At 38.4% G+C, this 57,671-nt stretch carries 50 protein-coding genes, 2 pseudogenes and 2 riboswitches (2 of these 54 cut by a window edge); of the genes and pseudogenes, 18 read left to right on the top strand and 34 right to left on the bottom strand.

Translation table 11 applies throughout. The annotated features are described in order from the left end of the window. The 3 genes in view from fdrA to PI85_RS06860 are tightly spaced (at most 31 nt apart) and all read right to left on the bottom strand, a layout consistent with a single transcriptional unit that may run on beyond the window. Positions 1 to 150: the 5' end (the start) of an acyl-CoA synthetase FdrA gene (gene fdrA / locus PI85_RS06870; protein WP_036124706.1), read on the bottom strand. The gene continues 1,404 nt to the left of window position 1, outside the view; 150 of the gene's 1,554 nt are visible here — the first part of the coding sequence; its start codon is at positions 148 to 150; its stop codon lies beyond the left edge, outside the window. Between the two features lie 2 nt (positions 151 to 152). Next, on the bottom strand, positions 153 to 1,031 hold the full coding sequence (locus PI85_RS06865) for a DUF2877 domain-containing protein (protein WP_036124704.1): 879 nt from the start codon (positions 1,029 to 1,031) through the stop codon (positions 153 to 155). Between the two features lie 31 nt (positions 1,032 to 1,062). Continuing rightward, positions 1,063 to 1,671, bottom strand: a complete 609-nt coding sequence (locus PI85_RS06860; RefSeq protein ID WP_036124702.1) for an ankyrin repeat domain-containing protein — start codon at positions 1,669 to 1,671, stop codon at positions 1,063 to 1,065. A gap of 218 nt (positions 1,672 to 1,889) precedes the next feature. Here PI85_RS06860 and PI85_RS06855 point away from each other — a divergent pair, with 218 nt between their 5' ends. From PI85_RS06855 to PI85_RS06840, 5 genes are all read left to right on the top strand, one after another. Continuing rightward, positions 1,890 to 3,293, top strand: a complete 1,404-nt coding sequence (locus tag PI85_RS06855) for a PucR family transcriptional regulator ligand-binding domain-containing protein (RefSeq protein WP_369794237.1) — start codon at positions 1,890 to 1,892, stop codon at positions 3,291 to 3,293. 125 nt (positions 3,294 to 3,418) lie between these two features. Next, positions 3,419 to 3,607, top strand: coding sequence for a helix-turn-helix domain-containing protein (locus PI85_RS25185; protein ID WP_369794236.1), 189 nt, complete (start codon positions 3,419 to 3,421; stop codon positions 3,605 to 3,607). A 134-nt stretch (positions 3,608 to 3,741) separates the two neighbouring features. Further along, positions 3,742 to 5,496: an ABC transporter ATP-binding protein gene (locus tag PI85_RS06850; RefSeq protein WP_036124700.1), complete on the top strand. Its 1,755-nt coding sequence runs from the start codon at positions 3,742 to 3,744 to the stop codon at positions 5,494 to 5,496. A 17-nt stretch (positions 5,497 to 5,513) separates the two neighbouring features. Beyond that, entirely contained in the window at positions 5,514 to 6,191 is a 678-nt protein-coding gene (locus PI85_RS06845) for a response regulator transcription factor (RefSeq protein WP_036124697.1), read from the top strand. Next, complete coding sequence (locus PI85_RS06840) at positions 6,188 to 7,261, top strand: cell wall metabolism sensor histidine kinase WalK (protein WP_036124696.1); 1,074 nt, start codon at positions 6,188 to 6,190, stop codon at positions 7,259 to 7,261. Before PI85_RS06845 ends, PI85_RS06840 begins: the two co-directional genes overlap by 4 nt. A 23-nt stretch (positions 7,262 to 7,284) precedes the next feature. Here the strand turns inward: PI85_RS06840 and PI85_RS06835 are convergent, their stop codons facing one another. After that, positions 7,285 to 7,872: an NAD(P)H-dependent oxidoreductase gene (locus PI85_RS06835; protein WP_036124694.1), complete on the bottom strand. Its 588-nt coding sequence runs from the start codon at positions 7,870 to 7,872 to the stop codon at positions 7,285 to 7,287. Between the two features lie 119 nt (positions 7,873 to 7,991). Between PI85_RS06835 and PI85_RS06830 the strand changes: the two genes are divergently transcribed. Beyond that, entirely contained in the window at positions 7,992 to 8,429 is a 438-nt protein-coding gene (locus tag PI85_RS06830) for a MarR family winged helix-turn-helix transcriptional regulator (protein ID WP_036124693.1), read from the top strand. A gap of 222 nt (positions 8,430 to 8,651) precedes the next feature. Next, positions 8,652 to 9,398: a YqcI/YcgG family protein gene (locus tag PI85_RS06825; RefSeq protein ID WP_036124692.1), complete on the top strand. Its 747-nt coding sequence runs from the start codon at positions 8,652 to 8,654 to the stop codon at positions 9,396 to 9,398. Between the two features lie 6 nt (positions 9,399 to 9,404). Here the strand turns inward: PI85_RS06825 and PI85_RS06820 are convergent, their stop codons facing one another. The 4 genes from PI85_RS06820 to PI85_RS06805 form a co-directional block, all read right to left on the bottom strand. Further along, complete coding sequence (locus PI85_RS06820; protein ID WP_036124690.1) at positions 9,405 to 10,721, bottom strand: amino acid permease; 1,317 nt, start codon at positions 10,719 to 10,721, stop codon at positions 9,405 to 9,407. Between the two features lie 15 nt (positions 10,722 to 10,736). Then, positions 10,737 to 11,672: an arginine deiminase family protein gene (locus PI85_RS06815; RefSeq protein WP_036124687.1), complete on the bottom strand. Its 936-nt coding sequence runs from the start codon at positions 11,670 to 11,672 to the stop codon at positions 10,737 to 10,739. Between the two features lie 165 nt (positions 11,673 to 11,837). Beyond that, positions 11,838 to 12,866, bottom strand: a complete 1,029-nt coding sequence (splB, locus tag PI85_RS06810; protein ID WP_012293725.1) for a spore photoproduct lyase — start codon at positions 12,864 to 12,866, stop codon at positions 11,838 to 11,840. 12 nt (positions 12,867 to 12,878) lie between these two features. Next, positions 12,879 to 13,103, bottom strand: a complete 225-nt coding sequence (locus tag PI85_RS06805; RefSeq protein WP_012293724.1) for a transcriptional regulator SplA domain-containing protein — start codon at positions 13,101 to 13,103, stop codon at positions 12,879 to 12,881. A gap of 177 nt (positions 13,104 to 13,280) precedes the next feature. Here PI85_RS06805 and PI85_RS06800 point away from each other — a divergent pair, with 177 nt between their 5' ends. From PI85_RS06800 to PI85_RS06790, 3 genes are all read left to right on the top strand, one after another. Next, positions 13,281 to 14,669, top strand: coding sequence for a TldD/PmbA family protein (locus PI85_RS06800; RefSeq protein WP_008176557.1), 1,389 nt, complete (start codon positions 13,281 to 13,283; stop codon positions 14,667 to 14,669). Positions 14,670 to 14,672: 3 nt separating this feature from the next. Further along, entirely contained in the window at positions 14,673 to 16,016 is a 1,344-nt protein-coding gene (locus tag PI85_RS06795; protein ID WP_036124684.1) for a TldD/PmbA family protein, read from the top strand. Between the two features lie 286 nt (positions 16,017 to 16,302). After that, positions 16,303 to 19,401: a copper amine oxidase N-terminal domain-containing protein gene (locus PI85_RS06790; protein WP_036124683.1), complete on the top strand. Its 3,099-nt coding sequence runs from the start codon at positions 16,303 to 16,305 to the stop codon at positions 19,399 to 19,401. A gap of 84 nt (positions 19,402 to 19,485) precedes the next feature. On the opposite strand, the gene PI85_RS06785 is transcribed toward PI85_RS06790, so the two are convergent. From PI85_RS06785 to PI85_RS06765, 5 genes are all read right to left on the bottom strand, one after another. Continuing rightward, entirely contained in the window at positions 19,486 to 19,995 is a 510-nt protein-coding gene (locus tag PI85_RS06785) for a QueT transporter family protein (protein WP_283248353.1), read from the bottom strand. Positions 19,996 to 20,144: 149 nt separating this feature from the next. Then, positions 20,145 to 20,900 carry a 3-oxoacyl-ACP reductase gene (locus PI85_RS06780; protein WP_036124681.1) on the bottom strand — a complete coding sequence of 252 codons (756 nt, stop codon included), beginning with the start codon at positions 20,898 to 20,900 and terminating at the stop codon, positions 20,145 to 20,147. Positions 20,901 to 20,956: 56 nt separating this feature from the next. Further along, a complete protein-coding gene (locus tag PI85_RS06775; protein ID WP_036124679.1) occupies positions 20,957 to 21,178 on the bottom strand; it encodes a DUF2829 domain-containing protein in 222 nt (73 codons plus the stop codon). Between the two features lie 70 nt (positions 21,179 to 21,248). Next, positions 21,249 to 22,094: a GNAT family N-acetyltransferase gene (locus PI85_RS06770; protein WP_036124677.1), complete on the bottom strand. Its 846-nt coding sequence runs from the start codon at positions 22,092 to 22,094 to the stop codon at positions 21,249 to 21,251. Between the two features lie 13 nt (positions 22,095 to 22,107). Further along, a complete protein-coding gene (locus PI85_RS06765) occupies positions 22,108 to 22,656 on the bottom strand; it encodes a histidine phosphatase family protein (protein WP_036124675.1) in 549 nt (182 codons plus the stop codon). Between the two features lie 466 nt (positions 22,657 to 23,122). Here PI85_RS06765 and PI85_RS06760 point away from each other — a divergent pair, with 466 nt between their 5' ends. After that, positions 23,123 to 24,430, top strand: a complete 1,308-nt coding sequence (locus tag PI85_RS06760) for a GHKL domain-containing protein (RefSeq protein ID WP_036124672.1) — start codon at positions 23,123 to 23,125, stop codon at positions 24,428 to 24,430. 230 nt (positions 24,431 to 24,660) lie between these two features. On the opposite strand, the gene PI85_RS06755 is transcribed toward PI85_RS06760, so the two are convergent. From PI85_RS06755 to PI85_RS24615, 6 genes and pseudogenes are all read right to left on the bottom strand, one after another. Beyond that, positions 24,661 to 26,124, bottom strand: coding sequence for a spore germination protein (locus tag PI85_RS06755; RefSeq protein WP_036124671.1), 1,464 nt, complete (start codon positions 26,122 to 26,124; stop codon positions 24,661 to 24,663). 150 nt (positions 26,125 to 26,274) lie between these two features. Next, positions 26,275 to 26,742, bottom strand: coding sequence for a 6,7-dimethyl-8-ribityllumazine synthase (ribE, locus tag PI85_RS06750; RefSeq protein ID WP_008176574.1), 468 nt, complete (start codon positions 26,740 to 26,742; stop codon positions 26,275 to 26,277). Between the two features lie 45 nt (positions 26,743 to 26,787). Next, positions 26,788 to 27,378: pseudogene (ribB, locus tag PI85_RS06745) on the bottom strand (3,4-dihydroxy-2-butanone-4-phosphate synthase); the annotation flags it as partial. Between the two features lie 27 nt (positions 27,379 to 27,405). Then, positions 27,406 to 28,044: a riboflavin synthase gene (gene ribE, locus PI85_RS06740; RefSeq protein ID WP_036124670.1), complete on the bottom strand. Its 639-nt coding sequence runs from the start codon at positions 28,042 to 28,044 to the stop codon at positions 27,406 to 27,408. 206 nt (positions 28,045 to 28,250) lie between these two features. Then, positions 28,251 to 28,376: riboswitch (FMN riboswitch) on the bottom strand. Between the two features lie 118 nt (positions 28,377 to 28,494). Further along, a riboswitch (FMN riboswitch) is annotated at positions 28,495 to 28,620 on the bottom strand. Positions 28,621 to 28,732: 112 nt separating this feature from the next. Continuing rightward, positions 28,733 to 30,358 carry an ABC-F family ATP-binding cassette domain-containing protein gene (locus tag PI85_RS06735; protein ID WP_036124669.1) on the bottom strand — a complete coding sequence of 542 codons (1,626 nt, stop codon included), beginning with the start codon at positions 30,356 to 30,358 and terminating at the stop codon, positions 28,733 to 28,735. 241 nt (positions 30,359 to 30,599) lie between these two features. Further along, on the bottom strand, positions 30,600 to 30,761 hold the full coding sequence (locus PI85_RS24615) for a hypothetical protein (RefSeq protein ID WP_008176578.1): 162 nt from the start codon (positions 30,759 to 30,761) through the stop codon (positions 30,600 to 30,602). A 205-nt stretch (positions 30,762 to 30,966) separates the two neighbouring features. On the opposite strand from PI85_RS24615, the gene PI85_RS06730 reads away from it, so the two are divergent. The 3 genes from PI85_RS06730 to PI85_RS06720 all read left to right on the top strand — a co-directional run bounded on the left by PI85_RS06730 (position 30,967) and on the right by PI85_RS06720 (position 33,872). Continuing rightward, positions 30,967 to 32,091, top strand: a complete 1,125-nt coding sequence (locus PI85_RS06730; protein ID WP_039391453.1) for a YibE/F family protein — start codon at positions 30,967 to 30,969, stop codon at positions 32,089 to 32,091. Continuing rightward, the gene (locus PI85_RS06725; RefSeq protein ID WP_036124666.1) at positions 32,088 to 32,855 is read left to right on the top strand and encodes a YibE/F family protein; all 768 of its coding nucleotides are present in this window, start codon (positions 32,088 to 32,090) and stop codon (positions 32,853 to 32,855) included. The genes PI85_RS06730 and PI85_RS06725 overlap by 4 nt, the downstream gene beginning before the upstream one ends. A 399-nt stretch (positions 32,856 to 33,254) precedes the next feature. Next, entirely contained in the window at positions 33,255 to 33,872 is a 618-nt protein-coding gene (locus PI85_RS06720; RefSeq protein ID WP_036124664.1) for an HAD-IA family hydrolase, read from the top strand. Between the two features lie 43 nt (positions 33,873 to 33,915). Here PI85_RS06720 and PI85_RS06715 read toward each other — a convergent pair whose 3' ends face one another. The 3 genes and pseudogenes from PI85_RS06715 to PI85_RS06705 all read right to left on the bottom strand — a co-directional run. Then, positions 33,916 to 34,740, bottom strand: a complete 825-nt coding sequence (locus tag PI85_RS06715) for a methyl-accepting chemotaxis protein (RefSeq protein ID WP_036124662.1) — start codon at positions 34,738 to 34,740, stop codon at positions 33,916 to 33,918. Positions 34,741 to 34,840: 100 nt separating this feature from the next. After that, on the bottom strand, positions 34,841 to 35,797 hold the full coding sequence (locus tag PI85_RS06710; protein WP_200886558.1) for a VanW family protein: 957 nt from the start codon (positions 35,795 to 35,797) through the stop codon (positions 34,841 to 34,843). A 410-nt stretch (positions 35,798 to 36,207) separates the two neighbouring features. Next, a pseudogene (locus tag PI85_RS06705) lies at positions 36,208 to 37,146 on the bottom strand (beta-propeller fold lactonase family protein); the annotation flags it as partial. Positions 37,147 to 37,596: 450 nt separating this feature from the next. Between PI85_RS06705 and PI85_RS06700 the strand changes: the two are divergent. Continuing rightward, positions 37,597 to 40,089: a LuxR C-terminal-related transcriptional regulator gene (locus PI85_RS06700; protein WP_036124659.1), complete on the top strand. Its 2,493-nt coding sequence runs from the start codon at positions 37,597 to 37,599 to the stop codon at positions 40,087 to 40,089. Positions 40,090 to 40,249: 160 nt separating this feature from the next. Here PI85_RS06700 and safA read toward each other — a convergent pair whose 3' ends face one another. Both safA and PI85_RS06690 read right to left on the bottom strand, forming a co-directional pair. After that, positions 40,250 to 40,858, bottom strand: a complete 609-nt coding sequence (safA, locus tag PI85_RS06695; RefSeq protein WP_039391470.1) for a SafA/ExsA family spore coat assembly protein — start codon at positions 40,856 to 40,858, stop codon at positions 40,250 to 40,252. A gap of 231 nt (positions 40,859 to 41,089) precedes the next feature. Continuing rightward, a complete protein-coding gene (locus PI85_RS06690) occupies positions 41,090 to 41,716 on the bottom strand; it encodes a hypothetical protein (RefSeq protein WP_036124658.1) in 627 nt (208 codons plus the stop codon). Positions 41,717 to 41,884: 168 nt separating this feature from the next. On the opposite strand from PI85_RS06690, the gene pgeF reads away from it, so the two are divergent. Beyond that, entirely contained in the window at positions 41,885 to 42,646 is a 762-nt protein-coding gene (pgeF, locus tag PI85_RS06685; protein WP_036124656.1) for a peptidoglycan editing factor PgeF, read from the top strand. Between the two features lie 47 nt (positions 42,647 to 42,693). Here pgeF and PI85_RS06680 read toward each other — a convergent pair whose 3' ends face one another. The 4 genes from PI85_RS06680 to PI85_RS06665 all read right to left on the bottom strand — a co-directional run bounded on the left by PI85_RS06680 (position 42,694) and on the right by PI85_RS06665 (position 47,822). Next, a complete protein-coding gene (locus PI85_RS06680; protein ID WP_036124655.1) occupies positions 42,694 to 43,803 on the bottom strand; it encodes a Ger(x)C family spore germination protein in 1,110 nt (369 codons plus the stop codon). Next, positions 43,800 to 44,879: a GerAB/ArcD/ProY family transporter gene (locus PI85_RS06675; RefSeq protein WP_233300907.1), complete on the bottom strand. Its 1,080-nt coding sequence runs from the start codon at positions 44,877 to 44,879 to the stop codon at positions 43,800 to 43,802. Before PI85_RS06675 ends, PI85_RS06680 begins: the two co-directional genes overlap by 4 nt. Positions 44,880 to 44,889: 10 nt before the next feature. Continuing rightward, positions 44,890 to 46,299 (bottom strand): spore germination protein, encoded by a 1,410-nt coding sequence (locus PI85_RS06670; protein ID WP_036124654.1) that lies wholly within the window; start codon positions 46,297 to 46,299, stop codon positions 44,890 to 44,892. 149 nt (positions 46,300 to 46,448) lie between these two features. Then, entirely contained in the window at positions 46,449 to 47,822 is a 1,374-nt protein-coding gene (locus PI85_RS06665) for an amino acid permease (RefSeq protein WP_036124653.1), read from the bottom strand. Between the two features lie 269 nt (positions 47,823 to 48,091). On the opposite strand from PI85_RS06665, the gene PI85_RS06660 reads away from it, so the two are divergent. Next, positions 48,092 to 49,483 carry an APC family permease gene (locus PI85_RS06660; protein ID WP_036124652.1) on the top strand — a complete coding sequence of 464 codons (1,392 nt, stop codon included), beginning with the start codon at positions 48,092 to 48,094 and terminating at the stop codon, positions 49,481 to 49,483. 152 nt (positions 49,484 to 49,635) lie between these two features. On the opposite strand, the gene PI85_RS06655 is transcribed toward PI85_RS06660, so the two are convergent. The 6 genes from PI85_RS06655 to PI85_RS06630 all read right to left on the bottom strand — a co-directional run bounded on the left by PI85_RS06655 (position 49,636) and on the right by PI85_RS06630 (position 57,024). After that, complete coding sequence (locus tag PI85_RS06655) at positions 49,636 to 49,842, bottom strand: hypothetical protein (RefSeq protein ID WP_036124651.1); 207 nt, start codon at positions 49,840 to 49,842, stop codon at positions 49,636 to 49,638. A 45-nt stretch (positions 49,843 to 49,887) separates the two neighbouring features. Next, positions 49,888 to 51,405 (bottom strand): NCS1 family transporter, encoded by a 1,518-nt coding sequence (locus PI85_RS06650; RefSeq protein ID WP_036124650.1) that lies wholly within the window; start codon positions 51,403 to 51,405, stop codon positions 49,888 to 49,890. Between the two features lie 184 nt (positions 51,406 to 51,589). Next, positions 51,590 to 52,852, bottom strand: a complete 1,263-nt coding sequence (preA, locus tag PI85_RS06645; protein ID WP_036124649.1) for an NAD-dependent dihydropyrimidine dehydrogenase subunit PreA — start codon at positions 52,850 to 52,852, stop codon at positions 51,590 to 51,592. Between the two features lie 13 nt (positions 52,853 to 52,865). Then, positions 52,866 to 54,233, bottom strand: a complete 1,368-nt coding sequence (locus PI85_RS06640) for an NAD(P)-dependent oxidoreductase (RefSeq protein ID WP_042737473.1) — start codon at positions 54,231 to 54,233, stop codon at positions 52,866 to 52,868. Positions 54,234 to 54,331: 98 nt separating this feature from the next. Next, a complete protein-coding gene (gene hydA, locus PI85_RS06635) occupies positions 54,332 to 55,735 on the bottom strand; it encodes a dihydropyrimidinase (RefSeq protein WP_036124647.1) in 1,404 nt (467 codons plus the stop codon). Between the two features lie 44 nt (positions 55,736 to 55,779). Continuing rightward, positions 55,780 to 57,024, bottom strand: coding sequence for a Zn-dependent hydrolase (locus tag PI85_RS06630; protein ID WP_036124644.1), 1,245 nt, complete (start codon positions 57,022 to 57,024; stop codon positions 55,780 to 55,782). Between the two features lie 140 nt (positions 57,025 to 57,164). Here PI85_RS06630 and PI85_RS06625 point away from each other — a divergent pair, with 140 nt between their 5' ends. After that, positions 57,165 to 57,671 carry the 5' portion of a PucR family transcriptional regulator gene (locus PI85_RS06625; protein ID WP_036124643.1) on the top strand. It continues 663 nt past the right edge of the window, so only the first 507 of its 1,170 coding nucleotides appear in the window; its start codon is at positions 57,165 to 57,167; its stop codon lies off the right edge, out of view.

Below are 57,671 nucleotides of genomic sequence, written 5' to 3'. Positions count from 1 at the left end.
CACGTTGCGAATGACTCCCTTGTTCATTTCTGTACCCATACCAATAATGGCTTGCTCAACGCCTTCAATTTGATTCGCTTTTGTTGAAAGTGACATCAATGATACTGAATCAAAATATGTGTTTCGCTTAATTACAACTTTAATACTCATTTTTATCCTCCTAATTTTATATTGGCTTCAAAGCCACTTATTAGCCCTAAGGCGATATCTGTACCTGATGAAGAGCCGATGGCAAGTACCTTCTTCAGTGCTTCGATCGCTTCACCTTCCGTGCCAGATAGCATGGCCGAGACAAGTGCATGAATAGATTCCCTAACTTGTCCATATGCAGCCTTGTTCAATGTTGTATAACTAATCTCATTGGTTAAAGGCTTCATCCATTTGATGACGCTTTCACACAATGGCTGATAAATAGAACACGGACTCTGTTCTAAATGGATGATCGTCAATAATCCAACTATAAAATCATCACCTGATGGTGTTAACCCTGGTCCCAAGCCCACTAAATCAAGTACATACTGCTGAAAATTATTAAAACGGCGATTACATAATTCTTCATGGAGTAATGCTGTGCGCTCTTTTAGCAATCTCGAAGTTTCTGCCTCAAATGCACTAACTGGTGAATCACTGCGCTTCATTCCCCCACTTTTTCCATATATATCAATAAACTGTTTCACTTGAACAATATTCTGTTTTAACGTTGCCATGTCTGACGGGAAAATAGGTAGATGACATTGCCAATGAGTGGCTGTTTCTACCGCTATGGTTAATTTATCTTCTATTAATAATTGGTGATGCTTGATCCTAACAGGGTCATTTTGGATTATGTGCAAATTGTCCAAAGTATCAAGATCAATGACAAGCGAATTGGGAGCATTATCCATAGCTTTCGTTGCAAGTGTAAAAATTTCATCATTTGCAGTACTGCGAATATTTAATGCATGCCTAAATACACTATGAACCGTTCCCGTAAACTCCGTCTCAACTAGTTGCTGAAGGAAATAGTTATCACCAGATTTAGCGTGTATCATATGTACACCTCTTTAAGTCGTAGGATTGCTCCTATTTTGCCCCAGCTTCTAGTAAAATTTTTTCAATGGCCGTAAATCCTTTTTCTCTAGCTATTGCTAGCGGAGTCACTCCATATTGATCGACCAATTGTGTATCTGCACCATGCTCTACTAATAAACGAACAATTTCTTGTTGCTTCTCTCCACCATCATTCAAAAGAATTGCTTCAATTAATGGTGTCCAACCACAAATATTTGTATGATTAACATTAATATCTGTCGTTGTCACAAGCTCACGAACTACCTCAACAAATCCTTTCTCACTTGCTGGGTGAACACCTACTCCACCAAAACGTGTTAGACGTTCTAAATCTGTGTTTGCTTGGAGCATTATTTTCACAAGCTCTAATTTTCCATTAATACAGCCATATAAAAATGGATTTAAACAAGTTTGATCTTGAAGGTTAATATCGGCACCTTCTTGTATTAGAAATTTCACCGTTTCTAATTGATCGTTCATGGCAGCAAGTAAAATGGCTGTACGCTTTTGCTTATTGCGAGCATTAATATCTACACCTTGTTGTAAAAAACGTTGCAAAGTATCTATATCTCCCGCTTCAGCTGCCGCTAAAAATTCTGAGATGATAATTGTATCTTCCAATTTCTTTCATTCCTCCATTTTCCCGACCTATTGTTCATTTCATCTAAAGGGAAATGAATTGCGAGAATGTTAGTTTTTTCACATTCCCGTCTTACACGCTTTATTTTATTCTCTTATGCCCTATATATCATTGTTTAGCAATACCAAAAAGAATGGAGATGATTTGGGCAATATGTACAATGTTTTGTGATAAGATTATGGCAAAGGAGTGAAATCATTTGCTAACAATTAAAGATTTATTAGAAATTAAGGCTTTGGATGGAATTAAAATTGTTGCGGGAGAGCAAGGCATTCACAATAAAATATCACTTGTGAACATTATTGAGAATCCTGATGCATTTGATTGGCTAACACCGAATGAATTATTATTAACAACCGGTTATATCTTCCAAGATGATGAAGAACTACAAAATAAAATTATGCAAGAACTGTCCAAAGTCAATTGTGCGGGCCTCGTCATTAAAATGAGACGTTATCTCCAAAAAACACCTCAAAACATGATCGATATTGCCAATCAATATGGATTACCTTTATTGGAGTTACCTTATAACTACATCTTATCCAAGGTCATATCGATCATTAATGAAAAGGCCTCTGGCCGCTATGACTTATTAAATCGAAAATCATTGGATATGCACAACACATTGTTTAAGGTGGCACTAGAAGGAGGAGGCATCGAATCGATTTCCTCAAAATTAGCGGAAACCATTAATAATCCGATTATCTTTTTAGATCAGGATTGGAATTTACTCCATTTCACTGATCTCGATGCCAATCCAGTCCCACTTGCCTACGGCATCAACCTTAAACAAAATCGTCCGACTTTTTCAAAGGAATTTATCGATTCCATTCCTAAGGATCTCAATGAGATGCAAAAATCGATTACAAGAAATTATCATTTAGAGGATCTTACTGTAAAATGCAGAATTCTCCCTGTAGCAGTAGCCAATTATATTTACGGCTACATCGTCATTTGGCAAACCGTTCATGATCTCAATGAATTTGATTATATTGTTTTAGAGCAAGCCTCCACGATTGTGGCATTAGAGAGGATTAAACAGAAGGAAATTGAGGATGTCCGACTTAAAATCAAACAGGAGTTTTTTGATGATTTATTAACGGGGAAAATCACATCTAGCGAGACACTTCAAACGCTCTGTGATCTCCATGGCTTAAATGTCCATTATAAATATTACTGTATTGTTATCTCAATGATCCGTGATAACCTGCAGGATCATCATGATTTAATTTCTCGAAAGTACGAATCTGATAATATGGCAAAAAAATGTATGAATTTAATCTATAAACACTCGAGTACCGTCAATGGTGAAATTACATGCCTTTATCGAAATCATCAAATTATTGTGTTGGTGGGACAACAAGAAGGTAAGCAAGATATGACTGTTAATGAAACGAAACAATATGCTGAGGAAATTTTGCAATTATTAAGTCAGTATCAAGCAGAAACTACCTTTTTAATTGGTATTGGGAAAGAATACAAACAAATTCGTTACGTTCATAAAAGCTTTGCCGAGGCTCACGAAGCTCTCCGTCTCATGCACCGATTCGAGGAAAGCAGTGCAGTGGCCCATTTTGCTGATCACTCCATCATCACTTTTTAGATTCGAATATTAATGAGGTACAATTAAAAGACTTTTTCTTAGAGAGCTTAGGGGCTGTCTTTGAGCATGATTTATTACATGGGACGAGCTATTTAATTACATTAGAAAATTATTTTATTTACCACATGAATATTAGCGAAACCGCTAAGGAAATGTTTATTCATCGCAATACATTAATTTATCGTATCGAAAAAATTAAAGAGATTTTAAAGACCGATTTAAAAAACTATGAGGAGCTATTACAAATACAATTAGCTCTAAGAATTTATCGACTACTCGGTAAGTCTTTATACCATGATGAGTTTGCTGATTAGTCCTATTTAAAAGGTGATGATGAATTGCACATCACCTTTTATTTCATTTCATATTCAGTTCATAAACACATGCTATAGTAAAAGCCATAGGAACGACATACGTTGTTTGACGATATTGAAGGAGGCTTATTTCTTTGCAAGAGACATCAAAAGAAACTACTAAAAAACCAGATTGGCGTCATTTTATACAATTAGTAAAACGAGCTGAACCACCTATTTGGCTCCTAGTTATAGCTTTAATTATGAGTTTAGCAACTACGGGCGTAGGTTTTATCGTCCCATTATTTACAAAACAGTTAGTGGACGGCTTTTCATTAGAATCGCTTAATTATTGGCAGATCATTTTGCTGGGTATTGCTTTTATCGCCCAAGCCATTGCAAGTGGACTATCTATCTATTATTTAAATCGTGTAGGTCAACATGTAGTAGCAAAATTGCGGGATCAACTTTGGCGCAAGCTGCTGCATTTACCCATCCCCTATTATGATGAAAACGATACGGGTGAAACATTAAGTCGTGTAACAAATGATACAGCGGTCGTAAAGGAGCTCATTACAGAGCATCTAGCAAACTGTTTATCGGGTGTTATTTCTATCATCGGTTCCATTATCATTCTCTTATTCCTAGATTGGAAAATGACATTAGTGATGTTAATCGCTGTTCCACTAGCGATGGTTATTTTAATGCTGCTAGGGAAACGCATGTTTGTGATTTCTAAAGGGATGCAAGACGAAACCGCTAAGTTTACTTCGGTATTAAACCAAGTTTTACCTGAAACACGTTTGGTTAAAGCTTCTAATGCCGAGCAAATAGAATATGAGCGTGGGAAAAAGGGCATTACGAACCTCTTTAACTTTGGCTTAAAAGAAGCTAAAATCCATGCGCTTATTTCACCATTAATTTCATTCGTTTTAATGTCAGTTCTCGTCGCTATTATTGGCTATGGAGGCGTGCGCGTTTCCTCTGGTGAGCTGACAGCTGGTGATATGGTGGCATTTATTTTATATTTAATCCAAATCATCATGCCCATGACACAATTAACGATGTTCTTTACGCAACTTCAAAAAGCAATGGGTGCCACGGAACGCATTAGTGAGTTACTGGACCACGAAGAAGAACATATTGAAGAAGGCATTACTGTTGAAAAAATAGATCAACCGATTTATGTTAACCATGTTGATTTTTCATATGGCGAGGAGTCGATTTTATCCGATATTAACTTCACAATAGAGCCAGGCAAAGTAACGGCCATTGTAGGTCCAAGTGGTGGCGGTAAAACAACCACATTCTCCCTGTTAGAACGATATTACCAGCCAACTAGCGGTAATATTACGCTAGGAGAAACGCCAATTGAGACATTTTCACTTCACTCATGGCGTAGTCAAATTGGCTATGTGGCTCAAGAAAGTGCCCTGCTGTCAGGAACGATTCGGGAAAATATTTGCTACGGTGTTGACCGTGAAGTGCAGGATGATGAGCTAGAAAGTGTGGCTAAAATGGCTTATGCTGATCAATTTATTAACGAGCTTCCCGATAAGTTTGACACAGAAGTAGGCGAAAGAGGCATCAAGCTTTCAGGGGGGCAACGTCAGCGTATTTCTATTGCCAGAGCGCTACTACGGAATCCACAAATTTTAATGCTCGATGAAGCTACATCAAGTTTAGATAGTAAGTCAGAAATTTATGTACAAAAGGCGTTAGATAATTTAATGCAAGGTCGCACAACTTTAGTTATTGCTCACCGTCTTTCAACGGTAGTCGATGCCGATCAAATACTATTTGTAGAAAAAGGACATATTACAGGTTGTGGTACACATGAATCACTCTTTGAAACGCATGCCATGTATCGTGAGTTTGCCAAGCAGCAATTACGAATTAAAGAGGACTAACGAAGGGAATTGTTTAGATGACCAAACTATTAATGGTAGATGATGATGCCCATATTCGAGAATTAGTAAAAGTATTTCTACAAAATGAAGGTCTAGAGGTTATTGAGGCGACGGACGGTGTCGATGCACTGTCCAAGTTGGCCTCTGAAAAGGTAGATATGGTGATTATGGATATCATGATGCCAAACATGGATGGGTGGGCTTTATGTGAGGAAATTCGCTCATACAACACAGATCTCCCTATTCTTATGCTAACTGCTAAAGGAGAAACCGCTCAAAAGGTCAAGGGTTTCCATTTAGGGACAGATGATTATTTGGTAAAACCTTTTGAACCTGCCGAGCTAATTGTGCGTGTTAAATCGATATTAAAAAGATATCGTATTGCTCTCTCTCAAGTAGTAGAAGCTGGCAATGTTAAACTCGATCGACATACACATGAAGTTGATCTGAACGGAGAAATCATTGTCCTTCGGTTAAAGGAATTCGAATTATTATTTACATTAGCGAGCTATGTGGGCAAAACATTTTCTCGTGAACAATTGATTGAAGAAATTTGGGGCTATGATTATGAAGGAGACGAACGCACAGTAGACGTCCATATTAAAAGAATACGTGAGCGTTTTCCTCAGGAGATTAGCGGCTTTGCCATCCGCACCATTCGTGGTCTTGGCTACCGTTTGGAACTAGCATTATGAGAAAACGAAAATTCTTTGTTAGAATTCTATTTGTTCTATTCCTCTTTCTCATTACGAATACTTTATTTGCCTTTATTTCTTATCATGCAACAGGATGGCTATATGGTCAGTTAGGTACAGAACCTCATGATTTTTGGCAGCAATTAGGCACCGTCCTTGGTGTTTTTGTGCTCTTTGCCTGTTCGGCCGCTATTATCTTCTTAATTGGGCTCAATCGACAACGAAATTACTGGGACGCTATTGTTGAAGCCTTAAGACAAATGGCAAAAGGGGATTTTAATATCCAATTAGATGTAAAAGGCAATGAGGAAGACCAATTTGGCCAATTAATCCATGGCATCAATCATATGGCTGTTGAATTAGGAGAACTTGAAAGAATGCGACAGGAATTTATTTCAAACGTCTCCCATGAGATTCAATCGCCTTTAACATCTATTAATGGCTTTGCGAAGGCTCTTAAGAACATTCATCTGCCTGAAGAAAAGCGTCAACATTACTTAGACATTATTGAATTGGAAAGTAATCGGTTATCAAAGATTAGTGATAATTTGCTGAAGCTGACTTCCTTAGAATCACAGCATCATCCATTTGAAACGACAACCTATCGCTTGGATAAACAATTGCGGAATGTCGTTCTGGCTCTTGAACCAAATTGGGTAGCTAAACAACTGGACTTCGATCTTCAACTAGACAATATAACGATTACTGCAGATGAAGATTTACTGAATCAAGTTTGGATGAATTTGCTAACGAATAGCATTAAATTCACATCCAACAGAGGTGCAATTACTTTAACTATGACACAGCATTTAGATACCGTGACCATCATTGTGCAAGATACTGGTATTGGGCTATCCGAAGAGCAGCAAATGCATATTTTTGAACGATTTTATAAGGCCGACCAATCACGGACTGCCACAAATGGAGGAAGTGGTCTCGGTTTAGCCATCGTCAAAAAAATTATTGATATGCACCATGGAACTATCGCCGTCGAAAGTAAGCTTGGAGAATTTACAGCTTTTTCCGTTACATTGCCCATGGATACTATAGAAACTCGTGCAAACGACTAAGGATGTCTGCACGAGTTTTTTTATTAGTAAGCAACCTTTTTAAAATACTGATAAACTTTGTTCAGCTTTCGCTGTTGCTGCCCTTTTTTACTTTCCATGTTTCCAAACTCAAAAAACTTCACTTTCTTCATTCCTACGAAGCTAAATAACGCTCTTTTCATCAAAATTTTATGAGCATTATTCAGCCATAACAGTGGATATTTGGTCGGCCCCTTCATCGTGGACACACAAACAACCGACTTTCCTTTTAAAAGTCCCTCTGGAAATAACCCCTTTGTATCCCGATATGCAAAATTCGATGCAAACATTTGATCAATATAGCCTAACAGCATAGCGGGCGGTCTTCCCCACCATATTGGATAGACAAATACAATTTGATCTGCCCATGTCAGCTGTTGACGGTACTTTTCCAATTGCGGATCACGGTACATATCCCGACGTCGTTTATGCTCATGGAAAATTAAACGAGGATCAAATTCTTCTTCATATAAATCTAGTAGCTGTATCTCATCAATGGCTGGATTCTCTTGACACCCCTTCATTACTTCCTGTAAAAATGCATAATTTAAGCTCTTATGGTTTGGATATGTATAGACAATTAACGTTTTCATACTACGCCTCCATTACTTATCATTTGATAACTAAATAATAACGGATTCGTTTTTTGTTGTCAAATGATAATTGTTTTAAGACAAGTTATTTGGTATCTTGACAATAAGAGGTGATCCGATTGGATAAAAGCAGTTTATTTCATCAATTCGTAACGTTTACAGCCAATGTCCACCAAGTGACACACGAGCTGACACAAAACGTGACCGTTGCCAATATTACACCGCTTCAATATAAAATTCTTGAATATATTAAAGTAAGTCAGCCCGTCACGCCTACCGAAATAAGCGAATGTCAGCATATGTCCTTACCCAACACAAGTCGTGAATTACGAAAATTACAAGACCAAAACCTCATTGAAAAATGGAACGACACGGAGGACCGAAGAAAGCAGTATATTCGCTTGTCTATTGAGGGGGAAAGAATGATGGAGGCAGCCTTTGCATGCATCGAGGAACGCTTTCTACAGCTTATTCAGCATGCGACACAGGAGGATATAAAGGATATTCAACATGCCCTATCTATCCTTGAACAAAAGGTTTTTCAACAAAAAGAATAATATGTGCTGCTTCTATGGTTTTGGTTTGTCAGCCATTGAAGCAGCACTGGTTTTCATAACAATTGAGCTCAAAACAATTCAACTTAAGCAAAACTCTACCATTGATTCTATCCATTGAGTGATTAATAATCGATCCATATATCCTTACATATTCATCATCATTTCGTAACCTATTGGCTTTTTCTTTAATAGAATAAAGGTGTATAGAAGGAGGAGACTCAAGTGGACGTAGGAGTATTTGATAGGAAGTGGGTGGAGGAACATTTGGACACCCTTCCCATTTGGCAACAATCTGCCTACACGGATTTTGCCGCCACAATTGCCGATGAAGAAAATACCTTTCCGTGTGTACCTGCAAGAATGGGGTTTTTATCGAACCATTTGCGCTATAGTTTTATCGGAGATCCACGGAAGGAGTCATCCATTCATGAGCTAGCACAATGTTTAAAGGAATTCGCAAAATCCTCCCAAACTTTTGGTAAATATACGACACTCACGGTTTTCTTTCATAGCCCTCAGGATATGCTCGCTCACTATAAAGTCGAGGATTATCAGCAATTATTTTGGAGCATTCTTAACCAATTAACTAAAATCGATGAACTCGATTGGCCTGAAGAAATACCAACTGACCCTACCCACAATGAATGGGAGTTTTGTTTTAACGGGGAGCCCTATTTTATTTCCTGTGCAACACCCGCACATAAATTGCGCAGGAGTCGCCATTTTTCTACCTTGCTCATGGCCATTCAACCACGCTGGATTTTTGAAGAAATAAACGACTCTACTGCATTTGGGCGGAAATTAAAAAAGCTCATCCGTCAACGCATTGCCCATTATGATGCACTACCAGGGCATCCCGATTTAAAATGGTACGGACAAGAAAATAGTTATGAATGGAAGCAATATTTTTTAAGTGATGACAATCAAAGTCCGTCTAAATGTCCGTTCTTACGGAGGCAACAAAACTAACATTCATTAGGCTTGCTTATGACTTTGCCTTTTCACAACAATCCAGGTTGCAATCCCTATTAGGACAATAAAGAGCAGGCTCACGAAAAAACCGAGTCTGCTTGTTTTTTCTCCTAACGTACCAGATACCGTAACAGCAATGAGCAGCATCCCCAACCCATTTTTCACATGCGCCCACTTAGATAACTCCATTAGCTTCATATATGTCACTAAAATAAAGAGCCAGTTATAAATCAACATTAAACCCGCTGCCGTCATCAAATATTCAAAGATTTTTTCTGGCATGAGAAAGCCAATAACAATGGTTATGACTAAGCCACAAGTTAAAAATATAAAGGCAGGAATAGGTACTTTTCTTTTTCCTTTCTTTGCTAATATTTTGGGTGCATCGTGATCCTCTGCAAGTGTAATAAGAATCGTAATCACCGCATAGAGAGAAGCGACCATTGTTGAAAAACCAGCAATGATTAAAACACCATTAAAAATATCCGCTACAAAGGGAATGTGATAACCTTGAAGGGCCGTAATAAAGGGACTCTCATCAATCGTAAAGTCTTTCCAAGAGACAAGCGCTAACGCAAGGGCAATAGCCATTAAAAAAATGATCGTAATAACGACTAACATTATTCTTCCTGCCTTTGGTGCTTCTTTTGGATCTTTTAAATCAATGACCATTAACCCCATTACTTCAATGCCTCCATAGGCGTAAAAGGCATACAATAGTCCCAGCCAAATTCCTTTTATACCTTGGGAGAAAAACTGTTCATAATTCGCATAGAGTGAATCCAATGTTGATGCTTGTGAGCCTTTCATGAGAATTACAACAGCTACAATAATAAACATTACAATTGCTGCCGCCTTTAATGCCCCAAAGATGTTTTGGAAGTTTTCAAAACCCTTCATGCCTGTAAGAATCACAACTAGCCCTATAGCAGCATAGATAGAGGCTGCAATCCATAATGGCAACGCTGGAAACCAAAACTTCGTAAAAATACCGAGTGCCATGAGCTGACTCCCCATAATAAGAATCTCAGAGATTAAATAGACCCAGCCATTACTAAATCCTGCCCACCTCCCAAATGCCTGTTTAGCATAAGTACGGAATGAGCCTTTATCAGGATTTTCAACAGACATTTTAACAAGTGCATCATAAACAATATACGTACAAATGGCCGCTAATAAAAAAGGAATTAAAACAGCCGGTCCACTTTTATGAATGGCCATACTTGTTCCAAGAAAGAAACCTGTTCCTAATGTGCAACCTATACCGAGAAGCGAAAGTTGCCACCAAGACAACCTGCCCTTACTTGTATTTGATGTCATGTAATCAACCCTTCACTACTTTCTGACTAAAGGCAATGTCATGCATCGAATGCCTCCCCCACCTTTTTCAAGCTCTGTGACGTCCACTTCTAGTAATTTCTTTTTGTGCAGTAACGGATGCTTTAATAACTGCTGCTTAGATGCCTGTTTACTAATTACTAACGTTTCTGGATCAAGATTAATCAAGTTAATGTCCGGAATGGTTTTATAGGTTTCGAGCCAGTAAACATCAAAGCCATGCCGCTTTAAAAATAGTTCTGGCATATCATAATAATTCCCTTGGGGTGTGAACACCTGTACAGGAAAATAACGCACAAAGCTTTTTGCAATCATTAAGTTATGGTGTACAACATTACAATTCATATCTAAATGAAGCGTATCATTGCCCTTCGGTAAATCAATGACCGCAATTTCTGAAAATCCTTGTTGAAAAAAGCGCTCCTTCAAGCTTTCAATAGCCTCTATTGACGTTCTCATCCCTAGATTCATGAGAACTGCATCCTTATTTAATAGCATCACATCCCCACATTCAAGTGATTGAGAGGGCTGTGCTTTACGCATAAATTGTTCAGGAAACCACTTGGCTAAAATAGCATGAGCATGTGGATACTCTGGGCGCCTTAACGAGCTCCCTGCATTTCCAGGTAAAAGCTGCTGTCCCACAACACAGGCTAAATCGCGCACAAAATAACGATTAATGAGCTGCTCACTTAACAGCTGCTGTTCATTTGATAATTCTTCGGCATAATCAATCACTCTTACCCCAGCGTTTTCAAGAGTTACCTTCAAAGCCAGGAAATTTTCCATAGCTTTATGATGGCTGACAGGCCCACTCCACCCAACCTGCTCAGCTATTTTTGAATCAGTTACATCTACTATCGAAGGTGCACAAAGCATGACCACCTTTAGTTCCTCATGCTCCGACCAACAATTTACTTGAAATGAGTCCATCCTTGTTCCCCCCTTCTGCTTGTCGTTCTCTGTTAGCGTTACCATTGAAAGGGGGATTATACAATAGGAACAGTCACAAACAATACCATGAATTGAAGCGTCGTTTCATTGAACCATATGTAGCTTAAATAAAAATTTAGAGAGAACGACAAAGGCTCTCTCTCATTACGTAAAATATTCTAATTTTGCTTGTGGAAAGAACTTTTTCATATAGCCATATAAATGTTCTTTAATATCTTCTTCCTCATCTTTTTGATAAATGTATTTACCTATTCCATATTTCCCCCATTTATACCTTCTCACGGTTTCGTCAAGTTCTAGCTTTGTCATAGGATAATTTTTTTCAATCACACGCTTAGCTGGCTTCGTAAAGCGATGCTGGATAAATTCGAACGTAATATCCTCTCGCACATCCTTTGGTAATTCAGCATCTAGCCGCTCAAACATTTGATAATAGCCCTCCTGCCATCCATCATGCAGATAAATGGGGGCGACGATGAAACCGAGCGGATAGCCAGCCCTTGCCACTTTCCCAGCCGCCTCAATTCTTTTGGCTAATGGAGAAGTTCCTGGCTCAAAATGTTTAATAACATAATCCGCATTGACACTAAAACGGAATCTTGTCTTACCATTATGTTTAGCATCCAATAGGTGATCCACATGGTGGAACTTCGTCACAAATCGTAATTGACCTAACTCACTTTGTCCAAAATGCTCAATAGCACGTTTCAATGTATGTGTAAGATGGTCAATCCCTACAATATCGGACGTACAGGATGCCTCAAAACGTGTGATGTCAGGAGCTCGTTCAGCCATATAATGATCCGCCTGCTCCAATATTTCATCTACATTGACATACGTACGAATATAAGGTTTGCTCCCCATCGTTGTTTGTAAATAACAATAATGGCAATGGCCCATACAGCCAGTTGCAAATGGAATGGCATATTCAGCGGAGGGCTTGGATGTATCAAACTTTAACGTTTTCCGAATGCCCACCACCAAAGTAGATTTCGCTACGCGATACTTTTGAAAATCATTGTCTCCAGGGAGATTTCTTACTTGATTATGCGAAGTTGTATAACGTATTTCAATCCCCATTTGCTCAAATTTTTCTTTTAACTCCTGACCTAACGGATAGTGGAGCGCATCAGGCTCAAAATAGACGAGCTGAGGGATAAATGGCTTATTCATCGTAATCCTCCCTCAATGAAAATACTGGTGGTAGGCTTGCTCAGCCGCCATTTCACTTGAAAAAATTAACATGTCATTCGTTATCGGATAATAGGTTTCAAATAGAAATACAGCTAGCTCCTCTGGTTGCTCTGGATGATTGACCACCGCGGCTTCCTGTATATTCGCTACATCCTGAATATGAGGATTCCGATAAAAAATATAAACGATATCTCCGACATTATATGGTTGTTGCATCTTTTCACCTTCCTCTGTCTTTCTGTTAGTGTGGTGAAATGATTAGAGAAATATGTCATAAAAAAAATTTTTATGTAATATACATAAATTTATGTGACCCTATCTTCAAATCTAGGAAAATAGGATAATGCAGAATTTTTTAACTATTTGGTATAATCAAGAAAAGGAGGAAGATATATGATCAAACAATCCATTATTGAAAATGTCCTTGAAGCCGCTCTAGCGACTGGTGGGGACTTTTCAGAAATTTTTATTGAAGATAAATATGTCAATGACTTCGTCTTACAAAGCGGCAAGATTGAACAAAGTATTACTGGGCGTGATTTTGGAATCGGCATCCGTATTTTTTCAGGACTTCAAAGCATTTATACGTATACCAATGATTTTTCTGAGGAAGGTTTACTTGCAGCGGCAGAACGTGCAGCCTTAGCCATCAAAGGTGGTGGATCGGGTACCATTCACCCTCTTCATAAAGAGATCATCACGCCTATTCATCAAATTCTTCACATGCCTCATACAGTGGAGCATGCAAGAAAAACAGCTGTTATGCGACAAGCAGATTCGATTGCCAGACAATATGACCCCCGAATTCACCAGGTAAAAGTTCGATATTTCGATGAACAACAAAATGTACTAATTGCAAATTCAGAAGGTAAATTTGTTGAGGATACTCGTGTTCACAGTAGACTTAGTATGCAAGCCACAGCTACAGAGGGTACTGAGGTACAAACGGGCTTCTATGGCCCAGGTGCACATGCAGGCTTTGAATTTATTGAAAAGCTAGACCTAAACCATTATGCAGGTGAAGCTGCACGTATCGCAGTCACAATGCTTCATGCAGATGAATGTCCAAGCGGTAAATTCCCCGTCATTATTGATAATGAATTCGGTGGCGTCATTTTCCATGAGGCTTGTGGACATGGCTTAGAAGCAACTGCTGTTGCCAAAAATAATTCCGTATTTGCCAATCGTATCGGTGAAAGAGTCGCTCCTGAAATTGTTACATATATTGATGATGGTACACTTCCAAACGAGTGGGGCTCATTAAATATTGATGACGAGGGAGAAAAAACTAGAAAAAACATTTTAATTGAAAATGGTATTTTAAAGGGTTACTTAATTGATAAATTTAATGCTCGCCGTATGGATGCACAGCCAACAGGCTCTTCTCGTCGACAATCCTATCGATTTAACCCTACATCACGTATGACCAATACGTATATCGCCCCAGGCTCATCTACGCCAGCCGATATTATCGCATCGACAGAGTATGGTATTTACGCAAAGTATATGGGAGGTGGACAAGTTTCCCCTTCTACTGGCGATTATAATTTTGCGGTAATGGAGGCCTATATCGTCAAAGATGGAAAAATCGAACGCCCTGTACGTGGCGCTACACTCATTGGCAATGGCGCAAAAACATTGCAGCTTGTTGATCGAGTAGGTAATAATCTCGCACATGGAGCAGGTATGTGTGGTTCTCTAAGTGGTAGTCTTCCTGTCAATGTAGGTCAGCCAATGATTCGCGTAAGTGAAATAACAGTTGGTGGAACGAAGGGGGAATAATGGATGAATATTGCTAAATACCAGGAAAAACTATTAGATCAGGCACATGAAGCTGGTTTTATAGAAGCTGAGGTTTATTATGAACAAAATAAATCAATCAAATGCATGCTTTACAAGGGCGAGATTGATAGCTACGAAACGTCTGAGGACGGAGGTCTAAGCCTACGAGGACTTTACAACGGTAAAATGGGCTATTCCTATACGGAAAAGCTAGACGATGATTCAATTCCCTTTTTAATTAATAGCGCTAAAGCCAATGCAATCATACTTGATGAGGATGAGGGCATAGCTATTTATGATGGCAGCTCCGAATACCCATCTTATGACTATTACAATGAAAAATTAGAAACGATCGGAATTTCAGAAAAAATAGAGCTTCTTCGTTCCATCGAGGAAAAGATTCGTGCATACGATTCACGCATTATTACTCTTGATTATTGTTTCATGGAAGAATTTACGGCTGAACGATCATTAGTGAATAGTAAAAATCTTGCCTTATCCCATAAGGAGAACGGCTTCGTGATTTTCCTCTCCACAGTTGTAAAAGAGGGCGAAGAAATGAAAACAGGCAGTTATTTGAAAATGACACGTGATTTTCATTCTCTACAGGCGGATGCTATTGCAAAGGAAGCAGCTGAGGAAGCTCTTGCGAATTTAGGTGAAAAATCGATTCCAGGTGGTAAATATCCAATCATTCTTCGCTCTGATGCATCAGCCTCCTTATTAGAAACGTTTATGCCGATACTGTCCGCTGAAAATGCTCAAAAAGATCAATCTCTATTAAAAGGAAAAGTTGGGCAAAAAGTGGCATCAGAAGCCGTTACATTGCTGAGCACTCCATTCCATCCTGCCGCATTGTCTGGAGCAAGCTTTGATGGTGAGGGTGTAGCAACTAAAGAGCAGGAAATCATTTTAGAGGGTACACTCCAAACACTTCTGCATAATAGAAAAACGGCTAAAAAAGATAACTGCGAAACAACTGGGCATGCCCATAAACATTCCTATAAGGGAGCGTTAACGATTGCGCCTCAAAATTTATATATTTCAACTGGTGAGAAAACGCTAGATGGGTTAATTCACTCAGTTAGTAATGGTGTATTGATTACTGAATTATCTGGGCTTCACTCTGGTACGAATACGGTTTCAGGTGATTTTTCAGTTGCTGCAAAAGGATTTCATATTAAAAATGGTAAAATTGCCTCCCCTGTTAAGCAAATGACCATAGCTGGTAATTTTTTCGAGGTCCTACATGATATTAAAGAAACTAGCTCTGAGCTTTACTTCCTGCCACAAGGATATGGCTCCTCATCTCTGCTTGTAAAGGAACTATCAGTAACAGTGGAATAATACCAAAAAGTAAGCCATTCTAATTTCTCGGCAATTCTTTTATCTATAGTCACCAACCTCTCATTCGGTGGAAGTGACTATGGGTAAGAGGGTTGCCTTCTTTATTTTATAAAGATCAGTGTGATCCTCTATTTTAGTCGATCCACCTCCCTAGGAAATACCGCTACACAGTCACTAATGGTTAAATTTTCTTTTAGAGGTAAAATGGTGAAACTTTTAGACCTTTGATACGTTAAATTAGTTGTCATGCTGCGTCAGTCATATGGCATGAAGAAGGGTGGAATTTATGAAAAAAATATGGACTTTATTTTTCGCAGCAATGCTTATTGTACCGCTATTGCTGCAACCGGCAACCGCACAAGCGGCAAAAGCCATCACAATTACTGTGGACGGGGTTCAATTAAAGACCGATCAGCCGCCAGCAATGATTCAAGGGCGGGTTATGCTACCACTTAGAGCAATCTTTGAGGCATTGGGTGCCAGTGTAAATTGGGATTCAAGGAGTCAAACGGTAACAGGTTATAAAGGAGATACAACAGTAGTTCTCAAGATGAAATCGAAGGTAGCTACTATTAATGGCCAGTCCGTTACACTTGATGTACCAGCACAAATTTTAAGAGGCAGAACAATGGTACCAGTCCGCTTCGTAAGTGAAGCGCTTGGTCAGGAAGTTGACTGGAACGCAAGAAATCAGACCGTAACGATTATATCTGATGACACACCAAGCAATATTAGTATTTCTCCTGCGAGCAATGTATCGGTTCGCGATGTCAATGATCAGGGAGATGGGCGTGACATGGAGGTTAGCTTTTCCAGATCATCTACAGAATCATACGTCGATCATTATCGGGTAATGGTGTTGAAGGCTTCAAAGAGCTTTAATTTGGCATCTGCCTTGAAAGTCTCTCCTTCTAATTATTCAGTAGTGTCTACATCAGGTTCGAACCGTGCTATTACTTTAACGCAGAATTCAAGAGATGTGGACGGAGACTATATTAGAAATGATCAGCCATATGTGGTTCGTATCCTTGCTGTTGGGAAAGGTTCTTATTCTAGCGTTTTATCGAGTTCTTCTGCAAAAATTACCTTAACCAATTTGTCGTCTGTTACAGAGGTAACAAATGTGAAAATGTATGATATAAACGATTTTGGCGATGGGCGCGATATCTCCGTTAGCTTCACTCGTCCGCAAAATGATAACAATATTACTAATTATCGTGTGTTTATCGTAAAAACTAGGGATGCTAACAATTTTAATCTGACTACTGCGAATAATTTATCAAGCAGCTACTATACAACTGTGAATAAATCGGGCAGTAACGGCAGTATTTTGACAGGGACTTTGTCCTCCACTGCACGTGATACTGCCGGTGATCTCATAAAAAACAACGTACCTTATACAGCGGTCGTTCTATCTGTAAGTAATACGAATTCATTAGGAAATAAGCTGTCAACTGGATCGTCATCAGTAACACTTAGTCAAAATACAATGTCTACACCGATTATTACACAAGTGAATGACGTTAATGACTTTGGGGATGGGCGAGATTTGAGAGTGAGCTTCAATAAAGTGTCCGATGAATCTACTATCAACGCTTACCGAATTTTTGTAGTAAGAGCTAACAACTATTCGAACTTTACATTGACGAAGGCGAACAGCTTATCTAGCACTTATTACACACAAGTAAATAAAACAGGCTACAATATTACTCAGGTGCTCTCTTCAGGGGCAAGAGATACTGACGGATATCCCATTCAAAATGGAGTTAGCTATCGTGTGTTCGTTATGGCCGTAGCAAATAACTCAGCGAATAATATGCTGTCTTCAGTCTCCAATACGATTACGCTATTTAGCAGCAATGCAGGTGCAGTATCGAACCTATATGCTAGCGATGTAAGTGATTATGGCAATGGACGTGACCTCTTTGTCTCTTTCAATAAAGCTGTAGACGAGTCAATCATTAGTCACTATCGGATTCTAGTTGTACCAACAGCATATTACAATAGCTTCAGTCTGACGGAAGCAAATAATGTATCCAGCAGCAATTACACGACTGTATACAAATCTGGAAAATCTACGTATGAGCAAACGTTGGCTGAAAATACTCGGGATGTGCGCGGTAATACGATCAAGGAAGGTACTAGCTACCGTATCTATGTTTTAACTGTCGCGAATGGCATAGGAAGCAATGCACTTTCTGCGCCGACGTCTACGATGACATTAAATAAGAACTTTAATGTGCAAGCTGTAACCAATCTAAATGTCACAGATATAGACGATAATGGTGATGGCCGTGATGTGCAAGTAACATTTACGAAGCCCTCTAATGAATCAAATGTCAACCATTATCGAATTCTAATCGTACCGACAGCGTATTACAGCAGCTTTAATCTTTCACAAGCCAATAGTAGCAATTATTACATCACAGAGAGCAAAGGTGGGAATACCGCTACAACTAGAACGTTGGATGGGATTAGGGATGTGCGTGGTAATTATATTACGGAAGGAACTAGCTACCGCGTCTATGTACTGACTGTTTCCAATGGGAATTCTCCAAATACCTATGCACTATCCTCCGCTTCGCCTGTAATAACACTTAGTAAAAGTAAAGCTGTTCAGGCGGTAAGTAATGTTACTGCAAGCGATATTGGTGATTTTGGAGATGGTCGAGATTTACAAATATCATTCTCGAAGCCTTCTGATGAATCGAATATAGGTAGTTACCGCATTCTTGTCGTACCCGCATCAAAAGCAAATGGCTTTGATGTGAACGCAGCTAGTAAAGTCGCTAATTTTACAGATATAAATAAAGGTCAATCTAGTATGAGTTTGGCAACTGATAGTAAAGATATAGATGGAAGAATTATCAAGAATGGTGAAGAGTATCGTGTGTATGTCTTGTCCGTAGGTAATGGAACTGCCAAGGCCATGTATACCTTATCCTACCCATCTTCTTCTATTACTTTAGTGGATCACTCTGCACCTGTAACGATGGAGAATGTGCAACTGAGTTTTACTGAGGGTCCTAATAAATATTCCGATATTACAATTAGCTTCAAGGTCAATAACGGACAAAATGTAACGGAATATAGAGTGTTTATGCTACCTAAAAATCAAGCAGATAGCTTCAAAGATAGTGATGCCATTAACAATAATAATAGTACTAGAATTTATCAGAATGGTCTCCCCAATGTAAGTCAAAGTCTAAATATAGATTTGGATGCATTTGGAAAACCACTCACAGCATCCACAGAATATGTGGCTAAGGTTTTAGCGGTGGGCAAAGGAAATTATCTATCAAATACGTCCAATGCAGTGATGCTTCTGGCAAAGCCTGATAATACTAGTGGTGAGGCGTCCAAAGACGCTCAAGTTAACCAATAGGATAAATAGAAGGGACTCCCAATGGTGCTTTATTGACCAATGGGAGTCCCTTCTTGCTGTATGGATCACGCTATAATCATTCAATTATTTAGACAAATCTATTTTTTTATTTAATAAGTAAATTGTCAGTCCACCAACAGTCATAGACAATAATTCTCCAATTCCCACTGTGAACCATGTAGCCCAAAAAGAAAGGTCATAAAGAATAGTTAATTGCCCAGCAACCGTAAACATAGATACAGCAAATATCAGGGCTGTCACTACCATTTTTCCAATATCATTAGCGATATGCTTTGTAAGACTTCTACAAAGTAATAAGACTAAGAAGGTGGCAATCCCACCAATCGGCACATCTACTATCCATGTGGGCGACATGAAATTTGCAAGTATGACGCCTAACGTCACTGCTACTACATAGCGCTTATTGTACAATGCCAGATAATTAAACATTTCTGACAATCGTAGTTGAACAGCGCCAAAGCTAATGACTGACAATAAAACTGTTACAGCAACATAGAGAGCTGCAACAAGAGCCGTCTTTGTCAACTCACTTACTGACATACGGCTTGAATCTTTTACAATCGAAGTATTCAATTTTATTCTCCTTTGTAAAATAGCTAATCGCTATTTTAGTAATAACTACGACCAAAGGAAGAGAGCTTAGCGCCCTATCTGAAGTGCCGTAGTGCAAGCAATTTTGCTTACTTGCGTATTATAGCAGAAGAATAACTGAATGAACAATGCTACTTGGTCAACCAGCCGCCGTCGATTGGTAAGACAGCGCCATGCATATAATCTGCTGCTGAGCTTGCTAAAAATAAGGTTAAATTGGCCACCTCCTGAGGTTGTGCCCAGCGTCCAGCTGGCGTTTCCTCTGCCACCCATTTCGCCATTTCCCCGTCGCCTTCAAAATCTGCCTGATTCATCGGCGTTTGTATGGCTCCAGGAGCAATTGCATTAGCCCGTATTCCCGCTCTACAGTAATCTAAATCTAGCTGCTTCGTGTAGCCAACAATAGCATGCTTAGAAGCTGTGTAGACCGCTCCTCCTCCACCTGCAACAAGTCCAGCAATTGAAGCCATATTGACAATCGTACCAGCTCCACGTGCAATCATATGAGACAAGATTCTATTGGTCACAAAAAACGTTCCTTTGACATTCGTGTTCATAATTTTATCCCACAGTGCTTCGTCTGTATCTAGCGTTTTGGCAAAGCCGTCTAAAATGCCTGCTGTATTACATAAAATATCAATTTGTGTAAATGAAGAAATAGCAGCTTCGTACGACTGTTCCACATCTTGTTGGCTACAAACACTTCCTACCATATAGGCAAAATGCTCTGGATATTGCTGCTGTAATTGGACTAACCCTCGTACCTCTATATCAAATCCAAATACATTCGCACCATTTTCTAAAAATGCAAGTGCTTGAGCATATCCAATGCCAGACGCTGCCCCCGTAATGAAAACAGTTTTATTTTTATATTCTTCAAACTTCATACCCTATCTCCTTACCAAAAGAAGCCACCTCACAATTGAGATGACTTCTCCTATTATTATTCAACGATAATCCAATCTTCTGCTAATAAATCACATACTGTAGGCGTGAACATTGTGTAGCCTTCTCCGCGTACATTAATTAAAAAATAAGGATTCAAAGTCTCACCATCGTGTTGGCTTTGACCAACTAGCTTCACATATAGTTCAGCACCGCCCCAGCCTTCACGAATACTTTTTTCTCCTGCTTTTAAGCGTGGTAATATTTCTTCAAACGTCATGTCCTTCATCCTCTATTCCCATTCATTATCGCATTAGTATACTGGATTTTCGTTAGGTTGACAACTATGGTTAGATTTGCTTTTTCATCTGTACCTGCTCTGTCGTCACCTTTAGTCCATTTGCCACTAAATAGCTCGTTGCTGGGTTGCTTGCTCGGAAATTAACAGCGGTTATATTCACCTTCTGAGCTGTCACACTGGCTAAGAAGTGCACTAGTAAATCGACATTATACTCTTCTAATACTTCCAATTGATACAGAATGACCCGCTCCACCTCACCCTGTTTCCTCCACACTGTTTTATATAACATATAGCCGAGCACATCATTTGCTTCATTATAGAAAACCCTAGCCTCTCCCTGCTTAACGCTATGCCAGCTACATTGCCAAGGGATAGCTTCCTGATAAAACGGCACATGAGGTAATTGCTCTGGGCGAATTATTTCAGTCCTAATAGCTGACGTATGTTCTACCTTCGCCTCATATTCCCCACTTAAAAACTGAAGATGATCGGTTATAACATAGCCATATCTTTCATACAAAGCAATTGCTACTGAGTTTTCCTTTATTGCTTCCAGTGTGGCGATTTCAACATTTTCTCGTTCATAGATAGCTAGAGTTTCCTCCATTAGTAATCGTGAAACGCCTTTCCCACGATAAGTAGGCGAAATACCCGTGCCTCCATTCCAAGCTATTTTCTTGCCATCTATGTGACGAAAGCCGTTCATGACAATACCAATGGGTTCATGATCGTCAAAAGCGACAATGGAGTGCTCAGCTGACAGTCCCTCCCCAACAAGCCGTTGTAAAAACATCTCTGCCGTCATATCAATGGGCACAAAATATCCTTCAAAGCCTTTGTTCCACGCCCGTAATACTTCCTCTAATGTACATTGTGCAACTGTTTTAATATTCATCGTTTCCCTCATCTCAAATGGAATCCAATTTTGCTAAATCTTCTAATGTCAGTTTCCCCAAAACTTCATATCCTTGACCTAAACCTTTAGGTTTTATAATAACCGTGCCCATATTCGAGATGACCCCTAGTCCCACATTTTTCGGAAAACTATGACCAATTATGACTCTATTGATTCCCTCTGGTGGTTTCATTTCCAGCATAGATTGAAAAGCCGTTAAAATTGAATTTTGTTGAACAGTCGAAAGATTTCCTCCTAACATAAAAATCTCAAACATAAAAGGGTCTATTTGTACCTGAACATTGGGAAAAGCCAACTGAGCTGTTTCAATCGTTCGACAAAAAGGACTTGCAGTGATAGGCGCAAGGATGGGAATTTGCCAATAACGCAACATTTGGCCATAATATACAGCCTCATGACGGCCTTGTTCGGATAAATTTCTTTGATACTGACAACTTTGAAATAGACCATTTACTTGATCTACACCAACTGTTGCAGTCCCATGTCTTGCATATAAAATAAGTCCTCCCTCTTTTAATAATTTCAGGAGATCCTTTTCCAATTCTTTCATCCCCTTCATTTTATCACTTTATTCTTTGTAATGTATGTCTTACAAATAGAAAAAAGCTCCCTATTTTTTCACATGGAAATAAAGGAACTGTCGATTTCTGCAGGAGTTGCCGCTCCTCATTTCTTTTAACTTTTATATAAAGTACTTTATCTACAAATATAAGGGAAAAGATTATATATGACTGGCACCCACTCATTTTTTATGTGACCTTTGTTTTAGAAACTTTTTGAATTTTCCATGAGGATAGGAAATGAGACTTAAAATATACTGTTTCACCTTTTTAGTTTACTTTCTTGTAAAGGATTATTAAACTAGTGTTTACGGTGTGTAATTTTAAAGTCATATTGATTTTGTGTTTTAATTTATGTAGGATAAACAAGCATTGTTTGGTTTACAAACAAAAAATAGAGTTAATTAATATTCTAGAATATTAATAGATGAGGAAGTCCCGAGTAATATGAAAAATCGAAAAATAAAGCTTATATTAATTCTATCCACCATTTTATTATGTTTGTTTACAAGTTTAAACATCATTACATCCTATGTAAAAATTAAAAAGACCGTTGAAGAATCGATTGCTAATCAAAGTCTAGAGGCTGCTAATTCCATTGCTGCTTCCATCGATACAATTGCTTATCAGCAATTTTTGAATAATCCGCAAAAGAATGATTATTATTGGGAAGTAAGAAGTTACTTAAATGATGCAAGGATAAAGCTAGGTGCATTATTTGTTTATACATTGCAGGTGGATAATCCAAAGGTATCAAAAGCAATGGTGATGGGTCTGCCAAGTGAACTAAAAAAAGGATTTGAAATAGGTGAGGTTTGTACTGTTCCAGCTAAACAAGTAGAAAAAGCCTATCATGGTGAAACCTATGTCACAGAAGTAATCCATGATTCAGTCCATGGTTCTTATTTATCTGTTGGTGCGCCAATTAAAGATGATACAGGCCAAATAATCGGTTACCTGGGCATTGATATAAGTGCAGATACATTGAATGGTATTAAAGGCAAAGTGATTGAAGATAACCTATTTATTTTTATTTTCAACGGTGTATTTATTTTAATTGTTGCTGGTTCTTTTTTATTTTTACAAAGATGGTACCAAAAAGAGGTAGCGAAGGAAGTAGGCGCCACAGAAGACACTTACCAAGCAGAGATCAAAACGTTGATTACTTCGGTGTCATCGTTACGTCATGATTTCACGAACCATATCCAAGTTTTACATGGCCTTTTACAATTAGAAAAAACCGATCAAGCAAAGCAATATTTAGCATCACTGTCTAAAGAAGTACAAGCGATTAAATCATTAAAATTAAATATTGACCATCCAGGTTTATCCATATTATTACAAACGAAAAAGCTAACAGCACAGAATCATAATATTGATATGGATTTCACCATCTCTCAGGGCGATTTTAATAAAATTAAAACGACCGATTTAATCAAGATTCTATCGAACTTAATTGACAATGCGATTGATGCTGCGAATGAATTGCCTGAGGGGCAACGTAAAATTATGATTTGTTGTCAAGCTGATGAAGGACAATATGAATTTAAAATTACGAATACAGGACCGAATATTGTAGACGCAAACCAAATCTTTAAACAAGGATTCTCTACGAAGAAGCATGAAAATGGGAAAATTCGAGGACAAGGACTATTTATTGTGAAAGAAATCGTCCATAAATATCATGGAGATATTTCGATTGAATCATCGAAACATCTTGAAACGACTGCCATCGTCCATATTCCCTTCAAATAGCTACAAAATGTAGAGAGCTTTAGACAAAAACCATTGAGAAGATAATGACTCTCAATGGTTTTTGTTATTCTTTCTCTTTCATATGCGGAGAAATAGACGTTCAGCACTACAGAGTTCTTAAAAGTGGATTGGAACTAGCTCATCACCCCGTAGTGGCATTAATTATAAAAAAAGACTATAGGCAAACTCCAATTTTTTGAGCTTGTCTATAGTCTGATGTCAGGTAACGCTCATACACCCTTATCTTTTTTTGATTTATTATTTGCCGTTCGTGTCTGGTCCTGTGGTTTTAGGAAGGACGGTCTTAGACTATAACCTTTCGGTGATAAACGCAGTAAGGATTTTCCAATATTACCCTGTTCAAAATCTGCACTAAAATTAATATAGGGCACACCGAGTACACGCATATTTGCTGCATAGATAATAATGAAAAAGACCGAAATAAAAAATCCAAAAAGACCGAAAAAGGCTGAAAATAAAATGATAATTAATCGAAAAATACTCATTGCTGTTACAAAGGCTTGATTGACCAATGTAAATGCAGCAATGCTTGAAATCGCAATGATTACAATCATCGAAGGGCTTGTCACGCCAGCCTTAATGGCAGCATCTCCAATTATTAACCCTCCAACAACACTGATCGAGCCACTGATGGCACTTGGCAAGCGTAAGTTGGCCTCACGGAACATTTCAAACATAAATAGCATCATCATGATTTCAAGTATCGTCGGGAACGGTAATCCCGTTCTTGATTCAACCACTGTCGCAAGTAAAAGATAGGGGAGCTGCTCTTGATGATAGGTTGTTACGGCTAGCCAAAAACCAGGAAGTAACATACTGATCAGTATCCCAAATATTCGGAGCACCCGTTCCATTGAACTGACAATGATTGGATATTCATTGTCCTCAGATGTTTTAAAGAGCAGCATAATATTGGCAGGAATAATCATGGCATAGGAAACGCCATCGATCATTATTAGTATTCTCCCTCTCATTAATGCTTGAAGAGCAAAATCGGGTCTTCCCGTATAATCATGTCTAGGGAGAACTTTAGCCGTCTGTTCAATTGCCTCCATCAGTAAATCACCATTGACGACAATATCTGTATCAATTTTTTGTAATTGTAATCGGATTTGTTCTAACATATTTAAATTCACAATGTCTTCCATATATAGTACGGCTACCGTTGTTTTAGAGCGTTGACCGATTTCTAATGTTTCTACACTAAATGAATTCGTAGGTAAACGTTTTCGTAATAAAGCTATATTAATAAATACATCTTCAATAAAATCATCTCTTGGTCCTTTTACAACTAACTCAAGCGTTGTTTCCCCCGGCTCACGATTAGGTCTATTTGAAATATCACTGGAATAAATCAAATGATCTTCCTCAAAATATAATAAGACATGGCCTTTGTAGACTCTTGTAATCATATCTTCTTTCTTAGTGACCTTTTGTAAATAGGGCACATGAAGATGCTGTTCGATAAGCTCCTCTAACGTTTCATCAGAACCACAGTTAAATAAGGATTGAACACGTTCGACCACAACCGTTTGAAGGAGTTCTTCGTCTATCATAGCATCACAGGTTATCATATGGACTGTATGTTGCTGAAATTTATACTGTTGGAATATTATATCAGCAGAGCGTTGAAATAGTGATTTCAACATTTTCAAATTCATCATTTGTTCCATTGAAATACTTCTCATCTCCTACTGAGCCTGCTCGAATTTAGTACATTTATGAAAACTACGACATGTAATAAATATACTTAGGCATATTTTTCCCATGGACATAAAAATTATTCAAGAAACAAATACTGTGATAACCTATTTAGGATGCTCTTAACCAATCATTTTTTGTAGATTAGCCATCTCAATTGCCGATATCGCGGAATCATAGCCTTTATTACCTGATTTTGTTCCCGCACGCTCAATCGCCTGTTCAATATTTTCTGTTGTAACAATACCGAAAATAACTGGTACATTGGTCGTTAAGGATACATTCGCAATACCTTTTGCCGACTCATTACACACATAGTCATAATGTGTTGTAGAACCACGAATAACAGTCCCTAAACCAATAATGGCATCATATTTCTTTGTCTCTGCTAATTGTTTCGCAATAAAAGGCACTTCAAAAGCTCCTGGCACCCATGCAACATCAATGGATGCTTCATCTACACCGTGTCTTTTTAATCCATCCATTGCACCATCTAATAATTTGCTTGTAATAAACTCATTGAATCGACCTACGACTACCGCAATTTTTAAATCCGTCCCAATTAATTGTGCTTCAAATGTTTGACCCATTTTTTTATATCTCCCTCGTTATTAGTTTGTTGTAAATGATTGACTACGATAAGCGGCTAACTCCTCAATGGAAATCATTTTTAATCCATGATGTGCTGCATACTTTGTCAACTCATCAAAGCGCATCATGTGACCATCATCTCCCATAATTTCACAAATCACTCCAGCAGGAATACTGTCACAAAGCTTGGCTAAATCAATGCTCGCCTCCGTATGGCCCCTTCGCTCTAAGACACCATTATCCTTTGCGATTAGTGGAAAAATGTGTCCTGGCCGACGAAAATCAGTTTTTTTTGCCTGAGACCCCAACATTTTTTGTATAGTGAATGCACGCTCAAAGGCACTAATTCCCGTTGTTGTGTCCATATGATCGATACTTACGGTAAAGGCTGTTTGATGGTTATCCGTATTATGCTGAACCATTGGGTGCAGATCTAACTGATGTGCTAGCTCCTGCGAAATCGGCGTACAAATTAGCCCTTTGCCATAAGTCGCCATAAAGTTGATCGTTTCCGGAGTAATAAATTCAGCAAGCGCTAGAAGATCCCCCTCATTTTCCCGATCCTCATCATCCACTACGACGATTACTTTCCCTTGCTTTAAATCCTCTATGGCATCTTCAATTGCATGTAGCACTATTTTTCATCTCCTCATTATGTGATTTTAAAAACCATGTCGTGCTAAATAATCTCTAGTAATCATTGACTTGCCTTGCCCATTTTTCATTTCGTTTAAAATATATTTACCGACTAAATCTGTTTCAACATTGACGAAAGCGCCCACTTTTTTCATACCTAAAATCGTTTCCTTGTAAGTATGAGGAATCAGTGAAATCGTGACCTGATTCGTTTCAACATGAAAAATTGTTAAGCTTGTGCCATCAATCGTTATGGAGCCCTTCGGAATACAGAAATTTGTTAGTTCCTCAGACAATTCGATATCAATATAAACCGCGTTGGCCATCGGACGTTTTCGTAAAATCTTCCCAACACCATCGACATGACCAGCAACAAAATGGCCCCCAAATCGCCCATTAGCAGACATCGCACGCTCCAAATTAACCGGATCCCCTATTGTTAGCTGATGTAAATTTGTAGCTTTGACGGTTTCAGGCATAACATCCATCGTAAGCTCTTGATCCGTAAAATGAGTCACCGTTAAACAAACACCATTGACCGCTATACTATCCCCTAATCCCACATCTTCAGCAATTTTAGATGATTGAACCGTAATTTTCATACTGTTCTTATCGCTTTGCAAGGCTTTAATAGTGCCAATATCCTCCACAATACCTGTAAACATTTATTTCACCTGCTTTCACACTGATCTTTCATAGCTTCTATCTGTGGTTTTTGAGTTTTTATCCGTCACTCTTACGTTTCTATCCGTCTCCCTTCTTAAAACTCATATAAAAAGAAAAACCCCTTTGACAAAGGGGTTTTGGGAGTATAAGACATCAATAAATAAGCCTATTTGGATATACATTTTTTCCATAGACTAGTATCTTATTTGTTCTTCTCCCATCCAGACTATCACTGTCGGTTTTGGATTTGCACCAAATCAGCTTGCGCTCACGGACTTTGAATTGCTTCATCACCGCCGATTGGGAATTTCACCCTACCCCGAAGAACATCTTCTATTCAATTGATTGGCTAAATAAAAAAACTCCCCAACATATTTGCGGGAAGTAGTGTCATAAATGCATAGTTAAATAGACCTTCTAAATTACATTGAATTTAAAAAGCTCGCACTTATACCCTTCTCCCATCCAGACTGTTACTGTCGGTTTTGGATTTGCACCAAATCAGCTTGCGCTCACGGACTTTGAATTGCTTCATCACCGCCGATTGGGAATTTCACCCTACCCCGAAGGATCATTTTATTTAGCTAGTTCTTACGATAACACTATTTAATTATATTATCTATACTTCTGTTTGTAATTTTTTTAAAAAGGGGCCACCTCTTGCTATAGAGGTGGCCCCTAAATCCTTTAATGGCTTATTTTTTGAACATAATCATCATAATTTCCCGAAAAGGCCGTCATCCCAGTTGGTGATAATTCAAGCAATTTATTGGCTAGCTTATTAAGAAAATAACGATCATGAGAAATGTATAATAAGGTGCCATCAAACTGCAATAGCGCCTCCTCCAATACTTCCTTACTAAATAAATCAAGATGATTGGTCGGCTCGTCCATTATAAGTACATTGGCTTTTTGCAAAATAAGCTTTGCTAACGCTACACGTGCTTTTTCCCCACCGCTAAGGGAGTCTATCTTTTTAAATACATCCTCTTTCGTAAATAAAAAATTACCGAGTACTGATCGTATTTTTGCCTCTTCCATTGAAGGGAAAGTACTCCAAACCTCTTGTAATACCATATTATTAGGATGTAATGTCTCTTGCTCTTGATCATAATAGCCGATTGTCACACCATTTCCCCATGTGATAACGCCACGGTCCGGAGACAATTCATGTAATAACGCCTTCAAAAGCGTTGATTTCCCCACACCATTTGGACCTACTAATGCGACCCGATCGCCTCTATCCAATGAAAACTCAATATCTTGCAATAATATTTTTTTGCTATCTTCTAGCTGATAGGAGAGCACTACATCTTTTACCTTCAACACTTCTTTATGAGATCTCTTATCTGTAGCAAATGTCATTTGTGCGTGTTTTAGATCCTTCTGAGGCTTTTCAAGACGATCTATTCGTTCAAGCTGCTTCCTTTTGTTCTTAGCGCTTTTCGAGGAAGTAGCCATCGTAATATTCCGCTCAATATAATCCTCCATTTTGGCGATTTGCTGCTGTTGCATCGTATATTTTTTTTCCATTAATTCGCGATTTTTCGCCTTGCTTTCCACATACTTAGAATAGTTACCGCTGTATGTTGTTCCATGGGTGCGTTCAATCTCATAAATTTTATTGACAAGGGCATCTAAAAAGTAACGATCGTGCGAAATAACAATAATAGCTCCCTGATAGCCACGTAAATAGCTTTCAAGCCAATTTAAAGTCGCAAAATCCAAATGGTTAGTTGGTTCATCTAACAGCAACAAGTCCGGCTGCTCTAGTAAAATTTTAGCAAGTGCCAGCCTAGTTTTCTGTCCACCACTTAATGATTCGATAAGTGTGTTTGTTGGGATGCTACCAAAGCCCATACCATTTAACATACTATTTATTTTTGCCTCAACATCATAGCCACCTTGCTGTGAAAACCAATCTGACTTGCTGGCATATTTCGTCATTACTTGTTCTAGCTTTTCATGGTCATTTATGCAGGAAGGCTCACCCATCTGCATTTCCAGCTCTCGGAGTTCCTTTTCAGCCTCTTGAAGCTCAGTAAATGCCCCAAGCATTTCAGTCCAAATCGTATGGTCTGGCTGCAACCCACTATCTTGTCGTAAATAGCCTAGTTTCATTCTCTTCCCTATAAAAATATCGCCTTCATCATAGGGAAGATCCCCTGTAATGATCTTTAGTAGCGTTGATTTCCCTGCCCCATTTACACCTATTAGTCCAATCCGATCGCCATGTTCTATTTTCATGGTTATCTTTGAAAGAATTGGTTCTCCCAAGTAGCTCTTACTAATTCCATTTAATTGAAGTATCATTTTTTCAATCTCCTTATTTATTTTATCCATTACTACTGAGCGAATTGCTCAAGAAATAAATGGACATATAAGGTTACACATCACTCTTCACTCCTTTCAAACACAAAAAAGGCGCCGTCATAAAACGGCACCTTACAAACATCCCTATGAGAAAAAGGGCATGTTAAATTTTATAATTAAACAAAAAAAGCGCCGTTACGAACCGGCGCCTAGCAATCTATACATCCCATTTAATTGGATGTCAATCAGTAAGAAATAAAGAAGGCAAAAAGCAACCGGAACCTGCATCGATATGAAATTTGCTTAAAAAAGGGCACACTTCTCCCTTAGCCAGCAAATCCCCACAAAGATTGTAAGATTTTACCTCTACTTCAGTTAAACCTTTCGCACAAACAGTTTCCATTACTTCGCCCTCCCTTCGTATTTATAGTATTAAATAATCTAACATATTTTTTCTAGAATACAAATGTCCTCCCGCTTTTTTTAGCATAAATGCCTTGGAATCTATCATTCCTATCGTTAAACTTGAGAATATATTGGAACTTACAATTCTTAAAATCGTTCCTGTACAAGTGACTATTCAGTCCACTAATTTGGAGGTCATTCCATTGCACTATTTAAAAAACATAACCTATAAACAACGTATTTTCTATGCCTTGTTATTACTTGGCTGTGCACTATCTATTTTTTTCGTTCATCATAATGAACAATTTTATGATAGACCTATTGCTGAAATTCTGAAAGTCAAAGTGACAGATTCTGAGCCAATAACAGATATGTATGAGAATGAAGATATGTTGTATACACAGCAAATTAAAGCCGTACTTAAAAATGGGCAGCACAAAGGACAAACGATTAATTTAACGAATGACTATTCTTCATCTGGTGCCTTTGATCAAGAATACCATGTCGGCAATGAAATCTTTGTCGCCATAGACGCACATTCAACACAATCAGAGTTAACGGGCACCATTCTCGATTTGAAACGAGATCAAACAATTATGATGATCGCTTGGATTTTTATCCTTGTGCTACTCTTCATTGGTAAGAGACAAGGTTTATTTGCCATTATTAGCTTAGTCGTAAATGCCTGCATTTTAACATTTGCATTAGACCTTTACGTAAAGCATGGCATCCTCAATTTATTATTTATAAGTGGGGTTTGTGTCCTATTATTTACCGTTATTTCCTTGTTACTGATTAGTGGTTTGAATACGAAAACATATGCAGCCATTATCTCTACACTTCTAGGGACAATGATAGCCCTCATAATTAGCACAGCTGTGATGTGGCTGACGGGGGAAAATGGTCTACGCTATGAGGAAATGCAATTTTTAACACGTCCCTACCGAACCGTCTTTATGGCTGGTTTATTTATTGGTTCACTTGGAGCTGTTATGGATGTTGCCATTACGATGTCCTCTTCTATTTTCGCCCTATACGAACAGGATTCTCGTATTTCTTTACAAGCTTTAAAAGCATCCGGTCATGAAATTGGAAAAGACATTATGGGCACCATTACAAGCATTTTATTTTTCGCGTATATTTGTGGCTCCATACCAATGGTCATACTCTATTTGAAAAATTCTTCAACATTAGGACTGACACTATCTTTGAATCTTTCATTAGAGCTAGCTCGTGCACTTGCAGGAGGCATTGGAGTCGTCCTCACCATACCGATTAGTCAATATACCGTTATTTTTTTCATTAATCGAAAGAGGGTGAAAGCATGAATGTCATCGTTGTATTGGCAGGCATTTTATGTTTCTTAATGGTGGTAGTCGGAGGAAAGCAAGGCTTACGCTCATTTCTATCTTTATTTTTAAATTTCGGCGTACTTTTTGTGACTATTTTCCTTATGACAAACCCTAAAAACAGCCCTATTGTCCTGACGTTTATTGCGTGCACTGTTATCAGTTGCATTAGTTTGTTTTATATTAATAAAACGAATAGTAAAACCATTACAGCGTTTATTTCTACAATGGTGACGATCGTTGTTTTATTACTTTTTATTACGTTAGTAACGAAAAAAACGATGATTCAAGGCTTTGGCGAAGAATCAACGGAGGAAATAAGTATTTTTTCTCTCTATATTGGTGTGAATTTCGTGCAGATAGGGGCATCGGTCATTATTATGAGTACGATTGGCGCCATAATGGATGTTGCCATTTCCATCGCGACTTCGATGCATGAAATTTTTTATCGTAATCCTTCTATTAGTAGAAAGTCACTGTTTACCTCTGGATTAAGTATTGGAAGAGACATTTTAGGAACCGATACAAATACTTTATTTTTTGCTTTCTTTGGTGGCTATTTAAGTTTATTAATATGGTTTAAGGATCTTTCTTATTCGATTGGTGAAATTGTCAATTCCAAAGTCTTTAGCGCAGAAATGATGACGATTTTTTGCGCTGGCATCGGCATTGCCCTCATTATTCCTATCGCTTCCTCCATCAATGCTTATTATTTAGTCAAAACACGAGAAAAAGTAGAATAACACTCGCATAGATTCCAGACCTATTACCTTAGCGTGATAGGTCTGGAAATACGTATCGCTCCCCTATTAATTTCGGTCCAATTACTATCATTATTTCATAGCTTTCAGCCAAACATATCATCCTTCGCTAGTATAAATGATACAAACTGTGTTACTCCTTTAGTATCAGAGATATAGCTAAACATTCCAAATATCCATTGATTTTTGTGACACCTTCTTTTGTTACATGATTTCCGTTGCAAACGCCGCATTTTCTGATAATATTTACCATATGATGTTTACAGACCTTTTATTTTGATTGTTGTTCCATGTTTCATGACCCAATCAATTGCCCATTACATGTAACATTTTTAAGCATAAAACGTCAATACAACTAGATGATAAAGGAGAAAGTTTGCCATGAAGCATATAATTTTTGATTTTGATGGAACGCTGGCAGATTCGACCGCCGTGTTTGCATCAGCATGGAATACGTTAGCACAAAAATATAAATTTAAAGGAATTGAATTGAAGGAAATTGATACATTAAAAAAATTATCGATTTCAGAACGTAGTAAATTATTTGACTTCCCCATGTATAAATTACCTATGATTTTACCACAATTTTACAAATTGTATCGCCAATCTTTAAACGATGTTCATCTTTTTGAAGGGATGAAGGAAGTTTTGCTCGAAATTGATAAAAGAGGGTATAAGATTATAATTATATCTTCCAATTCGAAGGAAAATATTTTAGAGTTTCTCAAAATGAATGGCATTCACTGTGTTGCAGATGTCCTTTGCTCCAATCGTATTTTTGGCAAGGATAAAGTCATGAAGAAGTTTTTAAAGGAATCGAATGTTTCAGCAACTGAAGTGGTATATATAGGGGATGAACAAAGGGATATTGTAGCATGTAAAAAAGCTGGAGTACCTATTATTTGGGTGGAATGGGGCTATGATGCCATTGAAGTTATACAAAATGAAGAGCCAGAATACAAGGTAGCAACGCCTGAGGAAATTTTAGAGATTATTTAATAGAAGGATAATAGCCCTTTAGTGGCTATTATCCTTTATATGTTTAAACTTTGATTTCGCTAATATGCATTAACTTTTCAGCTGTCTGATTTACCCCTTTATACGCATCACTTAATTCATGCATACTCGTCGCAAATTGCTGGGTAAACGCAGCAACTTGGTTTGCGGAAGCATTCACCTGATCAATCGATTGTTTAATGCTTTCTAATTGTTTCGTAATACTATTCGCACTTTCCGTACTGCTTTGGGACATTTTTTGTATTTCAGATGCAACAACTGCAAAACCACGACCATGCTCCCCTGAACGTGCCGCTTCAATCGATGCATTCAATCCAAGAATTTTAGATTTCATCGCTAAGTCTTTTACTAATTGAACAATTACATTAATTTGTTCAATATCACCTGCCATTGATTCGGAGAAATTTGATAGTGCCCCTAAACGATTGGAAACATCTATACTGGCTGTAGCTAATCCTTCATTTGTGGCAGTCATTTCTTCAACCGCACTCGAAAGATCCGTCGCCAATAGACGCATATGATCCATTTTTTCATTGGAAATGATGGCACTTACTACACCTATAATTTGACCTCCATCAAAAATAGGCTGTGCCGAGGCGATATAGGCCATACCAAACCCCTCTGCTCCTCGTTCCTCTTTAACGAATCGACCTGAACTCAACGCGATTTCCGTTGCTGTTCCTCGATATTTATGTACAGGCTCACCTACACCTACCTTCAAGTCAACATGCTTCCCCGGCTTATAGGCCAGTACTTTTTCAGTGTCTGCCACTATGACACAAGCATCTTCTGGGTATGTTGCCTGATATAAATCCATCGTCTCTATGACGGCCATGAGTTTTGGATGCATTGTCTGTCCCCTTCCCCAAATATTTACTAACTATTCAATTTTAACTATATCATGACACTTATAAAAAGACACCAACGTCCTATGGTGTCTTTTCGCAGTATTAACCCTTTGTCAATATTTCTACATATTTTTCAGCAGTTCGTATGTCGATCGTCAAAAAATCTTTTCCATAGGTAGTTTGAATTAAAAATGGAACATCACTAGTGTTCTGAAACCTAAAATCCAAGCTTCCATAGGCAACCGTCGCATCCCTTCCTTTTGGCACATATCCAATATCTAGAGAATGATGGTGACGTTCTACATACTTGACTTGTAGCTGATCCACTGCATTAAAGAGGGTCGAGGAAGTTTGACAAATGCCCCCACCAATCCCCATTACCACTTTTTTATTAATAATTTCTGGTGCAGGCTGATAGCCATTTGCCTCATCTCGAGGTCCAACCATCGTATTAAATGAAAAATGGTCACCACTACCCACGATAACATTATTAATAGCCTCAGCAGAAAGCTCAATATTTTTATTTCTTCCCAGATCAGCGCTATTAAAATAAGTCGTATAGGATGCTACAACGACCTCCTCTAAATAAGGAATGTCCTCAAAAGAATAACCACTTTGCGTCAAATAAAGAGGTATCTCCACTTGACCACCAGTCGCAGAGGCTGCCAGAATTTTCTCTACTAATTCACTTTCTTTTAAAATCATTTGTGGCCTTCCCTTGATTACTTTTCCTTTTTCATCCAAACGATCAAGCATCATTCGCTGGTCATAGCCTTCCACTTCATCCGTCCCTCTTGCTATTTCCTTTGCTAACTGCTCAATATGCTGCTGATAGACATGCATATTTGTCTCATAGCCGCTATCCTTTGGTGAAATGGTTTCAATGATCTTCTTTGTATTAGGATCTACAATCTCCACAAGAGTCGTCCCCTTTTGTGGAACTTGCTCATAGGTAACAGGCTTTTTCATTTCTTCGATTGGCTGTTTTAAAGGTTGATTTTCTTGCTCTAGACTTTGGTCGTTGTTCATATTTTTTTGACAACCTACTAGTCCCACCATACATAAAACACAAAATGCGTAAACTAACTTCCTTTTCAACATATACACCTACCTCTATGGTCATACTACAGAGACATCTTATTCATATATTGCTTATAGTGTGTGGTTTTTGTAGATATTTATTTGTTTGCCTGACAAAATGAAACTTCCGCATCTGCTTACTATGAAAGATCACAGTGAATAAGGTAGGCTTTTTATTATGTAAAGCTGTGATAGCTTGGCATCAAGACATGTTTAAACAAACGACCGCTACCCCAATATGATGTTCAACAATTATTTTGTGATTATTTTTTCTATCTCTTTTAAACACCCAATTTGGTTCAAACTAACGCGCCGCCAAAGTATTCAGTACTCCGAGTATTTTGTTGAAACTTTTCAGCTACCAGAACATTGGTGGATGAAATTAACTGCTATAAACAAATTACCCCTGTATCTATACCAGTCGGTCCATTAAATCCTGGGATTACATCCACTACCATATTGGTTGCTATATCTATGACAGACACTGTATTGTCCGTTTGATTTGTGACATATGCAAAAGTGCCATTCGGCAAGATCGTTACTTGGTCAGGTGAAGATCCAACAGGGATTGTTGCTATCACCATATTGGTCGCTGTACTGATGACAGATACGGTATCACTACCTTTGTTGACGACATACAAAAGTGTTCCATCAGGTGTAATGGCTGATCCTACAGGTCCAGTTCCTACAGGGATTGTACCAACGACTGTATTGGTTGCAACATTAATGATAGAAACATTATTGCTATTTTCATTTGTAACATAAGCAAATTGTCCATTTAATGTGAAGATAATTGATCTTGGGCGAATTCCAACAGGGATAGTAGCAACCACCATATTGGTCGCTGTATTTATAACAGATACACTCCCTGAATTTTCATTTGCCACGTAAGCAAACGCACTATTCGGCGTAAAGGCGATACCTTGAGGTTGAAGCCCTACTGGAATAGTAGCCGTGACAGTATTTGTCGCTGTATCTATGACGGATACAGAGTTAGCGCCTAATCCGTGATTGGAGACATAGGCAAGGGCACCATTTGGTGAAATCGCTACACCAAGAGGCTCACTTCCTACTGGAATCGTAGTGACTACCATATTTGTCGCTGTATCAAAAACTGTGACATTATCGGAGAAGAGTGCTGGCACATAACCAAACGCACCATTTGGTGTGATTGCTACTTCTAGTGGAGCTGTTCCTACTGGAATGGAAGCAACTATCGTATTGGTTGCTGTATCGATCACTGATACTCTGTTATCAGGAGTTGCTAACTGTCCAGCGTCTGTTACATAGACAAGATAGTGACAAGTCGGTGGTACTGGTAAAAATGGGTGCTTACAACGACAAGGGCAACAAAAACCGCAGCAATGGCAATGACAACCTGGATTTGATTTAAACTTGATCCTAAAAAATTTTTGTTCTTTTCCCACACTGAACAACCTCCCAGACATATATGGCTACTATATGCCCACCAAACTGGGTTTCTTGTATATTCACCTATTTGAACTAGTGTGAAATGTGTAGTTTAGTTGTTTATTTGAGATGCCCAGCACTTTTAGTTTTTTTGCGTGAGGGCAGATAGGCTTTGTACCATGTTGAAATGGATCATGAAAAAGAGGAAGAACGATGGACTCAGTTTTGAATGTCCACTACCATTACATTTAGACACCAAAAAAGCAATGAAAGTTGGAAATGATAGGACTATTAACATACGAAAAAATGATAATAGTTTAGTACAATGAAAATTGTGGAACTTTTCTGAACTAAAGGAGGAAGTTAAGATGCCTCAAACATTATTATCTTCTAAAATAACAATGCCACATCATTCACCCACTTTAATAGAAAGAACTCAATTATTCGATTTATTCGATCAATATATACATGTTAAATTAACGATTTTACGAGCTCCAGCGGGATATGGAAAAACCAGTATACTAACTAGCTGGTTGAAAAATAAAAAAGAAACCACTGCATGGGTTTCCCTAGATGCTGCTGATAATGATCCGATACGTTACTGGACATATATTTTACACGCTATTGCTAGGTCTTCTAAAAGTGAAATAGATCAGATTCTTACACCGCTCCTCAACTCGCAGGACCCTGCAACACTTGAATTTTTTATCTATTCTCTGTTAGAAGAAATGAATGCCATCCAACAGCCCATCTCGATTGTACTAGATGATTATCATGTCATAGAAAATCCAGTGATACATCAACTCATGACACAATTCGTAGAATATTTACCTAGTCATGCCCATATCTATATGTCCTCTCGTTCCGTCCCTACACTACCAATAGCTAAGTGGCGAGTGAAGCAGTGGATACATGAAATCCATTCGGGACATTTACGCTTTACGTTACAGGAGGTGAAGCGATTTTTTTCCTGCAAACATTTACCTACTCTCAACCACCAACAGCTGCAAGCTATTTTAGATAAAACTGAAGGTTGGGTTGCCGGATTATTGTTAACCAGCTTTGCGCATGACCCTGATATAGAAGCTTTGGAAGAAGCCGCACAGCCCTTTATTTCAGAATTTCTATGGCAAGAAATTATTCATAATCTACCTTCTGAAACACAACAATTTTTGCTGCGCACTTCCCTATTGCAGGAGCTGGATCCTGCTATTTGTGATCAATTGACCAAACAGACAAATAGTCTTGAACAATTGGAACATTTAGAAGCAAAAGGACTTTTCACCATTCGGCTGCAATCCAAACAGCCCATATTCCGTTACCATCATTTATTAGCGGAAGCATTGCAAATGGAATTAACAAGACAATTTTCGAAGCAGGACATACATAATCTCGTTCTAGAAACATCTCAATTCATTTATGACCAAGGGGATTATATTTCTGCTATTGAATTAGCACTTAAACATGGACAATATGACCTAGCGACGCCATGGATGACCGATCATCTTGTTCAGCTTTTTTTATCAGGTCAAACAGCAACGTTTATGCGGTGGTTGCACCAGCTTCGTCATGACCAATATAAAGTCTCTTATGAAATGCTCGTCATTGGCTTTTTGACATCGATTTCAACCACCGAAGTTGAAGCAGCGTCATCTCTTATGGAGGAACTTGAATTGCGGCAGCTGACTGAACAATGGATGGAGCAAGAGGAACATGCGGCCATGACCTATATTTATGAAAGCGCAAAGGCTTTTGCTATCGTTGCCGCTGGTGGTGATTTAAAGTTAGTGGAACAAATTATGAGAAAACAGCTCGCCAAAGGACATATCCCTTCTAGATGGGATCATGTGCCTATTCCCTATAATAGTTTTGAATATAAGCTTTTACGAACAAGCATTGGCTCAAAAGGAAAACTTCAAACAATGGAAGAAGGAGCAGTCATAAGTGAGCTTTTTCGAGAAACGTCTTTACAAACAGCTAATGTAACTGCTTTTAGCTATGGTGTTGCCGCCGAATCATTGTATGAACGCAACCTAATACCGTTTACGCATAAAGAAATAGAAATGGCACTTAAGCTTGGCCATCAATTACAAGATCCTGGATTATGTATCCCCATGTATCTCCTGAAAGCAAAAATCTATATCCAGCAAAATCAAATAAGTTCAGCTGTTGCTATGCTGACCCAGCTATTAGAGGATGTGACGGAAAAGCACTGGCGTACATCAGTACAAATTATGCAAGCCTACTGTCATATTATTGCAGGCGATAGTCATCAGGCTGAGTTGATCTTACAGTCTACCCAATCAAAGCAACCATTCTGGCTCTTAGTACACGCCCGTTTACTATTATTGAAGGAAAAGCCGAACGAAGCCTTAACGAGCTTGATTCAGATAAAAATGAAAGGCCAGCAGGAAGAGCAAATTGCTACAATTATTGAAGCCACGATTCTTGAAGCTATTTGTCAATACCGACTAGGTCACCAAGAACTTGCCTTAGAAACTTTACACGAGGCTTTCGAACTCGCAGCACCCTTCTATTATGTTCGATCCTTTTTAGATGAAAAAGATTTAGAGCCGCTATTAGAAATTTATTTCAAACAGCTTCATCAACGATGGGAATCCATACCGACAGTTTATTTTAGTTATCTGAAAGAAGGTACAGCATTTCCTACAAAAGCTCCATCAATGCTGACACAACGGGAAAAAGATATTTATGATTTGCTAGTAGATGGTATAACTAATCGTGAAATCGCTAAGCGTCTGCATTTATCAGAAGGCACTGTTCGTGTTTATTTATCTACAATTTATAGTAAGCTAGGGGTTAATTCACGAGCCAAGGCGATTGCACTCAAAAAACATTAAAGCTCCTAAAAGGCAGCGGTGACTGGCACGGATGCCTTTTGGTATAAAGATTCATTTATTTATAATTGTACACCGCCCTTAGAAGATCCAGTGAAATAATAATAAATTCTAGTAAAAAAACTGCCCAAACTCAGTCTTACCTGATTGGGCAGTTCATCTTTTATTTTTGTATAAACATTTGCGTCCAGTAGTTGCCATCTGCTACATAACCTACACCGATATGTGTATAGTTTTTGTTGAGAATATTCGCACGGTGGCCTTCACTGTTCATCCAAGCTGTAACGACTTCCTGTGCAGAGCGTTGCCCTTTGGCAATATTTTCACCGGCTGATCGATATGAAATGCCGAAATTTTTCATCATCGTAAATGGCGTTCCATATGTTGGGCTTGTATGGTCAAAGTATTTTTTATCATGCATATCTTGAGATTTGTATTTGGCTACTCTTGATAACTCCCAATCGTCTTGTAATGCTGAAAGACCTGCTTTATCACGTTCCGCATTCACTAGTTTAATGACTTCTTGTTCAACGCTTGCTTGTTCCTTTACAGGGACATTTATTTTTTGTCCAGGATAAATTTGATTTGGATTAGCAAGCTGTGGGTTTACATCCATTAATTCTTGCACACCTGTTTCTGTTTTCAATGCGATTTTCCAAAGAGTGTCACCAGATGAGACCGTATAGGATTCAGCCGCCATTGCCCCCACTGGTACTAATAATGAAGCTGCAATAACTGAAGCAAGTGCCGCTTTTTTTACTTTTTTCAACATGTCTATCATCCTTCCTGTTTGCTCTCCTATCATCGTAAATAGTTTCGGAGCAATTATCATCACAAAATATTTGGAAGGATTTTTACAAATACATGACAGACGAACAACAAAAATCGATGAATCCCAATTTAACGCCATTTATCATGATACACCTTGTCATCAAATTGCAATCTAGTTGTCATTAACAAACATTACCAATTAAATAAACCTTCCATATTTACTGAATCACCCCTACTTTGCTACTAATTTCCTCTTCATTTGGTAAATTAATAGAATATAGAGACAGTCATAAAAAAGGGTAGCCATAGAAATAATAGTAATCAACGGCGTACGGAAATAAAGATAAAAGCCAACTGCAGCAAACAATGTTCCAATCATCTTACAGACAGCAATGCCCATGGATTGACCATCTAAATTCCCTCTTCGCAATAATAAACCGATAAATAATCCTGACATCATAAGGTTTTGCAAAAACGCTGCGTACTTCCCTTCAAAATCCTGAAATTGATGAATAATCCCTAAAATCAGGAACATGCTAAAAATTAAAGTGACCAAAAAAGAAGCATATAATAATTTTTTAGAGAGGATTCTCCGATATTCTGGCGGTGCAAAACGTAAAAATTGCATCAGTATAACGACATCTAATATGAGCCAAGTGAGTGTAATCAATCGTTGAAGGTCATTTTGTGGGTAAAGAAAAGTAAAGATAAATTCCCATGCAATATTGGCACAAATAGCAACCATAGGCATGCCGTATTTTTTATCCTTCCACCCTTTATAAATAACTAATAGATATGTAATGATCCAGAAAAGGCCCATGCCTATTTGGCAAATTAATAAAATATCTAATTGAGCCATTTTTTCCTCACTCCCTCCACACATGATTCCCCATACTATATGTTAAGAAATCTATTCATTATGTCTAAAAGTTTGCTAGTAGGGTAAGGGAAAGGAGTAACAAATATTCAAGGGAATGGAACCTATACATTCTTAGTGGAATCCTATATAGTAAAGCGGGGTGATTGAATGAAATCAAAAATATATATAGATAATGATCAATTTATCGCTGGCACTACCTTAAAGGATACGATGGAATTAGAGCATAATAATATGGCGTTGCATGTTTGCGATCAGATCCATAATGTCATTGACAATCGTCAACAATTAGCAACAGCATTGAACTGCAACCTACAAGATTTTATTTGTACGGAACAAACTCATAGTGCCAACTTCCATCGAGTGACCTTAGCCGATAAAGGACGTGGCGCCGAACAAATGGATACGGCTGTGAAAAACACAGATGCCCTTTATACAGTTGAGCCTAATTTATTATTATGCAGTTTTACAGCAGATTGCGTTCCTGTAATTTTTTATAATGTGGTCAATGGTTTAGTGGGCGTCATTCATTCAGGTTGGCAGGGCACAATTAAAGAAATTACACCTAAACTGTTTCAGCATCTGTTGGAAGAAGAACAATGTCGACCAGAGGATTTTCACGTTCAAATTGGTATGGCATTAAGCCAGCAAAAATTCGAGGTAGATGCTGATGTTTATGAGAAGTTCCACAGCCTTGGTTATGCAGAAGATTTTATGTATTTGAATGCTGAGACGAATAAATACCATATTGATAATCAAAAAACGGTGAAAAAACAATGTGAGCTTGCTGGTATTCCATCTGAGCAAATCCAAATTGATGCCACTTGTACATTCCTTAGCCCTGATGGCTTCTCCTATCGTCAGGACAAACAGGCAGGCAGACATTTAAGCTTTATCATGCGAAAATCTTAAACGAACAAAAAGGACAATCCACTTTAACTTCAGAAGGATTGTCCTGTTTATTTTAACGTACCTGTACTTATGATCGACGTCTCGACATGTACTTCCGTTTGTAATTTACCTATGACTTCCCTCGTTTTTTGGGTCGTCCACTTTCCATGATCATACATTCTAAATTTTTCACTTAGCCCACTAGGATCAACATCCATATTTTTTAGTTTATCTAAAAACTTGGTAATATCCACTTCTAGTTGCTTATTAACATCTTTTTCTAACCGGCTAATGCTCTCAATCGTATTCAGCTTGTACTCTCTTGCTCCTTTGTATTCACTTAATGTTCCTTTAATCTTTAGACGAATGATGAGCTGTGGTGATTCAATATTTTTATTACTTTGCATGTTGATAGAGCTCTCAATTAAATCTATCATCAATTTTTCCTCCCCATGTCCCTCATGTATATCTAGATGGAGAGGCGCTAGACTTTTTCTGCCTAGTAATGCCTGAACAATAAGTGCCTCCTCAGGCTTGATGACATCATGCATATGGTTCCCTTGAAAAACAGCCACACCCTTAATTTCAATTTTATCATCATGCTTTTCAAGATATGGAATAATCGTATCCGTTACAGGATTCGTTATTGTATACATAAAATCATGAATATTCGTATTCGGATTAAAAGCCGTATTTATGCTTGGTTCCAATAAATCATTAATGTATAAATTAATATTTGGTTTATCTGGATAATTTCCTTTTATAATTCCCTCTGCTTTATCTTTCACAATAGCAATGAGTACTTTATTACCCACCTCAGCATTTCTGTATAGATGCTGAATAACCTTTCGTATCTCACCTTTTCGCGCAAATTCTTCATTAACGAGCACGACACGTAATTGGTTAAAGACAATCTTTTTATCCGAAAGCTTTTCGATTTCTACGATGCCATTCGATACAAGATCTGTAGACACCGAGAAAATTTGTGTGTTTTGTGGTGCTTCTGGTGCATATTGAGGAATGGCTACCGTTAATTTCATTTGGTCTTCGTCTATATAATCAAAAGCCATAGTGCCAACCATACCAATATCCTCTAATGGGACCTTCAGCTCTTTTCTTGAACAACCTGCTAATAACACTAAGAGCGTAAATATGACTAGTAGTAGCTTTCTATTCATTGTTGCACCTTCTTTTTTCGTACTACATAGATCATGCTTAAGAAGATTGGCCAAATAATTAGCATATAACCAATATAATTGCTCGCTGTAAAAAGCTTCTCTTGGAATTCTCTAGAAAATGGCATTCTAATAATGAAGAAAATGACTGCTGCAATCACATATAATGGAAAACTATTTTTCTTTTTAAACACGGATTCCACCCCTAGTTTGGCACACCATACATAGGCTGTGACTGTCGATAATATTAAAAATACCCATAATGTAATACCGATAATATCGATTCGTTCTACAAAGGTAAACTCGCCTGCTTTAAATAAATTTAAGACGGAAAACTCTACATTTTTCAACTGCCATTCAGAATAATACATGACACTGACTACTGTCGTAAAAAAACAAAGAAAAATACTAATCCAAATACCAATCAATGAATGGCGAAAGGCTTTTTTCTGATCGATAATATAGGGAAAATAAAATAAAATTAATTCATAGCCAAGAATTGATAAATATCCTTCTTTAAATGCATTCCAAAAATCTTTCCCACTAAAATTAAGTAAAGGAAGTAAATGACTTACCTCCCCTTTTTCAATGGCCCATCGTGTAAAGTAGAACATCCCAATCGTAATAAAAAAAGCCATCATGCAAAATCTAGCAATGGATTTAATGCCCCCGCTTACAATATAAATCAGTAAAAGTAAGAAGCAAAAAACAGGTAATGTGATCGTTTGCTCTTGTAAAGCTGTACTTTGTATGAGATGCATATAGTTGCTAATAATTCCTGCACTAAAGATAATAAATTGAATGACAAATAAGAAATTCACGCCCTTCCCTAACACTTTTCCCAACAGAATTTCATTGATACGAAATAAATGGTCATTCGGGTATTTGGAGCAAAGCCAAACTATTGGCCAAAGTGTTAAGGTAGCGACTATACCGAATATGACAGGCATAAACCACTCGGTATAGCCCATCGCACTCAATTTTTGTGGCAATGACAGTATCCCAGTCCCAACCATAATACTTTGGGCCAAAAAAATGACGTGATAGCGATTTAACATTTTTGCGTTAGCTGCGCCCAAGTCTTTTACCTCATTTCTCCTCTGTCGTTTTTTTCTGAGCCCTTGAAATACCCGACTTTTTCGTTAAATAGTTGATAGGAAATCTGATGACATTATCTAATAAATCCGTTGGTTTTCTCGGTATACCTGGCGTCATATAATGAGTTCCTAATGATTTTAAACTTAATAAATGATGTATTAGCCAAGCAAAGGCAAGCATTTGTCCAAATAGACCAAATAACCCAGCAGATAAAATGAAAATATAACGTACAAATCGGCTCGTATTACTCATTAAGAAAATCGGTGGTAGGAAAGATAATAGTGCAGAAGTGGCCACCAACACAATGAGAATATTACTAAGTAATCCTGCCTGCACAGCCGCAGTCCCAATGACAATACCTCCTACGATACCGATTGTTTGTCCGACTTTGGCAGGCATTCGAGAACCCGCTTCCCGTAATACCTCTACAATAAGCTCGATAAATAACACTTCGATAAGAGGGGGAAATGGCACTTTACTTCTCGATTCTTGAAGATTTAACAAAAGCTCATATGGCAATATTTCTGGATGAAAGGTTAAGGCAGAAATATACATGGGCGTAATCATGATCGTTAAGAAAAAACCAAAGAAGCGCAGCATCCTTAGTAAAGAGGCTGTTGTCCATCGGTTATAATAATCCTCAATCGACACGAACATTTCAAAAAATGAGGTCGGACAGACAATCGCTAATTGGCTATTATCCATAAACATGACAATACGGCCGTCAATTAAGTATCGACAAATACTATCGGGGCGTACCGTCATATAATATTGTGGAAATGGGGATAGCGGATTATCCTCAATTAATTGCTTCAACACCGAAATATCCGTAAATAAAGGGAATTCCACCTGATCAATACGATTCCGAAGATCGTCTAAGTTTTTATGGTTCACAATATTATCCATATACATAATGGAAATTTTAATATTAGCCTCTGAACCAACAATACGATTTTCATTTTTTAGCTGTGCGCTTTGAATTCGTCTTCTCACTAGAGAAATATTGGTCTCCAAAGATTCCGTAAATGCATCCTGAGGCCCAATAACTGTTGATTCTGTTTCAGTATTTGTAATGGCCCTTGTAGGTGCACTATACGTATCCATACTTAAAAGTGCATTGGTTTCATGGAAAAATAGCAGTGTTTGCCCAGAGTTCAATTTTTTAATGACGCCTTGTATATCTTTAGGGTCCACATATTGAGCCATTTGATGAATTTGTTTAATATTATTGGTTAACGGAATAGATACCATTGTTTGTAACGTCATTTTTTCTATAAGTGAAGAAAAATAGATTAGGGTAACATCCCCTTCTTCTGTTGCAATCATATTTAGCTTTACATCATCTACATCATTTATTTCCTTTTTTAATTTTGCAACAAGCTGTTCAGACATTTCGTGCATTCCGTTCAACCCCTTTTATTTCAACGAATACCAGTCCACATGTAATTTTTTATAGTTTGGCATGTTTACGGATGATTATGTAAAAAATTTGCTAGCAAAAATAGGCAAAAAAAAGATGCCTCTCTTGTTGAGAGAAGCACCTTTTTTTGCTATTCGCCCTGATCCGTACGGTAGCGATTTTTGCCAATACCAAAAGCATAATAGCTAATAGTTACAATTACTAAAAATACAATTCCTACGATTAATGATATACGCGTATCGTCATTAATCCACATGCCAACCAGCACCATAATTAAGAAGATAATCGTTAAATAATTCGTAATAGGGGCTAATGGCATTTTGAACGGGTGATTCGCTAATTGTTCACCTTTTACTTTTCTAAATTTCATTTGACTAATTAATATAATGAACCACGGTATCATTCCTGGTAAAACACTTGCGCTATACACATAGACAAATAAATTCTGTGGTGCAATATAGCTTAAAATGACACCAATCACTAAACCAATTAGCACGCCAGCTGTACCAAATAAAGGTACACCATTTTTAGAGAGCTTCGCGAAAAATTTCGGTGCTTGTCCATTCATCGCAAGCGTATATAGCATACGTCCTGCACTATAAATACCACTGTTACAGCCAGACATAGCAGCTGTAATAACGACAAAATTAATAATACCAGCAGCAGCTGTAATACCTACCTTAGCAAATGTCGCAACAAAAGGACTACCGATCGTACCCAATTCATCCCACGGATACACTGTCACAATGACAAAAATAGCTCCGATATAGAAAATTAAAATGCGCCAAATAATACTTTGAATAGCATTCGTAATTGTCTTTTGTGGATTTTTTGCTTCCCCTGCTGTAATACCAATAAGCTCTACCCCTTGGTAGGCTGCAACTACTAACGATAATGCAAAGAAGAAGCCTGTCCAGCCACCAGTAAAGAAGCCACCATGACTCCATAGATTTGATAGGCCAATCGCAATACCATCATTACCAAAGCCAAAGAAGATCAGTCCAACCCCCGCTACAATCATTAATATAATGGTTACGATTTTAATCATGGCGAACCAAAATTCAAATTCACCAAAAGATTTAACCGAGATGAAGTTTGCCACACCTAATATTATCATCGCAATTAGACCCGGTATCCATGCTGGTAAATCGGGATACCAATACTGCATATACGTTCCCACTGCTATAATTTCAGACATCCCAACAATTACCCATTGGAACCAGTTGCTCCATGCCGTTAAATAGCCTGCTAGAGGGTGAATGTATTTATAGCCAAATGTTGCAAAAGAGCCTGTACTTGGCTCCATATAAAGCATCTCACCCATTGCTCTCATAATGAAAAATATAAAAATACCTGCAATTCCATAGGCAAGGAGTACTGAAGGTCCTGTCCATTGGATGGCACTTGCAGAACCCATAAATAAGCCCACACCAATCGTACCGCCAAGTGCGATCATTTGGATGTGACGTGCCTCTAATCCTCGTTGTAATTCTTTGTTGGCCACTCCATAACGCCTCTTTTCCTGTTGTTCTATCTACGTTGAATATACTTTAAAATCATAATCAATTTTTCCAAAAAAGACAATTGTATTTTTAGGAAAAACAAAAAATAATGTTTTTTTGATAGATTTGGCATATGGAGGGCTCTCTTACTATCGTTATTCAAAAAATTCTAAATATATTAGTTTTTTCACTTTATTTCGACAAAAAGATTGACCTAATTATCAAAAAAGTATAATATTTTTACATATTTCTAAGAAAAAGAGGATTGAATGTGAGTAAAACATTATTTAGAAAAAAGAAAATTGAGGAACTATTACAAAACAACGGGACTATTCAACTAAAGAAAACGTTAGGTGCCTTTGATCTTATATTATTAGGAGTGGGTGCCATCGTTGGCACTGGTATTTTCATCTTGCCCGGAACGGTGGCAGCAACACATGCTGGGCCTGGGATCGTTTTTTCCTTTATTATCGCTGCCATTGTTTGCGCTTTTGCAGGCATGTGTTATTCCGAATTTGCATCAAGTGTCCCCGTAACTGGGAGCGCCTATACGTATAGCTATATTGTCTTTGGCGAGATTATAGCGTGGTTAGTAGGTTGGGCTTTGCTTTTGGAATATGGACTGGCTGTTGCCGCTGTTGCAACAGGTTGGTCATCTTACTTAAACTCACTTCTTGCCGGCTTTCATATCGTTTTGCCTCAAGCAATTTCAGGAGCCTTTAATCCTGCTGCTGGCACATATATGAATGTCCCTGCGATTTTGATTATTTTTGCTACGGCATTTTTATTAACCCTTGGTATTAAAGAATCCACTCGATTCAATACTTGGATGGTTTTCTTGAAGGTCGCTGTCATCTTACTATTTATTGGCGTGGGGGTATTTTATGTAAAGCCTACTAACTGGGAGCCCTTTCTTCCATTTGGCATAAGCGGCATCTTCAGTGGAGCAGCACTTGTATTTTTTGCTTATTTAGGTTTTGATGCGGTATCTTCGGCTGCTGAGGAAGTTAAAAATCCACAGCGGAATATGCCCATTGGTATCATCGGTTCTTTACTTATTTGTACGGTGCTTTATGTTGCTGTATCAATGGTTTTAACGGGTATCGTTCCTTATCATGCGTTAAATGTTAGTGACCCTGTTAGCTATGTGATGCAGATGGTCCACCAAGATTGGATTGCGGGAATTATCTCACTAGGTGCCGTAGTTGGAATGATGACTGTTATATTAGTTATGTCTTATGGAGGAACACGACTACTATACGCATTAGGCCGTGATGGTTTACTGCCAAAAAGTATGGCTGAGCTCAGTCCCAAATTTAAAACTCCCGTGAAAAACACATGGATTTTCGCATTACTAGTTGCCTTTTGTGCAGGATTTGTACCACTTTCTAAGCTTGCCGAATTAGTCAATATGGGTACATTAGTCGCATTTACTATTGTATCCATCGGTGTGGTGTATTTACGTAAAAATAAAAATATTCCTTCTGGGGGCTTTAAAGTACCGTTTTTCCCAGTCCTACCGATTTTATCATTCCTATTATGTCTCTTTTTAATATCACAGCTTTCTGTCCTTACATGGGTTGCATGTGGTATTTGGTTCATCATCGGTTTCATTGTTTATTTGGCTTATGGTCGAAAGCATAGCGAAATGAATAAAGGATAAGAAAAAGGTGTCTCTCATAGAGACATCTTTTTTAATTTAATTAATGTCAATTCCTATAAAACTAGAGGCTTGCTCTGTTGTTACATAACGAACTGGCAAACATAAAAACCTCTATCCCATCCTTGGCGAATGAAATAGAGGTTACTTCGTTATTATAGTAAGGTTTGTTCCTGTAATTTTGCTGTGAAATACTTTCGTGCATCTGCTGTTAGAATTTGTAGTAATGTCACTTCTTCCTGACGAGCAAATTCTACAAACATCCCACTTAAATTTTCGTAGACATATTTGATTTTAAAGCCACTATCTAAATACTGATCCACTTTTTGTATTTCTTCTTTGCTTTGTTGGAATTCAGACATGCCATCACCTCACCTTCTTTTGAAAATGTCTTGATGTAGTGTCACTTATTCGGCACCTTTTATTTCTAGCAGAGGGTCTGGTTGCTCCACTAACTCTTCTTCCTCTTGATCTGTCAGTGGCGCATGTACTTGTTGGCCAAATAATTCATCCAAATTATGTCCGACTGTAATACCTAAAAATTTCGCATCACTTGGATCTTCTAGCTCTGCTTGAGGGTATTTTTTAAACCACCAATACTTCGCTAAGACATAATAGACAATTGCTCCTACAAAGAACCCTACTAAAGAAGAATAAGTAGAAAAAATATTGGCAATAGCACCACCGATTACCCAGGCCACTAACCCGGCGATATTAAAACCTTTATAGTATTTAAATTGTCCATCTAATTCATAGAGTTCCTTGACATGTACACGTCGTTTGCGAATGAGATAATAATCCGCAAATAATATCCCTACAATCGCCGTTAATATTCCACCTATAATCAATAGAACATTGACCATTACATCAAATAAACTCCATGGTTGAGCAAGAATACCAATAATTCCCGCAATAACAACCCCTACCCAAAAAGGTACTTTGGGGCCACCGATATTTGAGAAAATTGTAGCTGCTGGTACAACATTAGCAGACGTATTCGTTGACCATTGTGCTAACACAATCATCAACAAAAGGACCCCTAAAATAAAACCACTCGCACTTTGTTGTAAAGCATTGATAGGGTCAGCAGATGCTACTGCCATATAACAAACTGCACCAATTGTAACAATAAATGTGTTCGTTATTGGCATAACAATTAATGAGCCCACGAGCTGTGTTTTATTCCGTTTGAACCAATTGCGTTCATTTTTAGGTGCTTTAAAAAAGCGAGATAATGATGGCATATCAGCTGCCAGTGTTGACCAAAAGCCCATGTTTGCCATGACCACTACCATAAAAGCTGTAAAGGCAGCAAAGCCCGTTGTTGGCGTTTCTACCCACGTCCAAATATTTTTCCCTTGCGACGTGGCATTATCAGCTAATGTATAATACATCCAGCAAGAAATTAAAATAATGACTGGCGCTGCTAAATCAGCGAAGCGCTCAATGGACTTAATGCCGAGTGATGTATTAAAGAGCTGAAGTGCCGCAAATACAAGGAAACAAATAAACCAATTATCATAATCAAACAATAAATTTAAAATCCCATTTATCGCCAATGCTCCAAAATACGTATTAAGACCAAACCAACATGCGGCTGTTATACCCCTTACAAGTGAAGGAATATGAGTGCCAAATGTGCCGAATGGTGCACGCATATAAACAGGGAATGATAATCCATGCTCAATACCTATATCACCAATTAACGTCATAAAGACACCGATCAAACAGGAGCCTACCAACGTAGCTAAAATAACCATTGGTAAGGATAAATTCATAATGGCTGAACCGCCAATTGCAAAAGCCGCTAAAACAATCGCCATTCCTATCCAAATCACCGCAAAACCAAATGTTCCAATATTTCTTTGTTGATGTGTCACTGGAAGTAAATCTGGGGATTTTAAATAATTCCCTTCACGTTCCATAAAGTTTCTCTCCTTTTTTTCTAATTTCCGTGACAACCTACTTGAAGTTTTCCTTTCCTCCATCGCCACTTGATGAAAGGAAGGTGGAATTTCGATTTTATTCATCTATCTTCATTCAGTTGGTGTTCGATAGGCTATAGCTCATCCCTATAAATGTCTACTACTGAATAAAGATGAAAAGTCTTTATTTTGAGAGACTGCTAATGAGCGTTTGGCGTTCATTCCATGTCATTGGTGGCACGGTTGATTTACGTTCAACCATCGAAATGGCACCATCTACTGGACAAACAATAGAGCATAAATTACAACCTACGCAGTCTTCTTCACGAACTTTTAGCAATGGACGTCCATTTTCTGTATAAAGATCAATACATTGATGTGACGTATCCTCGCAAGCAATATGACACTTGTTACAATTAATACAAACATCATTATTAATTTCTGCGACAATTTTATAATTTAAGTCTAAATCACCCCAGTTGGAATATCTTGAAACGGAGCGACCTACTAAGTCCATGACGGAAGCTAAACCTTTATCGTCTAAATAATTGTTCAACCCATCAATCATATCCTCCACAATACTAAAGCCATGGTGCATCGCTGCTGTACAAACTTGAACGCCAGTTGCACCCATTAGTATAAATTCTGCAGCATCCTGCCAATTAGAAATTCCGCCAATGCCCGAAATCGGTACATTGACTAATGGATTACGAGCACATTCTGCTACCATATTGAGTGCAATCGGCTTTACAGCTGGCCCACAATAGCCACCATGTGCTCCTTTACCAGCAACATGAGGAACTGTATTCCAAGTATCTAAATCTACACCTGCCAAACTATTGATCGTGTTTATCATACTTATGGCATCTGCTCCACCTCTTGTAGCCGCTTCTGCCGTAACTGTAATATCCGTAATGTTTGGTGTTAATTTCACAATGACAGGTGTACGTGCCGCTTCCTTTACCCAGTACGTTTGTTTTTCCACCAGTTCAGGGACTTGACCAGAGGCAGAACCCATGCCTCGCTCTGCCATCCCATGTGGACAACCAAAGTTAAGCTCAAGACCATCAACCCCCACATCTTCTACACGTTTTACGATTTCATGCCACTTTTCTTGCTTCGGCTCCACCATTAAAGAGGCTATAATCGCGTGATTAGGAAATTTCTTTTTTGTCTCATAAATTTCTTGTAAGTTTACTTCTAACGGTCGATCTGTAATTAATTCAATATTATTGAAGCCGGCTACACGCTGACCGTTAAAACTAACAGCCGCAAAACGGGAGGATACATTTAAAATCGGATCCCCCAATGTTTTCCATACGGCACCACCCCATCCAGCTTCAAATGCCCGTTGTACTTGATAACCTGAATTCGTAGGTGGTGCGGATGCCAACCAAAATGGATTCGGCGATTGGATGCCTGCTAAGTTAATGCGTAAGTCTGCCATGTAAGTTCCCCCTTTATGCAATCTCACTTGGTTTTCTTAAACGTTCATGAATCTTGTATGCTGCATCTTTTCCTTGCTGTACAGCAGTCACCACCATCGCTTCTCCCTGTCCATTGCCAAAGACAACGTCTCCACATGCAAACACTTTGTCATTGGACGTTTGCATCGTCGTCTCGTCTATATCAACAACGCCATTTGTATGGTCTAAACCAAATGCTTCAATTAATGAAACAAAACGAGTTTGCCCAATGGCTTTAATGACCGCATCCACTTCGATGATAAAATTAGAGCCCTGTACCTCCTCTGGTCTTTGTCGACCATCAGGACCAGGTTCACCAAGCTTCATTTTTACGCATTCAATACCTATTACCCTGCCATCCTCATTGCCAATAATCTTCTTTGGTGCTGTGAGCCATTTAAATTCCACACCATCCTGCTTCGCAAATTCATATTCAAATTGATAGGCAGTCATTTCTTTTTGCGTTCTTCGATAAAGTATTTGGACATTGTCTGCCCCTAAACGCACTGCACTTGTAGCTCCGTCTATCGCTGTATTTCCGGCACCAATAACAGCAACACATTTCCCTACAATTTCATTTGTAAGCGGTCCCATTTTTGTTTTTCTGACAAACTCAATAGCATCGTGGACACCATCTAAATCTTCTCCCTCAATGCCTAGATTGGGAACAGCCCCCATACCGACAGCTAAAATAACATGGTCATATTCTGCCAAAATTTCATCCGCAGTAATATCGACGCCAACCGTCGTATTAGTTTGAATATCCACTCCGAGCTGTTCAATTTGCTCGACTTCCCAATCAACAACATCATTAGGTAATCGGAACGCTACAATACCAAAACTACCTAAGCCGCCTGCCTTCGCTTCAGCCTCATAGATAGTTACTTGATAGCCAAAACGACTTAGTTCACGTGCCGCCGATAGACCAGCAGGACCAGCTCCAATGATAGCTACCTTATGACCATTACTTGGCCCCTGTTTAAATAGCTGAGCATTCGTTTCCATTGCCCAATCCGTTGCATAACGCTGTAACTCCCCAATTTTAATTGGCTTTGTTGAAGAGTTTAAGACACACGCTCCTTCGCATAATTCTTCCGTTGGACAAACCCTTGCACAGCTTGCACCAATAGGATTTGCTTCTAATATAGTCGTAGCAGAACCCTTCATATTACCAGATGCGATTTTTTTTATGAAATTTGGGATTTGAATACTTGTCGGACAAGCTTTAATACATGGTGCGTCATAACAATAAAGACAACGATTGGCTTCCTCTATAGCCTCATTCTTTGTCATCTTGTTTTTTAATTCCACAAAATTACGTTTAAGCTGCAAGGTCATCGCATTTTCTTGAATCGGAACCATTCCACATCCCCCTCATGTGTTCTTTTTTCCGTGCATCAATTGACGAGACCGATTGTTTTGTTCTCCAGCCAAAACAATCGGTCCAAAACTGAAGGAAGCTAAATCTTCAAGGCTTCCGCAGCTACTGTTTTTAAAGGACGTTTAATATATTGTCCACTACCTAGAACACCAACAAATTCTTTATTTTTAATGACATATTCGCCACGTACTAGCACACTAACAGGCTCGCCAGTCACTTCCCATCCCTCATATGGGTTATAGTCGACGTTCATATGATGTGTTTTAGCCGAAATTTGGCGTTTTGCCTCTGGATCAAAAATAACGATATCTGCATCAGAGCCGATGGCGATTGTTCCCTTTTGCGGGAATAAACCAAATATTTTTGCAGCACTTGTTGAAATCATATCGACAAATTCATGAATCGAAATTCTACCTTTGGCAACGCCTTCAGAGTATAAAATACTGAAGCGATCCTCAATGAAAGGCCCTCCATTTGGAATTTTTGAGAAATCATTTAGGCCTAACTGTTTTTTACCCTTAAAGCTAAAGGAGCATTGGTCAGAGCCAATTGTCTGAAGCTGTTTCGCCTTTAGGGCATTCCATAAATGTTCTTGATGATATTTCGGGCGAAGAGGAGGTGACCAAACATACTTGGCCCCTTCAAAGCCTGGCTGGGCAAGAGCTGATTGATCAAGTGTTAAATAGGGTGGACATGTTTCACCATAGACGTCATAGCCCTTTTCACGAGCAGCAATAATTTCATCCACCGCTTCTTTACATGTTACATGCACTACATATAGCTTTGCTCCGGCAATATGCGCTAATTCAATGGCACGTTTTGTTGCCTCTCCCTCTAATTCAGCCGGACGTGTTAAAGCATGATAAATCGGCTCCTTATGACCTGCACGTCTTGCTTCCTCGACAAGTTCATCAATCACAGAGCCATTTTCACAATGGACCATCACCAATGCTCCAAGATCTTTGGCAATTTTAAACGCCTTAAAAAGTGTTCGATCTGAAGCCTGGAACTCTTTAGCATAAGCCATAAAGACTTTGACAGAGGTAATTCCCTCTTGCTCTAAAATTTGAGGTAATTCGGCTTCGGTTTCAGGCGTTAAATCACCAATCATTAAATGGAAACCATAATCAATAGCAGACTTTCCTTTGGCTTTGTCATGCCATTTTTCTACGGCAGCTGACAATTTTTCTTCACCTGCTGTTAAACAAAAATCTAAAATAGTGGTTGTCCCACCAAAAGCGGCCGCAATCGTTCCTGACTTCCAATCGTCATCTGTCACTGTATTATTGAATGGCATATCTAAATGCGTATGAGGATCAATCCCCCCTGGCAACACAAATTTACCAGTTGCATCAATGATTTCAGCACCATCCTCACTTAAATTTTGTCCGATTTGCACAATCTTGCCATTATCAATTAAAATATCTGCCTCAAATACATCCGCAGCAGTTGCTACTCTTCCACCTTTAATGATTTTTTTCACTGTGCCCCTCACCCTTCATCACAAAATTAGAGAATACTTCATGTTTAATGCAATGTATACGTTTCGCCCATACTAAATTTTGTTTGTAGCGTTAGAACCGTTTCTAGTAAAATATCTGCTCCCTTTGCACAATCCTCAAAGGTTGTTTTCTCTTCCTCACAATGACTCTTCCCTTGAATACTTGGAACAAAAATCATTGCCGAGGGAACCATACTCGCCATATACTGGGCATCGTGTCCTGCTCCACTAAACATGCGATGTGCAGTATAACCGAAGCTCTGACAGGCTCTTTCTACCTCATTACAAATAGCTGTATCAAAATACACGGTTTCTCTACCCCATAGCTTTACTGGGTGGATATTACATCCTCCTGCCGTTTCGGGTAGTGCATGAAGAATATCCTCAACTTGTTCCATCACCTCAGGATCTTGATGACGAGAATCAATCGTAAATGTCACCTGATTAGGGATGACTGTGTGAATATTTGGCAAAACATTCAGACGGCCAAAAGTAAACACTAATTGCTCATCAATCTTTCCTAATTGCTCATGTAACTCTGTTATAATCGTTGAGGCAACAATCATCGGGTCTTTCCGCATTGACATGGGTGTCGTTCCAGCATGGTTCGATTGCCCTGTAATCGTAATATCATAGCAAACCATGCCAAGCACACCTTCTACAACCCCAATTTCACGTTGTTTCGCTTCTAACACCGGCCCTTGCTCAATATGCAATTCGATATAAGCTAGTGCTTCCTTCAGACGATTGGCTTGCTCTCCCTCATACCCACTTGCTTGTAACGCTTCATGGAAACGAACACCATTTTTATCTGTGGATTGGAGTATCTTTTCTTTGGCAAATTTAGAGGTGATCACCCCCGAACTCATCATTGCTGGGTCAAAACGAGCCCCTTCTTCATTCGTAAAATTAACAATCATGAGCGGAATATCCACTTCAATTTCATTTTCTTTAATCGTTCGAATTGCCTCGATAGCCGTTAAGATGCCTAATACACCATCGAATCTTCCACCCTTTTCCACCGAATCTAAATGGGAACCCATAACAATTGGTGGCACATCCTTTTTCCCAGCAAGAGTCGCATAAATATTTCCCATATCATCCACATCAATATCCATACCTAGAGCTTCACAACACTCACAAAAATAGTTTCGTGCTAATACATCCTCATCCGAAAGAGACAAACGTGTGACGCCACCATTTTCAGTAGCCCCAAATTGACTAAATTGTTCAATTAACTCTTGCAATCGTCTACTATTACATTTATACATATGCAAGTCCTCTCTTTCACAGTAGTTATTAAACATTCTAAAATAGATAAAATTTGAGAGATATGGATAGAAAACTAAAAAAATATGTGCAACTGCACATCATATATGGTAAGTTATGTTCATAATTAAGGGGGGGAAATATGGGGACGATTCGTAAAATTGTGGAGGGAGTTCAATTCCCAATGCTCACATTAGTCGCTGGACATAGTGGTACGTATCGAAGAGTTACTGGTATTAATGTTGTTGAAAGCAATGATTTAATCATGTTTTGTAGACCCAATGAATTAGTCGTCACAACTGGTATTCATTTAAATGCAGATGTAAATTCATTAGAACAACTAGTGAAACAAGCCTACGCCAAAAAAGTAGCTGGTTTTATTATTAATACAGGTCCATTCATTCCTAATATTCCAGAGGCCGTCATCTCATTTGCCAATCAATATGATTTCCCTATATTTCAAATGCCATGGAATTTTCGAATTGCCGATCTATTAAAAACGACCTTTCAGTTTATCGCCAACCACCATCAGGAGCTATCCATCGAAGAAAAGGTTCTGTTCAATTTATTATTCCATTACAAACAAAACGCTAACACCATGAAGGATCAGCTAGCACAGCTCGGTTTTCCTCAAGGGAGAGAATTAGCC

The organism is Lysinibacillus sp. A1, assembly GCF_000801965.1.
Taxonomy (GTDB): Bacteria; Bacillota; Bacilli; order Bacillales_A; family Planococcaceae; genus Lysinibacillus; species Lysinibacillus fusiformis.
Note: the sequence above shows the minus strand (reverse complement) of the source record. Positions and strands in the feature narration are given on the sequence as shown.

Coding starts and splice junctions, on each gene's coding strand:
- PI85_RS06760 (WP_036124672.1), top strand. CDS start 23,123: ATGAAAAATCGAAAAATAAAGCTTATATTAATTCTATCCACCATTTTA.
- PI85_RS06630 (WP_036124644.1), bottom strand. CDS start 57,024: ATGTATAAATGTAATAGTAGACGATTGCAAGAGTTAATTGAACAATTT.
- ribE (WP_008176574.1), bottom strand. CDS start 26,742: ATGGGTCAAACATTTGAAGCACAATTAATTGGGACGGATTTAAAAATT.
- PI85_RS06680 (WP_036124655.1), bottom strand. CDS start 43,803: ATGAATAGAAAGCTACTACTAGTCATATTTACGCTCTTAGTGTTATTA.
- PI85_RS06795 (WP_036124684.1), top strand. CDS start 14,673: ATGAATATTGCTAAATACCAGGAAAAACTATTAGATCAGGCACATGAA.
- PI85_RS06720 (WP_036124664.1), top strand. CDS start 33,255: ATGAAGCATATAATTTTTGATTTTGATGGAACGCTGGCAGATTCGACC.
- PI85_RS06710 (WP_200886558.1), bottom strand. CDS start 35,797: ATGGTGGGACTAGTAGGTTGTCAAAAAAATATGAACAACGACCAAAGT.
- preA (WP_036124649.1), bottom strand. CDS start 52,852: ATGGCAGACTTACGCATTAACTTAGCAGGCATCCAATCGCCGAATCCA.
- splB (WP_012293725.1), bottom strand. CDS start 12,866: ATGAATAAGCCATTTATCCCTCAGCTCGTCTATTTTGAGCCTGATGCG.
- PI85_RS06775 (WP_036124679.1), bottom strand. CDS start 21,178: ATGACGTTTGAAGAAATATTACCACGCTTAAAAGCAGGAGAAAAAAGT.
- PI85_RS06690 (WP_036124658.1), bottom strand. CDS start 41,716: ATGGCTCAATTAGATATTTTATTAATTTGCCAAATAGGCATGGGCCTT.
- PI85_RS06780 (WP_036124681.1), bottom strand. CDS start 20,900: ATGAAGTTTGAAGAATATAAAAATAAAACTGTTTTCATTACGGGGGCA.
- PI85_RS06790 (WP_036124683.1), top strand. CDS start 16,303: ATGAAAAAAATATGGACTTTATTTTTCGCAGCAATGCTTATTGTACCG.
- PI85_RS24615 (WP_008176578.1), bottom strand. CDS start 30,761: ATGGAAACTGTTTGTGCGAAAGGTTTAACTGAAGTAGAGGTAAAATCT.
- PI85_RS06655 (WP_036124651.1), bottom strand. CDS start 49,842: ATGTCTGAATTCCAACAAAGCAAAGAAGAAATACAAAAAGTGGATCAG.
- PI85_RS06865 (WP_036124704.1), bottom strand. CDS start 1,031: ATGATACACGCTAAATCTGGTGATAACTATTTCCTTCAGCAACTAGTT.
- PI85_RS06845 (WP_036124697.1), top strand. CDS start 5,514: ATGACCAAACTATTAATGGTAGATGATGATGCCCATATTCGAGAATTA.
- PI85_RS06815 (WP_036124687.1), bottom strand. CDS start 11,672: ATGGACTCATTTCAAGTAAATTGTTGGTCGGAGCATGAGGAACTAAAG.
- PI85_RS06700 (WP_036124659.1), top strand. CDS start 37,597: ATGCCTCAAACATTATTATCTTCTAAAATAACAATGCCACATCATTCA.
- ribE (WP_036124670.1), bottom strand. CDS start 28,044: ATGTTTACAGGTATTGTGGAGGATATTGGCACTATTAAAGCCTTGCAA.
- PI85_RS06670 (WP_036124654.1), bottom strand. CDS start 46,299: ATGCACGAAATGTCTGAACAGCTTGTTGCAAAATTAAAAAAGGAAATA.
- PI85_RS25185 (WP_369794236.1), top strand. CDS start 3,419: ATGAATATTAGCGAAACCGCTAAGGAAATGTTTATTCATCGCAATACA.
- PI85_RS06715 (WP_036124662.1), bottom strand. CDS start 34,740: ATGCATCCAAAACTCATGGCCGTCATAGAGACGATGGATTTATATCAG.
- PI85_RS06800 (WP_008176557.1), top strand. CDS start 13,281: ATGATCAAACAATCCATTATTGAAAATGTCCTTGAAGCCGCTCTAGCG.
- PI85_RS06650 (WP_036124650.1), bottom strand. CDS start 51,405: ATGGAACGTGAAGGGAATTATTTAAAATCCCCAGATTTACTTCCAGTG.
- PI85_RS06725 (WP_036124666.1), top strand. CDS start 32,088: ATGAATGTCATCGTTGTATTGGCAGGCATTTTATGTTTCTTAATGGTG.
- PI85_RS06735 (WP_036124669.1), bottom strand. CDS start 30,358: ATGATACTTCAATTAAATGGAATTAGTAAGAGCTACTTGGGAGAACCA.
- safA (WP_039391470.1), bottom strand. CDS start 40,858: ATGTTGAAAAAAGTAAAAAAAGCGGCACTTGCTTCAGTTATTGCAGCT.
- PI85_RS06840 (WP_036124696.1), top strand. CDS start 6,188: ATGAGAAAACGAAAATTCTTTGTTAGAATTCTATTTGTTCTATTCCTC.
- pgeF (WP_036124656.1), top strand. CDS start 41,885: ATGAAATCAAAAATATATATAGATAATGATCAATTTATCGCTGGCACT.
- PI85_RS06640 (WP_042737473.1), bottom strand. CDS start 54,233: ATGGTTCCGATTCAAGAAAATGCGATGACCTTGCAGCTTAAACGTAAT.
- PI85_RS06755 (WP_036124671.1), bottom strand. CDS start 26,124: ATGGAACAAATGATGAATTTGAAAATGTTGAAATCACTATTTCAACGC.
- PI85_RS06835 (WP_036124694.1), bottom strand. CDS start 7,872: ATGAAAACGTTAATTGTCTATACATATCCAAACCATAAGAGCTTAAAT.
- PI85_RS06770 (WP_036124677.1), bottom strand. CDS start 22,094: ATGAATATTAAAACAGTTGCACAATGTACATTAGAGGAAGTATTACGG.
- PI85_RS06820 (WP_036124690.1), bottom strand. CDS start 10,721: ATGACATCAAATACAAGTAAGGGCAGGTTGTCTTGGTGGCAACTTTCG.
- PI85_RS06805 (WP_012293724.1), bottom strand. CDS start 13,103: ATGCAACAACCATATAATGTCGGAGATATCGTTTATATTTTTTATCGG.